Annotated in this window: 56 protein-coding genes and 1 other RNA gene (1 of these 57 running past the window's edge); 35 read left to right on the top strand and 22 right to left on the bottom strand. The window is 60.0% G+C overall.

The annotated features are described in order from the left end of the window. Nucleotides 1–178: 178 nt before the first annotated feature. Nucleotides 179–463 carry a hypothetical protein gene (locus ACYZT7_RS31150; protein WP_462039450.1) on the bottom strand — a complete coding sequence of 95 codons (285 nt, stop codon included), beginning with the start codon at nucleotides 461–463 and terminating at the stop codon, nucleotides 179–181. A gap of 125 nt (nucleotides 464–588) precedes the next feature. Here ACYZT7_RS31150 and ACYZT7_RS31145 point away from each other — a divergent pair, with 125 nt between their 5' ends. Further along, nucleotides 589–1,248 (top strand): glutathione S-transferase family protein, encoded by a 660-nt coding sequence (locus ACYZT7_RS31145; RefSeq protein WP_462039449.1) that lies wholly within the window; start codon nucleotides 589–591, stop codon nucleotides 1,246–1,248. A 92-nt stretch (nucleotides 1,249–1,340) separates the two neighbouring features. On the opposite strand, the gene argH is transcribed toward ACYZT7_RS31145, so the two are convergent. After that, a complete protein-coding gene (argH, locus tag ACYZT7_RS31140; RefSeq protein ID WP_462039448.1) occupies nucleotides 1,341–2,735 on the bottom strand; it encodes an argininosuccinate lyase in 1,395 nt (464 codons plus the stop codon). Between the two features lie 466 nt (nucleotides 2,736–3,201). Here argH and ACYZT7_RS31135 point away from each other — a divergent pair, with 466 nt between their 5' ends. From ACYZT7_RS31135 to ACYZT7_RS31105, 7 genes are all read left to right on the top strand, one after another. Beyond that, on the top strand, nucleotides 3,202–3,948 hold the full coding sequence (locus ACYZT7_RS31135; protein WP_449645358.1) for a LytR/AlgR family response regulator transcription factor: 747 nt from the start codon (nucleotides 3,202–3,204) through the stop codon (nucleotides 3,946–3,948). Nucleotides 3,949–4,085: 137 nt separating this feature from the next. Next, nucleotides 4,086–5,027, top strand: a complete 942-nt coding sequence (hemC, locus tag ACYZT7_RS31130) for a hydroxymethylbilane synthase (protein WP_462039447.1) — start codon at nucleotides 4,086–4,088, stop codon at nucleotides 5,025–5,027. Then, nucleotides 5,024–5,791: a uroporphyrinogen-III synthase gene (locus tag ACYZT7_RS31125; RefSeq protein WP_462039446.1), complete on the top strand. Its 768-nt coding sequence runs from the start codon at nucleotides 5,024–5,026 to the stop codon at nucleotides 5,789–5,791. Before hemC ends, ACYZT7_RS31125 begins: the two co-directional genes overlap by 4 nt. Nucleotides 5,792–5,807: 16 nt before the next feature. Beyond that, the gene (locus tag ACYZT7_RS31120) at nucleotides 5,808–6,962 is read left to right on the top strand and encodes a uroporphyrinogen-III C-methyltransferase (RefSeq protein WP_462039445.1); all 1,155 of its coding nucleotides are present in this window, start codon (nucleotides 5,808–5,810) and stop codon (nucleotides 6,960–6,962) included. Next, a complete protein-coding gene (locus ACYZT7_RS31115) occupies nucleotides 6,959–8,197 on the top strand; it encodes a heme biosynthesis HemY N-terminal domain-containing protein (protein ID WP_462039444.1) in 1,239 nt (412 codons plus the stop codon). Before ACYZT7_RS31120 ends, ACYZT7_RS31115 begins: the two co-directional genes overlap by 4 nt. A gap of 229 nt (nucleotides 8,198–8,426) precedes the next feature. Further along, nucleotides 8,427–8,978: a disulfide bond formation protein B gene (locus ACYZT7_RS31110; protein WP_462039443.1), complete on the top strand. Its 552-nt coding sequence runs from the start codon at nucleotides 8,427–8,429 to the stop codon at nucleotides 8,976–8,978. A gap of 179 nt (nucleotides 8,979–9,157) precedes the next feature. Next, nucleotides 9,158–9,616, top strand: coding sequence for an Rsd/AlgQ family anti-sigma factor (locus ACYZT7_RS31105; protein ID WP_033053386.1), 459 nt, complete (start codon nucleotides 9,158–9,160; stop codon nucleotides 9,614–9,616). Nucleotides 9,617–9,678: 62 nt separating this feature from the next. Here the strand turns inward: ACYZT7_RS31105 and ACYZT7_RS31100 are convergent, their stop codons facing one another. Then, a complete protein-coding gene (locus ACYZT7_RS31100) occupies nucleotides 9,679–10,344 on the bottom strand; it encodes an FKBP-type peptidyl-prolyl cis-trans isomerase (protein WP_462039442.1) in 666 nt (221 codons plus the stop codon). A 192-nt stretch (nucleotides 10,345–10,536) separates the two neighbouring features. Between ACYZT7_RS31100 and ACYZT7_RS31095 the strand changes: the two genes are divergently transcribed. Beyond that, nucleotides 10,537–11,625, top strand: coding sequence for an AlgP family protein (locus ACYZT7_RS31095; protein ID WP_462039441.1), 1,089 nt, complete (start codon nucleotides 10,537–10,539; stop codon nucleotides 11,623–11,625). Here ACYZT7_RS31095 and ACYZT7_RS31090 read toward each other — a convergent pair. Further along, on the bottom strand, nucleotides 11,622–12,086 hold the full coding sequence (locus ACYZT7_RS31090) for a TIGR02444 family protein (RefSeq protein ID WP_462039440.1): 465 nt from the start codon (nucleotides 12,084–12,086) through the stop codon (nucleotides 11,622–11,624). The genes ACYZT7_RS31095 and ACYZT7_RS31090 overlap by 4 nt on opposite strands. A gap of 50 nt (nucleotides 12,087–12,136) precedes the next feature. On the opposite strand from ACYZT7_RS31090, the gene ACYZT7_RS31085 reads away from it, so the two are divergent. The 3 genes from ACYZT7_RS31085 (at nucleotide 12,137) to ACYZT7_RS31075 (ending at nucleotide 15,376) form a co-directional block, all read left to right on the top strand. Beyond that, nucleotides 12,137–14,047, top strand: a complete 1,911-nt coding sequence (locus ACYZT7_RS31085; protein ID WP_462039439.1) for an ATP-binding cassette domain-containing protein — start codon at nucleotides 12,137–12,139, stop codon at nucleotides 14,045–14,047. Continuing rightward, nucleotides 14,047–14,628 carry a mechanosensitive ion channel domain-containing protein gene (locus ACYZT7_RS31080; protein ID WP_462039438.1) on the top strand — a complete coding sequence of 194 codons (582 nt, stop codon included), beginning with the start codon at nucleotides 14,047–14,049 and terminating at the stop codon, nucleotides 14,626–14,628. The genes ACYZT7_RS31085 and ACYZT7_RS31080 overlap by 1 nt, the downstream gene beginning before the upstream one ends. A 115-nt stretch (nucleotides 14,629–14,743) precedes the next feature. Continuing rightward, the gene (locus ACYZT7_RS31075) at nucleotides 14,744–15,376 is read left to right on the top strand and encodes a LysE family transporter (RefSeq protein ID WP_462039437.1); all 633 of its coding nucleotides are present in this window, start codon (nucleotides 14,744–14,746) and stop codon (nucleotides 15,374–15,376) included. 96 nt (nucleotides 15,377–15,472) lie between these two features. Here the strand turns inward: ACYZT7_RS31075 and ACYZT7_RS31070 are convergent, their stop codons facing one another. From ACYZT7_RS31070 to ACYZT7_RS31055, 4 genes are read right to left on the bottom strand one after another with little or no spacing between them, the layout of a single operon-like run. After that, nucleotides 15,473–16,216, bottom strand: coding sequence for a penicillin-binding protein activator LpoB (locus ACYZT7_RS31070; protein WP_462039436.1), 744 nt, complete (start codon nucleotides 16,214–16,216; stop codon nucleotides 15,473–15,475). A 3-nt stretch (nucleotides 16,217–16,219) separates the two neighbouring features. Then, the gene (lpoB, locus tag ACYZT7_RS31065; RefSeq protein WP_309676329.1) at nucleotides 16,220–16,807 is read right to left on the bottom strand and encodes a penicillin-binding protein activator LpoB; all 588 of its coding nucleotides are present in this window, start codon (nucleotides 16,805–16,807) and stop codon (nucleotides 16,220–16,222) included. Between the two features lie 39 nt (nucleotides 16,808–16,846). Continuing rightward, complete coding sequence (locus tag ACYZT7_RS31060) at nucleotides 16,847–17,218, bottom strand: YcfL family protein (protein ID WP_462039435.1); 372 nt, start codon at nucleotides 17,216–17,218, stop codon at nucleotides 16,847–16,849. Between the two features lie 15 nt (nucleotides 17,219–17,233). Then, nucleotides 17,234–18,628, bottom strand: coding sequence for a COG3014 family protein (locus tag ACYZT7_RS31055; protein ID WP_462039434.1), 1,395 nt, complete (start codon nucleotides 18,626–18,628; stop codon nucleotides 17,234–17,236). Nucleotides 18,629–18,959: 331 nt separating this feature from the next. Between ACYZT7_RS31055 and ACYZT7_RS31050 the strand changes: the two genes are divergently transcribed. Further along, nucleotides 18,960–20,858, top strand: a complete 1,899-nt coding sequence (locus ACYZT7_RS31050; RefSeq protein WP_462039433.1) for an FTR1 family protein — start codon at nucleotides 18,960–18,962, stop codon at nucleotides 20,856–20,858. Between the two features lie 29 nt (nucleotides 20,859–20,887). Then, a complete protein-coding gene (locus ACYZT7_RS31045; RefSeq protein WP_462039432.1) occupies nucleotides 20,888–21,343 on the top strand; it encodes a YaiI/YqxD family protein in 456 nt (151 codons plus the stop codon). A 104-nt stretch (nucleotides 21,344–21,447) separates the two neighbouring features. Here the strand turns inward: ACYZT7_RS31045 and elbB are convergent, their stop codons facing one another. Continuing rightward, on the bottom strand, nucleotides 21,448–22,116 hold the full coding sequence (gene elbB / locus ACYZT7_RS31040) for an isoprenoid biosynthesis glyoxalase ElbB (RefSeq protein WP_462039431.1): 669 nt from the start codon (nucleotides 22,114–22,116) through the stop codon (nucleotides 21,448–21,450). Nucleotides 22,117–22,231: 115 nt separating this feature from the next. Here elbB and ACYZT7_RS31035 point away from each other — a divergent pair, with 115 nt between their 5' ends. Then, the gene (locus tag ACYZT7_RS31035; protein ID WP_462039430.1) at nucleotides 22,232–23,467 is read left to right on the top strand and encodes a sterol desaturase family protein; all 1,236 of its coding nucleotides are present in this window, start codon (nucleotides 22,232–22,234) and stop codon (nucleotides 23,465–23,467) included. On the opposite strand, the gene ACYZT7_RS31030 is transcribed toward ACYZT7_RS31035, so the two are convergent. Next, nucleotides 23,448–24,071 carry a DedA family protein gene (locus ACYZT7_RS31030; protein ID WP_462039429.1) on the bottom strand — a complete coding sequence of 208 codons (624 nt, stop codon included), beginning with the start codon at nucleotides 24,069–24,071 and terminating at the stop codon, nucleotides 23,448–23,450. The two genes, ACYZT7_RS31035 and ACYZT7_RS31030, sit on opposite strands and share 20 nt — an antisense overlap. A gap of 208 nt (nucleotides 24,072–24,279) precedes the next feature. On the opposite strand from ACYZT7_RS31030, the gene hemB reads away from it, so the two are divergent. Further along, nucleotides 24,280–25,293, top strand: coding sequence for a porphobilinogen synthase (gene hemB / locus ACYZT7_RS31025; RefSeq protein ID WP_218439308.1), 1,014 nt, complete (start codon nucleotides 24,280–24,282; stop codon nucleotides 25,291–25,293). A gap of 18 nt (nucleotides 25,294–25,311) precedes the next feature. Next, nucleotides 25,312–27,534, top strand: coding sequence for a polyphosphate kinase 1 (gene ppk1, locus ACYZT7_RS31020; protein ID WP_462039428.1), 2,223 nt, complete (start codon nucleotides 25,312–25,314; stop codon nucleotides 27,532–27,534). Nucleotides 27,535–27,703: 169 nt separating this feature from the next. Here ppk1 and ppx read toward each other — a convergent pair whose 3' ends face one another. The 5 genes from ppx to ACYZT7_RS30995 form a co-directional block, all read right to left on the bottom strand. Next, entirely contained in the window at nucleotides 27,704–29,206 is a 1,503-nt protein-coding gene (gene ppx, locus ACYZT7_RS31015; protein ID WP_462039427.1) for an exopolyphosphatase, read from the bottom strand. A 203-nt stretch (nucleotides 29,207–29,409) separates the two neighbouring features. Further along, nucleotides 29,410–30,147, bottom strand: coding sequence for an amino acid ABC transporter ATP-binding protein (locus ACYZT7_RS31010; RefSeq protein WP_462039426.1), 738 nt, complete (start codon nucleotides 30,145–30,147; stop codon nucleotides 29,410–29,412). After that, on the bottom strand, nucleotides 30,134–30,784 hold the full coding sequence (locus tag ACYZT7_RS31005; RefSeq protein ID WP_462039425.1) for an amino acid ABC transporter permease: 651 nt from the start codon (nucleotides 30,782–30,784) through the stop codon (nucleotides 30,134–30,136). Before ACYZT7_RS31005 ends, ACYZT7_RS31010 begins: the two co-directional genes overlap by 14 nt. Beyond that, on the bottom strand, nucleotides 30,781–31,449 hold the full coding sequence (locus ACYZT7_RS31000) for an amino acid ABC transporter permease (protein ID WP_462039424.1): 669 nt from the start codon (nucleotides 31,447–31,449) through the stop codon (nucleotides 30,781–30,783). The genes ACYZT7_RS31005 and ACYZT7_RS31000 overlap by 4 nt, the downstream gene beginning before the upstream one ends. A gap of 21 nt (nucleotides 31,450–31,470) precedes the next feature. Continuing rightward, entirely contained in the window at nucleotides 31,471–32,256 is a 786-nt protein-coding gene (locus ACYZT7_RS30995) for a transporter substrate-binding domain-containing protein (RefSeq protein ID WP_462039423.1), read from the bottom strand. Nucleotides 32,257–32,512: 256 nt separating this feature from the next. On the opposite strand from ACYZT7_RS30995, the gene ACYZT7_RS30990 reads away from it, so the two are divergent. The 6 genes from ACYZT7_RS30990 (at nucleotide 32,513) to ACYZT7_RS30965 (ending at nucleotide 38,618) form a co-directional block, all read left to right on the top strand. Further along, a complete protein-coding gene (locus ACYZT7_RS30990; RefSeq protein WP_462039422.1) occupies nucleotides 32,513–33,220 on the top strand; it encodes a FadR/GntR family transcriptional regulator in 708 nt (235 codons plus the stop codon). Nucleotides 33,221–33,340: 120 nt separating this feature from the next. Next, complete coding sequence (gene trxA / locus ACYZT7_RS30985; protein WP_008150340.1) at nucleotides 33,341–33,670, top strand: thioredoxin TrxA; 330 nt, start codon at nucleotides 33,341–33,343, stop codon at nucleotides 33,668–33,670. A 248-nt stretch (nucleotides 33,671–33,918) separates the two neighbouring features. Continuing rightward, a complete protein-coding gene (gene rho / locus ACYZT7_RS30980) occupies nucleotides 33,919–35,178 on the top strand; it encodes a transcription termination factor Rho (protein ID WP_007942421.1) in 1,260 nt (419 codons plus the stop codon). Nucleotides 35,179–35,320: 142 nt separating this feature from the next. Beyond that, nucleotides 35,321–36,787 carry a 4-hydroxy-3-polyprenylbenzoate decarboxylase gene (gene ubiD, locus ACYZT7_RS30975; protein ID WP_462039421.1) on the top strand — a complete coding sequence of 489 codons (1,467 nt, stop codon included), beginning with the start codon at nucleotides 35,321–35,323 and terminating at the stop codon, nucleotides 36,785–36,787. After that, a complete protein-coding gene (locus ACYZT7_RS30970) occupies nucleotides 36,787–37,755 on the top strand; it encodes a CDP-6-deoxy-delta-3,4-glucoseen reductase (protein ID WP_462039420.1) in 969 nt (322 codons plus the stop codon). The genes ubiD and ACYZT7_RS30970 overlap by 1 nt, the downstream gene beginning before the upstream one ends. A 194-nt stretch (nucleotides 37,756–37,949) precedes the next feature. Continuing rightward, a complete protein-coding gene (locus ACYZT7_RS30965; protein WP_462039419.1) occupies nucleotides 37,950–38,618 on the top strand; it encodes a gamma-glutamylcyclotransferase in 669 nt (222 codons plus the stop codon). On the opposite strand, the gene glpT is transcribed toward ACYZT7_RS30965, so the two are convergent. Together glpT and ACYZT7_RS30955 are read right to left on the bottom strand one after the other, a co-directional pair. After that, nucleotides 38,594–39,943, bottom strand: a complete 1,350-nt coding sequence (gene glpT, locus ACYZT7_RS30960) for a glycerol-3-phosphate transporter (RefSeq protein ID WP_282376132.1) — start codon at nucleotides 39,941–39,943, stop codon at nucleotides 38,594–38,596. The genes ACYZT7_RS30965 and glpT overlap by 25 nt on opposite strands. A gap of 291 nt (nucleotides 39,944–40,234) precedes the next feature. Further along, nucleotides 40,235–41,212, bottom strand: coding sequence for an NADPH:quinone oxidoreductase family protein (locus ACYZT7_RS30955; protein WP_462039418.1), 978 nt, complete (start codon nucleotides 41,210–41,212; stop codon nucleotides 40,235–40,237). Nucleotides 41,213–41,362: 150 nt separating this feature from the next. Between ACYZT7_RS30955 and ACYZT7_RS30950 the strand changes: the two genes are divergently transcribed. Next, nucleotides 41,363–41,764: a flagellar basal body-associated protein FliL gene (locus ACYZT7_RS30950; protein ID WP_462039417.1), complete on the top strand. Its 402-nt coding sequence runs from the start codon at nucleotides 41,363–41,365 to the stop codon at nucleotides 41,762–41,764. A 141-nt stretch (nucleotides 41,765–41,905) separates the two neighbouring features. Here ACYZT7_RS30950 and ACYZT7_RS30945 read toward each other — a convergent pair whose 3' ends face one another. Then, complete coding sequence (locus tag ACYZT7_RS30945; protein WP_462039416.1) at nucleotides 41,906–42,358, bottom strand: EVE domain-containing protein; 453 nt, start codon at nucleotides 42,356–42,358, stop codon at nucleotides 41,906–41,908. A 201-nt stretch (nucleotides 42,359–42,559) separates the two neighbouring features. Between ACYZT7_RS30945 and ACYZT7_RS30940 the strand changes: the two genes are divergently transcribed. Beyond that, nucleotides 42,560–42,712 carry a hypothetical protein gene (locus ACYZT7_RS30940; RefSeq protein ID WP_007942433.1) on the top strand — a complete coding sequence of 51 codons (153 nt, stop codon included), beginning with the start codon at nucleotides 42,560–42,562 and terminating at the stop codon, nucleotides 42,710–42,712. Nucleotides 42,713–42,746: 34 nt separating this feature from the next. On the opposite strand, the gene ACYZT7_RS30935 is transcribed toward ACYZT7_RS30940, so the two are convergent. The 4 genes from ACYZT7_RS30935 to ACYZT7_RS30920 form a co-directional block, all read right to left on the bottom strand. Continuing rightward, nucleotides 42,747–43,352: a 5-formyltetrahydrofolate cyclo-ligase gene (locus tag ACYZT7_RS30935; protein WP_462039415.1), complete on the bottom strand. Its 606-nt coding sequence runs from the start codon at nucleotides 43,350–43,352 to the stop codon at nucleotides 42,747–42,749. Nucleotides 43,353–43,439: 87 nt separating this feature from the next. Next, nucleotides 43,440–43,618, bottom strand: a non-coding RNA gene (ssrS, locus tag ACYZT7_RS30930) — 6S RNA. Nucleotides 43,619–43,648: 30 nt separating this feature from the next. Further along, nucleotides 43,649–43,966 (bottom strand): cell division protein ZapA, encoded by a 318-nt coding sequence (locus ACYZT7_RS30925; protein ID WP_007942435.1) that lies wholly within the window; start codon nucleotides 43,964–43,966, stop codon nucleotides 43,649–43,651. After that, nucleotides 43,963–44,172 carry a TIGR02449 family protein gene (locus ACYZT7_RS30920; RefSeq protein ID WP_007982902.1) on the bottom strand — a complete coding sequence of 70 codons (210 nt, stop codon included), beginning with the start codon at nucleotides 44,170–44,172 and terminating at the stop codon, nucleotides 43,963–43,965. Before ACYZT7_RS30920 ends, ACYZT7_RS30925 begins: the two co-directional genes overlap by 4 nt. A 125-nt stretch (nucleotides 44,173–44,297) precedes the next feature. On the opposite strand from ACYZT7_RS30920, the gene ACYZT7_RS30915 reads away from it, so the two are divergent. The 10 genes from ACYZT7_RS30915 to gcvP form a co-directional block, all read left to right on the top strand. Beyond that, complete coding sequence (locus ACYZT7_RS30915) at nucleotides 44,298–44,858, top strand: YecA/YgfB family protein (protein WP_449645329.1); 561 nt, start codon at nucleotides 44,298–44,300, stop codon at nucleotides 44,856–44,858. Between the two features lie 27 nt (nucleotides 44,859–44,885). After that, the gene (gene pepP, locus ACYZT7_RS30910; RefSeq protein ID WP_462039414.1) at nucleotides 44,886–46,220 is read left to right on the top strand and encodes a Xaa-Pro aminopeptidase; all 1,335 of its coding nucleotides are present in this window, start codon (nucleotides 44,886–44,888) and stop codon (nucleotides 46,218–46,220) included. Further along, complete coding sequence (ubiH, locus tag ACYZT7_RS30905) at nucleotides 46,217–47,404, top strand: 2-octaprenyl-6-methoxyphenyl hydroxylase (RefSeq protein WP_462039413.1); 1,188 nt, start codon at nucleotides 46,217–46,219, stop codon at nucleotides 47,402–47,404. Before pepP ends, ubiH begins: the two co-directional genes overlap by 4 nt. Then, nucleotides 47,397–47,537: a hypothetical protein gene (locus ACYZT7_RS30900; protein WP_347802495.1), complete on the top strand. Its 141-nt coding sequence runs from the start codon at nucleotides 47,397–47,399 to the stop codon at nucleotides 47,535–47,537. The genes ubiH and ACYZT7_RS30900 overlap by 8 nt, the downstream gene beginning before the upstream one ends. A gap of 9 nt (nucleotides 47,538–47,546) precedes the next feature. Next, entirely contained in the window at nucleotides 47,547–48,764 is a 1,218-nt protein-coding gene (locus ACYZT7_RS30895; RefSeq protein WP_462041890.1) for a 2-octaprenyl-3-methyl-6-methoxy-1,4-benzoquinol hydroxylase, read from the top strand. A 230-nt stretch (nucleotides 48,765–48,994) separates the two neighbouring features. Then, nucleotides 48,995–49,999 (top strand): extracellular solute-binding protein, encoded by a 1,005-nt coding sequence (locus tag ACYZT7_RS30890; protein ID WP_462039412.1) that lies wholly within the window; start codon nucleotides 48,995–48,997, stop codon nucleotides 49,997–49,999. Between the two features lie 255 nt (nucleotides 50,000–50,254). Further along, nucleotides 50,255–51,871 carry an ABC transporter permease gene (locus ACYZT7_RS30885; protein ID WP_462039411.1) on the top strand — a complete coding sequence of 539 codons (1,617 nt, stop codon included), beginning with the start codon at nucleotides 50,255–50,257 and terminating at the stop codon, nucleotides 51,869–51,871. 156 nt (nucleotides 51,872–52,027) lie between these two features. Further along, nucleotides 52,028–53,110, top strand: coding sequence for a glycine cleavage system aminomethyltransferase GcvT (gene gcvT / locus ACYZT7_RS30880; RefSeq protein WP_462039410.1), 1,083 nt, complete (start codon nucleotides 52,028–52,030; stop codon nucleotides 53,108–53,110). Nucleotides 53,111–53,160: 50 nt separating this feature from the next. Further along, nucleotides 53,161–53,544, top strand: a complete 384-nt coding sequence (gene gcvH, locus ACYZT7_RS30875) for a glycine cleavage system protein GcvH (RefSeq protein WP_462039409.1) — start codon at nucleotides 53,161–53,163, stop codon at nucleotides 53,542–53,544. A 145-nt stretch (nucleotides 53,545–53,689) separates the two neighbouring features. Beyond that, on the top strand, nucleotides 53,690–54,243 hold the 5' portion of the coding sequence (gene gcvP / locus ACYZT7_RS30870) for an aminomethyl-transferring glycine dehydrogenase (protein WP_462039408.1). The gene runs 2,320 nt beyond the window's last position; only the first 554 of its 2,874 coding nucleotides appear in the window; the start codon lies at nucleotides 53,690–53,692; its stop codon lies off the right edge, out of view.

The raw sequence follows: 54,243 nt of genomic DNA, 5'->3' as shown, positions 1-54,243 counted from the left end.
CCCTAAGGTGATCTCACTCGGGCGGCATGTCCAGTGCTCGCGACAGGGTTTTTTCGCCTCGGGATGCATTCCCCGGCGGGTGGTGCGGCAGCGGGGTGGATTCAGTGTAGTCAGGGTCTGAGAAACGGTTGTCTGAAATGAAAAAGATCGCAACCTTCGACAGGTGCGATCTTTGATTTTATTTCTTTTCCGGCGGCAACTCTGGCAATGCACGCAACGCAGCTTCGTACCATTCGGTGTTGAACGCGCGGTCTTCTTCGAGGATTGCGTCGATTTCCACTGCCAGAACGTGGGCCATCAGATTGAGGATTTCCTCACGCTCGTAACCCACCAATGTCAACTTGTTGAAGGTCGCCTTGGCGGCTGGCGGGTTGTCGCTTTCGATCTGGTTTTCGATGGCTTCGACCAGAGTGTTTTCGGCGAACTCTTCTTCGTCGAGTTCGATATCGGTTGGCTCGCTCATGGCAGGCTCCTGAAGGAAAGGCGGCCAGTTTACCTGCATTCAGCGCTGTGATGCTGCTGGCAAGAAACGCCTGGGCGTTCTATAAACAGACACTGCCAACCCCTGCACGGCCTGGAGGCTAAGTGATGCTCAAGCTTTATGGGTTTTCCGTCAGCAACTACTACAACATGGTCAAGCTGGCGCTGCTGGAGAAGGGACTGCCCTTTGAAGAAGTACTGTTTTACCCAGGACCGAGCGCCGAAGCGTTAGCCATCAGCCCGCGCGGGAAGGTGCCGGTGCTGGGCGTCGAACAGGGTTTCGTCAACGAAACCAGCGTGATTCTGGAATACCTCGAGCAAAGCCAAAAAGGCACGCCGCTGTTGCCGAGCGATCCCTTTGAGCGGTCGCAGGCCCTGGCACTGGCCAAGGAAATCGAGCTGTACATTGAACTGCCAGGGCGCGCCTGCTATGGCGAAGCATTTTTCGGCATGACCGTACCGGAGGCGATCAAAGACAAGACCAAAGCCGAGTTGCTGCTGGGGTTTGCCTCATTGGGCAGGCACGGCAAATTTGCCCCTTACGTGGCAGGTGACAGCCTGAGCATTGCCGATTTGTATTTCCTTTACAGCGTGCCGCTGGCCTGTGCGGTAGCGCAGAAGCTGTTTGACCTGGATTTGCTGGCTGAGATGCCGGCGGCCAAAGCGTTGCTGGAGCGTCTGGAAAAGAATCCGCATGTGCAGCGGATTGCAAAGGACAAGGAAGCGGCGATGCCAGCGTTTATGGCGATGGTCGCGTCCAAGAAGTAGGTTTAACAGCGTCTTCAAGACCGCATTCGCGGGCAAGCCTCGCTCCTACAGGATTTGTGTGATCTGTGGAGCGAGGCTTGCCCGCGAAGCTTTTAGCGGCTAGCCAGCAATGCCTGACCGCGCACTACAGCCTTCTTGACCTGCGCCGGCGCGGTTCCGCCGATATGGTCGCGGGCATTCACCGAGCCTTCCAGCGTCAACACGGTGAACACATCCTGATCGATCTGGTCACTGAACTTGCGCAGCTCTTCCAGGCTCATTTCCGCCAAGTCTTTACCGCTTTCCACGCCGTACTTCACAGCATGGCCAACGATTTCGTGGCAGTCACGGAACGGCAGGCCACGACGTACCAGGTAGTCGGCCAGGTCGGTGGCGGTGGAGAAACCGCGCAGGGCCGCTTCGCGCATCATCGCGTGCTTGGGTTTGATCGCCGGGATCATGTCAGCAAAGGCCCGCAGCGAGTCACGCAACGTGTCGGCGGCGTCGAACAGCGGTTCCTTGTCTTCCTGGTTGTCCTTGTTGTAGGCCAGTGGCTGGCCTTTCATCAGGGTCAGCAGGCCCATCAGTGCGCCGAATACGCGGCCGGTCTTGCCACGCACCAGCTCCGGCACGTCCGGGTTTTTCTTTTGCGGCATGATCGAGCTGCCGGTGCAGAAACGGTCTGGCAGATCGATGAACTGGAACTGGGCGCTGGTCCACAGCACCAGCTCTTCGGAGAAGCGCGACAAGTGCATCATCGCGATGCTCGCGGCCGAGCAGAACTCGATGGCGAAATCGCGATCGGAAACGTTGTCCAGCGAGTTGCCGCCCACGGCGTCGAAGCCCAGCAGTTGAGCGGTGAATTCGCGGTCGATCGGGTAGGTGGTGCCTGCCAGTGCGGCGCTGCCCAGCGGCATGCGATTGGTACGTTTGCGGCAATCGACCAGGCGCTCGTAGTCGCGGCTGAGCATTTCGAACCAGGCCAGCATGTGGTGCCCGAAGGTCACCGGCTGCGCGGTTTGCAGGTGAGTGAAGCCCGGCATGATGCTGCCGGCTTCGCGCTCGGCCTGCTCCAGCAAGCCTTTTTGCAGACGGGTGATTTCGCTCAGGATCAGGTCGATCTCGTCACGCAGCCACAGGCGGATGTCGGTGGCGACCTGGTCGTTGCGGCTGCGGCCGGTGTGCAGCTTCTTGCCGGTCACGCCGATGCGGTCGGTCAAACGCGCCTCGATGTTCATGTGCACGTCTTCGAGGTCGATGCGCCAGTCGAACTGGCCGGCCTCGATTTCACCCTGGATGGTCTTCAGGCCATCGGTGATGCTGTCGCGCTCGGCATCGGTCAGCACGCCGACCTTGGCCAGCATCGTGGCGTGGGCGATCGAGCCCATGATGTCGTGGCGATACAGGCGCTGGTCGAAAGTGACGGAGGCGGTGAAGCGGGCGACGAAGGCGTCGACGGGTTCACTGAAGCGGCCGCCCCAGGACTGATTGGTCTTGTCAGTGCTCATGAATTCGCTCGTATCGGCTGAAGAAAGATGGCGTTGAAAGCTGTCGCGGATAATAACAGGGTTGCCAATCCTGTCGCTGACGCCGGTCGATACGTTTTTTCTCATGCTGCGGACCCTACTCGAGTCAACGCCTCGGGGAATTGCGCAACGATATTTTTCAATTGAGCAATATCGTGCCGGCAACCGTCTACAGTTGGACAGTAGGACAGGTGGATCAGCGCACTTCCAGGCGCTGCAACTGGCTATAAGAAGAGGGGGTGTTCATATTGTGTATCAACAAACCCTACGGCGATGCTTTGCCAACGCGGGACTGTGCCGCCAATCGCCAGGCAGATGAAAATTTAGCCGTCAGTCGCGCGGCACTTTTTGGCCTTCGCGCTAGTCTTAGCGTGGATCGCGGTGACGGACGTCACTTCACCTGTCTACGCTATCCTTGTGCGAGACTCACGCAGGAATCCAGCGCAATATGAATGTCCTGATCGTTGATGACGAACCCTTGGCCCGCGAGCGCCTGAGCCGAATGGTTGGCGAACTCGAGGGATACAGTGTCCTGGAGCCTAGCGCCACGAACGGCGAAGAGGCGTTGGCACTGATCGACAGCCACAAACCGGATATCGTGCTGCTCGATATTCGCATGCCGGGCCTCGATGGCCTGCAAGTGGCTGCACGATTGTGCGAACGCGAAACCCCACCCGCCGTGGTGTTCTGCGCAGGGCCCGATGAATTTGCCGTGGAAGCCTTGCAGGCTAGCGCCGTAGGCTATCTGGTGAAACCTGTGCGTACAGAACAATTGCATGAAGCGTTAAAGAAAGCCGAGCGGCCCAATCGCGTCCAGCTCGCGGCCCTGACCCGTCCCGCCGCCGAAAGTGGCAGCGGCCCACGCAGTCACATCAGCGCCCGTACCCGTAAAGGTATCGAACTGATCCCGTTGGGTCAGGTGGTCTACTTCATTGCGGATCACAAATACGTGACCTTGCGCCATGAAGGCGGCGAAGTGCTGCTCGATGAGCCGCTCAAGGCACTTGAAGATGAATTTGGCGACCGCTTCGTGCGCATCCACCGCAACGCGCTGGTCGCCCGCGAACGCATCGAACGCCTGCAACGCACGCCTCTTGGGCATTTTCAGCTGTTCCTCAAAGGCTTGAACGGCGATGCCCTGATCGTCAGCCGACGGCATGTGGCCGGCGTGCGCAAGATGATGCAGCAGCTTTAATCCGCCATTTACGGGCGGGTTTCATCCCGATTGCTGGGTGTCTGAGGCCAGGGAGGCCACGCGGTTTCTGATACAAGTCAAAGTGGATTTGGCTGAGCTGTTATTATCCGCCGTATCTATTCAGTACGGATTGATCCATGTCCTCTCGCGAAATCCGCATCGCCACCCGTAAAAGTGCTCTCGCCCTGTGGCAGGCCGAATACGTCAAAGCTCGTCTGGAAGAGGCCCATCCGGGTCTGCTCGTGACGTTGGTGCCCATGGTCAGTCGCGGTGACAAGTTGCTCGACTCGCCACTGTCGAAAATCGGCGGCAAGGGCCTGTTCGTCAAAGAGCTTGAAACCGCGCTGCTGGAAAATGAAGCCGACATCGCTGTGCACTCCATGAAAGACGTGCCGATGGACTTCCCTGAAGGTCTCGGTCTGTTCTGCATCTGCGAACGCGAAGACCCGCGCGATGCGTTCGTCTCCAACACCTACGCCAGCCTGGATGAGTTGCCGCAAGGCAGCATCGTCGGCACCTCCAGTTTGCGCCGTCAGGCTCAATTGCTGACCCGGCGTCCGGACCTGGAGATCCGCTTCCTGCGCGGTAACGTCAACACGCGCCTGGCCAAGCTCGATGCCGGCGAATACGACGCCATTATCCTTGCTGCTGCCGGCCTGATTCGTCTTGGCTTTGAAGATCGCATCAGCTCGGCCATCAGCGTCGACGACAGTCTGCCGGCCGGTGGCCAAGGCGCGGTGGGTATCGAATGCCGTAGCGTCGACAGCGAAATTCACACGCTGCTGGCGCCGCTGCACCATCAGGACACCGCCACCCGCGTGACCGCCGAACGTGCTCTCAACAAACATTTGAATGGCGGCTGCCAAGTGCCAATCGCCTGCTACGCCGTGCTTGAAGGTGAGCAGATCTGGTTGCGTGGCCTTGTCGGTGATCCGAACGGTGGTCTGCTGCTCAGCGCCGAGGCTCGTGCACCACGCAGCGACGCCGAAGCCCTGGGCGTGCAAGTGGCTGAAGACCTGCTGAGTCAAGGCGCCAACGACATTCTGAAAGCAGTCTACGGCGAGGCAGGTCACGAGTGACGGGCTGGCGCCTGCTGCTGACGCGTCCCGCGGATGAGTCGGCGGCGCTGAGCAGTCTTTTGGCCGAAACGGGGATTTTCAGCAGCAGTTTGCCGCTTCTGGAGATCGAGCCGATTCCTGTCTCTGACACAATGCGCGAGGTGATTCAGGGTCTGGATTGCTTTTGCGCGGTGATCGTAGTCAGCAAGCCAGCCGCCAGAATCACTGTGGATCTGCTCGACCGGTATTGGCCGCAACCACCTCGTCTGAAGTGGTTCAGCGTGGGCGCGGCCACCGCGCAGATCCTTGAGGATCGCGGGTTGGACATCAGCTTCCCGGTGGATGGCGATGACAGCGAAGCCTTGCTTGAATTGCCCTCGTTGCGCGAGGCGATCGCACGGCCCGGTCCACGCGTGCTGATCATGCGCGGGGAGGGCGGACGCGAGTTGCTGGCTGAGCGTTTGCGCGAGCTAGGTGCTAGTGTCGAGTATCTGGAGTTGTACAGTCGCAGCCTGCCGAAGTACCCGTCAGCGGCCCTGCCTGAGCGGATCCGGGCGGAACGCTTGAACGGGCTGGTGGTCAGCAGTGGACAGGGTTTTGAGCACCTGCATCAATTGGCCGGCGATGCCTGGCCGCAATTGGCGCAGTTGCCGTTGTTTGTTCCAAGCCCCAGGGTAGCCGAGCTGGCACGTGCCGCCGGGGCCCAAACAGTTGTGGATTGTCGCGGCGCCAGTGCCGCGGCTTTGCTGACGGCGTTACGGGAGCATCCCGGACCCGTTCTCTAATGCAAAGGATGGATACGTGAGCGAAACAGCCTTGCCTAAAGATGACGTCCAGCCAGTGCGCGATGCACCGGTTGAAGCACCGGTTGAAACCGGGCCACCTGAGGCAGTGCAACGCCGAGGCAATGGGCTGGCAATCGTCGCGCTGTTGTTGGGCGCTGCCGGTGTCGCCGTGGGCGGTTGGGGTGTCTGGCAGGTGCGTCACCTGCAAGCCAATAATCAACAGCAGTTGAGTCAGGTTCAGGCATTGAACGATCAGGCGCAGGACCTGAAACTCAATGAACAACGCCTGACTGCCCGCCTGGAACAAATGCCTGCCGCCGACGAGCTCGACGCGCGCAGTCGTTTGGTCACTCAACTTCAAGGCGATCAGCAACGCTTGAATCAACGTCTGGAAACGGTTCTCGGCGCGAGCCGCAAGGACTGGCGTCTGGCCGAGGCCGAGCACCTGCTGCGTCTGGCCAGCCTTCGTCTGTCCGCATTGCAGGACATCAGCAGTGCCCAGGCCCTGGTGCAGGGCGCCGATGAAATTCTGCGCGAACAGAACGACCCGGGTTCCTTTGCCGCTCGCGAGCAAGTGGCCAAAACGCTGGTGGCATTGCGTAGCACCGAGCAGCCGGATCGCACCGGGCTGTTCCTGCGACTGGGGGCGCTGCGCGATCAGGTGATCAGCCTCACCGAGCTGGCACCCGAGTACAAGGATCGCGGTGAATCCCTGTTGGGCCTCACCGCCGATGGCGACGGCGCGAGTCGCTGGGCGCAATGGTGGGATCAGGTCTCGCGCTACATCCGCATCGACTTCAACGCCGACAAGAATGTGCGTCCATTGCTGGCTGGGCAGAGCCTGAGCCAGGTTCGCCTGGCCCTGAGCCTGGCACTGGAGCAGGCGCAATGGGCCGCGCTCAATGGCCAGGCAGCCGTTTACACCCAGGCGCTGGCGGAGGCGCGGGACGTGCTCAAAGGCAACTTCAATCCGGACAACCCTCAGAGCAAAGTGATGCTTGAGCAGGTTGGCGAGTTGAGCAAGCAGCCGGTCACCGTCGTCACCCCAGACCTGACCGGTACGCTGAGCGCGGTTCAGGGGTATCTGGAGCGGCGTAACGTCAACGCCGAGGACTCGATCAAGCCGCTGGCCAAACCTGCCGCGGACACCGCGCAGGAGGCGACGCCATGAAACGCCTCTATGTGATCGTGTTCCTGGTGATCGCCGCTGCCGCTGCGCTGGGGTTGGCGATTGCCGAGCATTCGGGTTACGTGCTGATCGCCTACAAAAGCTTCCGCTACGAATCGAGCCTGTGGGCAACCCTGGCGTTGGTCGCCGTGCTGTGGCTGGTGTTCTGGGGCATCAAGGCGCTAATCGAACTGGTGACGACCTCCAGCGGTGTGGTCAATCCCTGGTCGCGACGCAACCGTAGTCGCCGAGTGCAGGTGGCGATTGAACACGGTCAGCTGGATCTGGCTGAAGGTCGCTGGGCCAGTGCACAGCGTCATCTTCACCGGGCCGCGGAAGCCGAGCGCCAGCCGTTGCTTTACTACCTCGGCGCTGCCCGGGCCGCGAACGAACAAGGTCATTACGAGGAAAGCGACAACTTGCTGGAGCGCGCTCTTGAGCGACAGCCTCAGGCGGAGTTGGCGATTGCCCTCAGCCACGCCCAAATGCAGACCGACCGCGGCGATACCGAAGGCGCCCTGGTGACCCTGCAAGCCATGCACGAGCGTCATCCTCATAACGTCCAGACCTTGCGTCAGTTGCAGCGCTTGCATCAACAGCGAGGCGACTGGTCAGCCGTGATTCGCCTGCTGCCCGAGCTACGCAAGGACAAGGTTCTGCCACCGGCCGAGCTGGTCGAACTGGAGCGCCGGGCCTGGGGTGAGAACCTGTCACTGGCGGCGCATCAGGAAGAAGACGGGACGGTCGGCTTGCAGTCGCTCAATCGCGCCTGGCAGCAGTTGACTTCAGCTCAGCGTCAGGAGCCGCAACTGGTGCTCGCTTATGCAGAGCAGCTTCGGCAGCTGGGTGCTCAGGTCGAGGCCGAAGAGATCCTGCGAGCGGCGCTCAAGCGCACCTACGACAGTCATCTTGCACGCCTCTATGGCCTCGTTCGCGGCAGTGATCCGGCACGTCAACTGCACACCGCCGAGGGCTGGCTCAAAGACCATCCGGCCGACCCGAGCCTGATGCTGACACTGGGGCGCTTGTGTCTGCAAAGCAGCCTTTGGGGCAAGGCGCGAGACTATCTGGAAAGCAGTTTGCGCCTGCAGCGCAATCCGGAAGCCTGCGCGGAACTGGCGCGGCTGCTGGCGCAGTTGGGTGACACCGAGCGCAGCAATCAGTTGTTCCAGGAGGGCTTGGGCTTGTTGGATAAGCGCTTGCTGGCGGCACCGTTGCCAGTTCCTGTTCACGCCTGATGAGTGAATGACGGGTCGCTCGAACGGGCGATCCAGTCGGCTGCAATCTGCCGGGATTTTACCTTTGTAGTCCGTCATCGGCAGAGTCCTACAGAGGACTACACCTAATCCTCTCGCTTCTGTCGGGAATTCCCTACACTTCTGTTGAAGTGTCCCTGCTGGCCTGCCTTGAAAGGCTGGCGTGCTTTCCTCTACCGTAACCGCCTGTCTCTACTGTTACGGAAATGCCATGTCTTTGGCCTGCTCACGCTCCTTGTTTTTCATGGCTTTCATTGCAGGTGCCCTGGCCCTGGGCGTGTCCTATTACCTGGAATATGCAGTCGGCCTCAAGCCTTGCGGGTTGTGCCTGTTACAGCGGTTTTCCCTCGCGTTACTCACGGGTACCTGCCTGATGGCTTCGGTGCATGGGCCGGGCCGCTTCGGGACTTTTCTGTATTGGATGCTCGGTCTGTTTTGCAGTCTGGCGGGTACGGTCATGGCGTGGCGGCAGGTATTGCTGCAGAGCGATCCAATGCATCAGCTGTTGACGTGCTCGCCCAGTCTGGCTGTTCAGTACGAGGATATGCCTTGGTTGTGTCAGGCCACGCAGATGTTTAAAGGGGATGCGGAGTGCGCGGAGATTTCCTGGACACTGTTCGACCTGAGCATTCCTGAATGGAGTCTGCTGTTCTTCATGGCGATGACAACTCTGGGGATTTATCAGCTGCTGCGCGTTGTCTGGAAAGCCTGTCAGCGACCGCTCAGCGGCGAGTTGTCACACCGGGCGCTGACGGGTGATTAAACACTTGTATGAACTTTATCTCCTGCGTACCTTGAAGCCATTGTCGCGCGGGCATAATCTGGCCCGCACGTGTCATTGGAATTATGTTGCTCGAATGACGCTCTGCCTGGCCGACACTTGACCTTCAAGTGTGGCGACGGGTGTAGGGCAGCATGACCCACAAGGGAAGAGAGATCACCATGCTCGAAAGTTGTCAGAATGCTCAGGAACGTTGGGGTGGAGTGCATCTGCTGATCGATCGCTGGTTGCAGGAGCGTCACGAACTGGTTCGGGCCTATGATGCTCTCGGCGCCAAGCCTGAGGCACTGGGTGAGAACCGTAAGCCGTTGCAGGAATTCTGCGGCGTGCTGGTCGATTACGTGTCTGCCGGGCACTTCGAGATCTACGAACAGCTGACCGGCGAAGCCAAAGCGTTTGGTGACACTCGCGGGCTCGAGCTGGCCGAGACCATCTACCCTCGTATCGACGTCATCACCGAGAAGCTGCTCGCGTTCAACGACCTGTGTGATGCAGGTCAATGCGTGGCAGAGAAATTCAAAGAGCTGGGTGGCCTGTTGCACGAACGCTTCGAACTGGAAGACTGCCTGATCGAAGTGCTGCACACCGCTCACAAGGAAGAGGACCCGGTTCAGGCCTGAACCCCTTCCTGCAAGACCTCCAAAAACGGTGCGCTATGCGCGCCGTTCTTCGTTCCCGGTATTCAGCCTTTGGCACCGCGCAATTCGACTTCGAATACCAGTGGTGTAAACGGCGCAATCAGGTCGCCGGCACCCTCGGCGCCATAGGCTTCGGCCGATGGAATCACCAGGCGCCATTTCGCGCCGACCGGCATTTGCTGCAACGCGCTGCGCCATCCGCTGATCACGCTGTCGAGACTGAACCACTGCGGCTGACTGTTCTGATCGAACACTGTGCCATCGGGAAGGCGGCCCACATACAGCACTTGGACTTTGCCGTTGGGGCCGGCTTTGGCACCAGTGCCCGGCGCCAACTCCGTCAGCAATATTCCATCTGCCAGCTCACGAACGCCCGGTTTGGCTTTTTCCTCGTCGAGAAACGCCCGCTCTTTTTGGAGCGCGATTTCGCTTTGCGGCAGGGTTGGTTGCAAGGCGGCCTGGGCTTCGTGCTCGGCAAGGATCTGTTCGATCTGCTCATCTTTCAACGCCAGGGGTTTGCCTTGATAGGCTTGTTGCAAACCTTCGATCAGCGCCTGAAGTTGCAGATCAGGAACCTCCTGGCGCAGGCGTTCGCCGAGGCTCGCGCCCAGGCTGTAAGAGAGATCGTGAGTGTCATTTCCTTTGGTTTTTTCGGCGGCCTGGGCCACGGAAAAAAACACGCACAGTGATAAAAAAAGGTAGCGCGACATGGGCACTCTCCGACCTGAGATGCGCAGGATTATGCCAGTGTGAATGCGCTCAACGGTGAACTGGTTTTGCGCGGGCGCAGAAGAATTTCAATCCGTTGCAACGCAGCGCTTTGGATACTGTCAACATGCCCTAGCGGCGGTAGCAGCAGAGGTCTAGTATGAGCCGCACCCACGTCAGCCAGGAGGTAAACCATGTCGGCCACCAAGAAGCCAGTAAATACTCCGTTGCACTTACTCCAACAACTCTCGGGCAGCTTGCTCGAGCATCTGGAAAACGCTTGTTCCCAAGCCATGGCTGATGCTGAAAAACTGCTCGCCAAACTGGAAAAGCAGCGCGGAAAAGCGCAGGAAAAACTGCACAAGTCCCGTACCAAATTGCAGGACGCTGCGGCGGCCGGCAAGGCCAAGGCACAAACCAAAGCCAAGGGCGCGGTGAAGGAGCTTGAGGACCTGCTCGATGCCCTCAAGGATCGTCAATCGGAAACTCGCAGCTACATTCTGCAACTCAAGCGCGATGCTCAAGAAAGCCTGAAATTGGCCCAGGGCGTCGGTCGTGTACAAGAGGCTGTCGGCAAGGCGTTGTCCCTGCGTTCGGCCAAGCCTGCTGCGGCTCCCGCCAAAAAAGCCGCTGCCAAACCGGCTGCTGCAAAAGCACCGGCAAAGTCTGCTGCGGCTCCTGTCAAGAAAGCTGCGGCTGCCAAAGCACCGATGAAAGCCGCAGCAAAACCAGCAGCAAGAAAAGCAGTCGCTGCCAGCGCTGCGAAACCGGCTGCTAAAACGACGGCTGCCAAGCCTGCCGCAGTCAAATCTGGTGCTGCAAGAACGGCCGCTGCCAAACCCGCCGTGGCGAAAACCGCGGCAGCAAAACCAGCTGCAAAAACGGCCGCTAAACCCGCAGCAAGACCAGCAGCCAAAACTGCAGCGGCGAAACCTGCTGCCAAGCCAGCCGCCAAATCTGTCGCGGCTAAAACCGCTGCAAAACCTGCTGCGAGAACCGCGACCAAACCCGCTGTAAAAGCAGCGGCCAAGCCGGCCGCTAAACCAGCTGCCAAACCGGCCACCGCCAAACCGGCTGCCAAGCCAGCGGCGGCGAAGCCAGCTGCAAAACCAGCAGTGAAAAAACCTGTTGCCGCCAAGCCGGCCGCCGTGCCAGTTGCCAAGCCAGCCAACCCGGCTCCGGCAGCAACGTCTGCTTTAGCAGCAGCCACCTCGACAGCCACGCCAGCGCCAACGCCGGCCGCCGCATCGATCGCAGCAACCACCCCAACCAGCGCTTCCTAAGTGCCGGTTGCCGCGACGCGCAGCTGATGCAGCGCGTCGCGGTCCAGGTGGCCGGCGCCTGCCGTCACACCTTCCAGCCAGGCCGATAGATCGGTGGCCTCACCTTGCGGCCAACTCTGCGCCGATCGCTCCAGTCGCAACAACAGATGTCGTTCGGCCTCGAGCTCCAATGCCTTCACTTGTTCGCGCAACGTAGCCAGCTCGGCATCCTCAGTCGCGGCCGCTTTCCATTGCATGCGCAATGCTCGCAGCGGTTGAACGACATCGGTATCCCAGGGCTCGGCCACATTGCGAAGTAGCTGCAATCGCTGCTCGTTACAGGCAACACCCCGCTGTGCCAGCCACAATCCACCCAGCAGCAAGCACACATTCACGCCCGCCGCCTGTAATCGCAGGCATGCGTGTTCAACGCCGGGACGGGCGTAAGTACTAAGGGAAAAGCTCCACAGGTCAGAGGACATAGTGCTACTCGCGCCAGTTGCGAGCGAAGCTGGTAGACTCCGCCGCCATTATGATTCGACTTCAGAACCTGACTTTACAGCGTGGCCCGCAACGTCTGCTAGAAGACGCCGAGCTGACCCTGCACGCCGGCCACAAAGCCGGCCTCATCGGTGCCAACGGCGCCGGCAAATCGAGCCTGTTCGCCTTGCTTCTGGGTGACCTGCACCCGGACTCGGGTGATTGCTTCCTGCCGGTGGACTGGCGCATCGCCCACATGCGCCAGGAGATCGACACCCTCGATCGCGTGGCGGTCGACTATGTGCTCGATGGCGACCTGCGACTGCGCGAGGTGCAACGCGACCTCGCCGCAGCCGAAGCGGCCCATGACGGTGCCGCTCAGGCCCGCCTGCACTCCGAGCTCGACAGCGCCGACGGTTACACCGCCGACGCCCGAGCGCGCAAGTTGCTGGCGGGGCTTGGGTTCACCAACGAGCAAATGGATCGCCAGGTAGGAGATTTCTCTGGTGGTTGGCGGATGCGTCTGAACTTGGCGCAGGCTTTGATGTGCCCCTCGGACCTTCTGCTACTCGACGAACCGACCAACCACTTGGACCTCGACGCCATCATCTGGCTCGAAGAATGGCTCAAAAGCTATCCCGGCACCTTGATGCTGATTTCCCACGACCGGGACTTCCTCGATGCCGTGGTCGATCACGTAGCTCACGTCGATCAGCGCAAGATCACCCTGTATCGCGGTGGTTACAGCGCCTTCGAACGCGCCCGTGCCGAACGTCTGGCCCAGCAACAGCAGGCCTACGAGAAGCAACAGGCGCAACGTGCGCACATGGAAAGCTACATCGCCCGCTTCAAGGCCCAGGCCACCAAGGCCCGTCAGGCCCAGAGCCGGATCAAGGCCCTGGAGCGGATGGAAGAACTGTCCGCCGCCCACGTCGATTCGCCGTTCGATTTCGTCTTCCGCGAATCGGTGAAGATCTCCAGCCCGCTGATTGACCTGTCTGATGCTCGGCTGGGTTATGGCGACAAAGCCGTGCTGGAAAAGGTCAAGCTGCAACTGACCCCCGGTGCACGGATCGGTTTGCTCGGCCCGAACGGCGCCGGTAAATCGACCCTGATCAAAAACCTTGCCGGTGAACTCGAGCCGTTGTCCGGTCGATTGACCCGTGGCGAGAACACCGTCGTCGGTTACTTCGCCCAGCATCAGCTGGATTCGCTCGACTCCAAGGCCAGCCCGTTGCTGCATATGCAGCGCCTGGCGCCGACCGAGCGCGAGCAGACCCTGCGCGATTTCCTTGGCGGTTTCGACTTCCGTGGCGCGCGGATCGATGAGCCGGTGCTGAATTTCTCCGGTGGCGAGAAGGCTCGCCTGGCGCTGGCGCTGATCGCCTGGGGCCGGCCGAACTTGCTGCTGCTCGACGAACCGACCAACCACCTGGACCTGGAAATGCGCCTGGCGCTGACCATGGCGCTTCAGGAGTTCAGCGGCGCGGTACTGGTGGTCTCCCACGATCGCCATTTGCTTAAAAGCACCACCGACAATTTCTACCTGGTGGCGGACGGCAAGGTCGAGGAGTTCGACGGCGACCTGGAAGATTACACCCGTTGGCTGGTGGACTACCGTCAGCGCAATGCGCCCGTCAGCAACACCCCGGTAAACCCTGACAAGACCGACAAGAAGGCCCAGCGCCAGGCCGCCGCTGCGTTGCGTCAGCAACTGGCGCCGCACAAGCGTGAAGCTGACAAGCTCGAAGCCGAGCTGGGCAAGCTGCACGAGAAACTGGCGAAGATCGATACCCGCCTCGGCGACAGCGACATTTACGAACCGGCGCGCAAAAACGAATTGCGTGATCTGCTGGCCGAACAGGCCAAACTGAAGGTACGTGAAGCCGAACTGGAAGAAGCCTGGATGGAAGCGCTGGAATTGCTCGAAAGCATGCAGGCGGAGCTGGAGGCGCTGTCCTGATGGAAGCCTTCAAGCTGCCATTGCCTGCCGTGTGGATTGAGCCGATCTGGCTCTTTGTGCAAATCCTGCTGATTCTGTTGGCGGGATATGTCGCCCAGCGCTGCGTCGCCAAGTGCCTGACTCGCCTGGGTGAGCGGTATCCGTTTCCACCGCAATTGCTGATGCCGCTGCGCGGTGGTCTGCGCTGGCTGATCATGGGCAGTGCGCTGATCTTCGTACTGGAACGCCTGGGGGTGTCGGCGACGGTGCTCTGGACCGCGTTGTCCGGGTTTGTCGCGGTAGCGGCAGTGGCGTTCTTCGCGATGTGGAGCGTGCTCTCCAATCTGCTGTGCGCGATCCTGATCTTCACCGTCGGCCCGTTCCGCCTTGGCGACGTGGTCGAGTTGGTGGACACCACCGACAAGCCTGGCGTCAAAGGCCGGGTAGTGGCGATCAATCTGCTCTACACCACGCTGATCGAAGCCGAAGAACTCGGCACCGGCAGCGCGATGGTGCAAGTGCCCAACAGCCTGTTCTTCCAGCGCTCGGTTCGACGCTGGCGCGGCAACGATGTATTCCCTTCCAGCAGTTTCGAAAAGTAGCCGAAATGCCGACTACGCTGGTCGGCAGCTGTATTGCCCTGCAAAAAATCGGTAGTCATCGGTCCAAAGCCGCATTAGCTTAGACGTCTGTCACGAGTCTGAGTCGAGGTGTGCGATGGTGCTTCAAACATGGCTGGCGTTTTTTGCCGCCTGCTGGGTGATCAGTCTGTCTCCCGGTGCCGGCGCCATTGCGTCGATGTCCAGCGGTCTGCGATACGGTTTCTGGCGCGGTTATTGGAACGCCCTGGGCCTGCAACTGGGACTGGCGTTGCAGATTGCGATTGTCGCCGCCGGTGTCGGGGCAATTCTCGCGGCGTCGGCCACCGCTTTCTACGCGATCAAATGGTTTGGCGTGGCCTATCTGGTTTACCTGGCGGTCAAGCAATGGCGCGCGCTGCCCAATGACATGAGCGACGACGCGGCAGTCCGGCAAATTGGCAAACCTATGGCACTGGTGTTCCGGGGTTTTCTGGTGAACGTCAGCAACCCCAAGGCGTTGGTGTTCATGCTCGCGGTGCTGCCGCAATTCATTGATCCTCAGGCACCGCTGGTGGCGCAGTACCTGATCCTCGGTGTGACCATGATCTGCGTCGACCTGATCGTCATGGCCGGTTACACCGGGCTGGCTTCCAGGGTGTTGCGCCTGTTGCGCACGCCCAAGCAGCAAAAACGCATGAACCGCACCTTTGCCGGGCTGTTCATTGGTGCGGCGGCATTCATGGCGACCCTTCGCAAAGCGGCGGTGTAAAACCGTCAGACACAAAAAAGGCGACCCCTAGGGTCGCCTTATCGTTCCCACGCTCTGCGTGGGAATGCCTCCAGGGACGCTCCGCGTTCGGCACTATCAGCGCAGAATGACCGGCGCTGTGTCCGCTGGCAGGTGATTGCGCAGCGGGGCTTGGCCCGGCTGTTCGTAACCGCCGCCACCGAGCTGTTGGCTCAGTTGCCCCGCCACGTCTTCCCCCAAGGACTTGGACACGTCTCGCACCACCCGCGGGCGGTTCAGCGAGACACGGATGTCCCGATGGTTCATCAGTTTGGTGTCCTGCCCTTCGCCCATCGCTGTGAAGGCCGAGGTGATTTCGAAGGTCTTGGTGTTGATCAGGCTGAAATCCGCCACCAGGGTCAACGCCAGCACCGCCGAGTAGCTGTCGGTGTTGGCGAGCTCGTTGATGTCGTTGTTGAAGTCGATGTCCGATACGGTGCCGAACAACACGTAGTCGGCACCTTTGAAGTTGCCGGCCTTGATCCGCTTGATCACGTCATAGACGTCACCCTTGGACGCCGATGTATAAGGCGTGCCCTGGACCAGCTGGAACATGCCGGTACGAAGAATCTCGCCCTTGATGTCGCCGGTGAATTTGCGCAATTCACCTTGTTCGATGTAGCTGGTGGTGGCTTCGATTTCGTTGTAACTCGAAGACCCGCTGGCGCTGTAGTGGTTTGCCTGGAAGTTGTTCTGCGCCGAAACGATGTGGATGTACTGCTCCACGCGCTCCTGGTACGCCAGGTCCGTCACCGCGACTTTCGGGGCCGCTTGCACGCTGAACGCGCAGGCCAGGGCCATCATGCCAATCCATGCGCGCATTGATTAACGCTCCGTGGTCTTGCGGATTTCTTTCTCGTCCATCCACTCGGCCAGACCGCTTTCAACGTCAATCAGTTGCAGGCTGAATTTGTAGAAGACGTCCTTGTAGTCGCTGCTGCGCTTGACGATCGAGCTGATCGAACCTTCGATGCGGTATTTGGCGGCGATCATGTTGCCGGTCTTGGCCACCGTGTTCTTCTTGTACAGACCGCTCTGGTTTTGCAGCTTGAGCTGGTCGACCTGGCTCTGCATGGCAGTGTTGTCGCTGGCGAAACGGGCGGTGCCGGTCTTCATCAACTGAGTCTTGATGCTGGTGGTGATTTCACGCGTGTCGATGTACTCGCTGGTCTTATTCTTCACGTCGTAGACCTGAACCACCGGACGGCCCTGCAGAATGCCGGACTGGGCCAGGGAGCGGGTCATGGATTCAGCGATCATCTGCAGGTCGGTGGAACCGAACTCGTTGGTCACGGTTTCCACAGCCTTGGTGTCGCCGTAGCTGATGTTTTTGCTGCCCAGCGTTGGCGAAGTGTTAGCGCAACCGCTGGCCAGAAGGGCGATAACGGCGATGAACGAAAAGCGTGCAAACATGGGAATGCTCTCTAGAACTGAACGAATAGGGTGTCGGGCTTAAGGCGTTTTGATTTCGAGACGGAAATCCACGGCTTTGGCGGTTGGCGCGATCGCCTGAATGAAGCTGGTCTGCTCGCCGTACATCATCTGGCTTTTCCAGGTTTCTTCTTCGGCGACGGGGAAGCCTTCAGGGCCGAGCCAGGCAAAACGGTAGTAGAAGGTCTTGTTGTTGAAGCTGGTGTTGCTCAGCTGCGCATTGACCGTCATGAAACCGTTTTCCCGGGCTACGCGCATGGCGCCGACCACGATGTTCTTGAGCTTGCCCATGGCCACGACCTTGCTGGCGGCGCTGCCAGGCTCCGGCGGTGGCGGGGTGGCGCACCCGGCCAACAAGGCCAGGGCGACGACAGTGATGAGTTTGAAACGCATGCAAAGACTCCGTTCTTAAGGTTTGAGGCTGGCCACGGCGGTCGGGTTGGTGCTCGGGATCACGTGCGCGGCCAGACCGCTGGCGAACACCTGATTGCCCACGGCGCGCAGGCTGATGACCTGGTAACGCTGATCGACGGTGATCTTGACCACCGAACCGCCCACGGCGCTCGGCAGGGTGACTTGGTGCTCACCTTTCTTCAGGCGCAGACGCACCACTTGCGTGTAGTCCGGCAGGGTACGCCACGTACGGGTATCGGCACCTTCGAGCACGGCTGAAGTGATACCGACTGCCAGGCCCGCCAGCGGGTTGGTTTCATTGATCTGCTTCTGCGCTACGCCTTTGGTCACGGCGCGCACGGTGGTGCGCAGGATGATGCCCGGCATGTCGTCACGCAGGGCGCGGCGGGACATGGCGGTGGTGCTGTTGAGTTGCGTCAGGTTCAGTTGCTGACCGTCCACGCCAATCTGGGTGAGCGTGGCGGTGGAGGTGTCCGGCTTGATGATCGGGAACGACAGCGGGGTGATCACCAGATTGCCGCTGATCGGCAGAGGCAGGGGCACGCGGATCGAGTCCCGGGAGGGTGCCAGGCCGCTTTGCACGACGATCAGGATGTCGCTGTCCTCGTTCTTGCCACTTGGCTTGTCGAGATTCACCAGCGCCTGTTCCAGCAACGGGGTGTTCGGGCGCAGTTCGGCGGCTTTGCGATAGCCCGGTGCGGCCAGGTCTTTTTCACCCAGGGCTTCGTAGACGAAGCCGGCCAGGTAGTGGCTGAACGCACTCTGGTAGCTGTTTTTCAGGCTGACCACTTCCGGTGCGTCGAGGCTGGCGACCGGGTAGCCCTGCAAATCCTTGTACTGGGTTTTTACGCCCTCTTTCTCGGCTTGCTCTTCGCTCTTGAGGTATTCCTTGTCGCGCAGGTCGGCGATCACGGCTTCCCGTTCGTGGGTCTTCTTGATCGACATGCGCGCGCCGTCGAAGTCGTTGACCGCCAGCAGGTTGAGGGCCATCTGCGTGGTCAGCATGACTTTTTCGTAGTCGTAGCCTTCGTAGCGACGGACTTTGTCGTTCACCACGAAACTGCCGAACTGGGCGAGGTATTTGCCGGTATCAAGCTTGACCGAGTCTTCCCATTTGCCAACCACTTGATCGGCACTGGTCCAGGCGTTCTGGCTGCCGGACAGGTCACCTTTGGCGCGCAGCAATTCACCTTTCTCGAAGTAATAGAGCAGGTCTTTGTCCGGGCTGGAGTTGTTCTTTTCCAGCAGAGTCAACGCGGCATCGACATTGCCGGCGGCCAGTTGCTGGTTGGTTTGGGCCAGTTCGGAATCGTAATTGCGAAAGGCCGAACAGCCGGAGAGCAAGGTGACGGCGCTGAGCGCGATCGAGGTAAGGGCGCGGGATGCCATGGCGGGTACTTCTTCCCTGAACGTAAGCAGCCGCAAATGCTGGTCGGGCTGATGGGACCTACTGGCGGGGATGTTGGCCTCCTGCCAATTCCTCATAACAAGAGGAGCTTAAATGCCGTATCGCGATAACGAGGGCGCGGCATTATAAGCAGGGATGCTGGCTATGTAATGGCTTTTTAGTTGCGCTTTTTCACGGAGTGCCACTATGGTTCGGAAGCGCGAACCTAAGCAGCCGATCACAAGCCGTGCCGATCACCGCACAACAAAGCTTGAGTGAAAGTCATTGGAAGTGAACAATGTGTTACTTCGTATTTCCAATTGAGATTCATTCATGACTGCCCCGTCCCGTTTCCTGGCCTGGCTGGTGTTGCCGCTGTTTGCCTTGTGCAGTTTCAATCTGTTGGCTGACACCGTGGAAGGCGCGCCGCAAGCGTTGCATTTGCTCGATTACATCGGCGCGGATTACCCGCAAACGGTGCAAGCGGGCAAGGTCATTGATGAGTCCGAATACCAAGAGCAGCTCGAATTTATCAAGGTACTGCAAGGCTTGATCGCCGCGATGCCGGCCAAACCGGAAAAAGCCGGACTGGAGCAGGGCGTCAGCACGCTGCGCAACGCGATCACTGCGCGTCAGGACGGCGCGGACGTCGGTCGCCAGGCACGGCAACTCGGCGCCAGGCTGGCCGTGGCCTATGAGGTCAGCCAGGCGCCGATCATTACGCCGGATCCGACCCGTGGTGCGCCGCTGTACGCTCAGCATTGTTCGGTTTGCCACGGTGACGCGGGTGCCGGGGATGGTCCGGCGGGTGTCGGTCTGATGCCGCCGCCGGCCAATCTGCGTGATGCGGCGCGGCTGGATCACCTGAGCCTCTACGCGATCTACAGCACCTTGGGCCTCGGTGTCGAAGGCACCGACATGCCGGCCTTCGCCGATCAGATGGACGATCGTCAGCGTTGGGATCTGGCGACTTACATCGCCAGCTTCAGCGCCGACCCGGCTGCTGCAAAATCCGAAAAGACCTACAACATCGCCGACCTGGCCCGTCAGACTCCCGCAGAAGTGCAGGCCGCCGAGGGGCCGCAAGCGGCGGCGACCTTCCGTGCGCAGCGGGCGCAACCGCCGCAGGTCAAGCGTGGCCCGGCGCAATTGCTCGACTACACCGCCGCGACCCTGGACAAGAGCATGGCAGCCTACCGTGCCGGCGATCACGATCAGGCCTATGACCTGTCGGTGGCGGCTTATCTGGAGGGTTTCGAACTGGTCGAAAGCTCGCTGGATAACGTCGACGCCAACGTGCGCAAAGACACTGAAAAATCGCTGATGGCATACCGTCAGTCGTTGCAGGATGGTTTGCCGGTGGCCCAGGCCCAGCAGCGTCTGGACGCGGCCAAGGCCAAGTTGAAGGAATCCGCCGGCCTGCTGGGCAGCGATGGTTTGAGCTGGTCCCTGAGCTACATTTCCGGTTTGTTGATTCTGTTGCGCGAAGGTTTGGAAGCGATTCTGGTGCTGGCGGCGATTCTCGCGTTCTTGCGCAATACCGGCCAGCAATCGGCAGTGCGCAGCGTCAACGTCGGTTGGGGGCTGGCGCTGCTGGCGGGTCTGGCGACCTGGGCGTTGGCGGCGTACGTGATCGATGTCAGCGGCTCGCAACGCGAATTGCTGGAAGGTGCGACGGCGTTGTTTGCCGCTGTCATGGTGCTTTGGCTCGGCGTGTGGATGCACGATCGTCGTCACGCGGCGGCCTGGCAGGATTACATCAAGAGCAGCCTGGTGGGCGGCGGTGGGCGTTTCGGGTTTGCGACGCTGGCGTTCTTCTCGGTGTATCGCGAACTGTTTGAAGTGATTTTGTTCTACGAGACCCTGTGGCTGCAGGCAGGTCCAGCGGGCCATAACGCGGTGTTGGCGGGTGGTGCGACGGCGTTGGTGTTGCTGGTCGGCCTGGCCTGGGTGATTCTGCGTGGCTCGGCGAAACTGCCGCTGTCGCTGTTTTTCAGCATCAACGCCGGTTTGCTGTGCGCGCTGTCGGTGGTGTTTGCTGGGCACGGCGTGAAGGCGTTGCAGGAAGCCGGGATTTTCGGCACCCGACCGGTGCCGTTCTTTGACTTCGACTGGCTGGGCATCCACGCTGATGCGTATTCGCTGAGTGCTCAGGTCGTGGCGATCATGGCGATCATCGTGCTGTACAGTCGCAGCCGGATGGCCGAGAAGCGGCGGGTGCCGGCTTCCTGACCGAGTGATCCTTTAAAAGGAAAAACACAATGCGTGTCTGGATCGATGCCGACGCCTGCCCCCGGGCGGCCAAGGATCTGGTGGTGAAGTTCGCCCTCAAGCGCCAGTTCGAAGTGGTGTTGGTAGCCGGACAGCCGCAGATCAAACCGGGTTTGGCCCTGGTGAAGCTGATCGTGGTGCCAAGCGGTCCGGATGCCGCAGACGATTATCTGGTGGAATACGCGGTCCCCGGCGAATTGGTGATCTGCAGCGATGTGCCGCTGGCCGATCGTCTGGTGAAAAAGGGCGTTGCGGCGCTGGATCCACGGGGCAAAGAGTTCGATGCGCAGAACATGGGCGATCGGTTGGCGGTGCGTAACCTGTTCACCGATCTACGTGAACAGGGGCAGATGAGCGGCGGGCCAGCGCCGTTTGGCGAGCGTGAAAAGCAAGCGTTTGCCAATGCGCTGGACCGGATCCTCACGCGACTTTCCCGCAAAACCTGAACCTTGTGGGAGCGAGCTTGCTCGCGATTGGGGCGGAACATTCAACATTGATGTCGACGGTCAGACCGCTATCGCGAGCAAGCTCGCTCCCACAGGGGTCTGTGTCAGGCGTCGTTTTCGTGGGTCAATTCCAGAACACGGTCGACCAGCTTGTTGATACCCGAAGCTGCTTCACTGATGCTCTGCGCCAGCATGTACGCCGGGGTGCTCACCAGTTTGCGTGCTTTGTCTTCAACGATGTCAGTGACCGCGCAATCTTTGTGGGTGGCGCCCATCTTGTTCATGGCGGCTGCTGTGTCGGCGTCGTTGCCGATGGTGCAGGTTACGCCCGGTCCATAGATCTTCGCCGCCAGCGCTGGCGAAATGCAGATCAACCCCACCGGTTTGCCCGCTTCGGCAAACGCTTCGGTCAAAGCAAGGACATCCGGTTGCACGGTGCAGCCAGCGCCTTCGATGGCAAAGTTCGACAGATTTTTGGCCGCCCCGAAACCACCGGGCACGATCAGCGCGTCGAAGTCGTCGACGCTCGCTTCACGGATATCCTTGATGTTGCCCCTTGCGATCCGCGCCGATTCCACCAGTACGTTGCGCGACTCGGGCATTTCTTCGCCGGTCAGATGGTTGATCACATTTAACTGCGCGATGTTCGGTGCGAAACACTGTACCAGAGCGCCGCGCTGGTCCAGACGCAGCAGGGTGATCACGCTTTCGTGGATCTCGGCGCCGTCGTACACGCCACAGCCGGATAGGATCACTGCAATTTTTTTGCTCATGGGCTTTTCTCCAGATTCATGGCGTTAAATGTCCACTAATTTGTCACTCGTTGCCATAGGGTTAATTCGCGGCTACACCTAGGATCTGTCCTCAAGATTCCGATCAGGGCGCGTCATGGACTTCATTCTGTATGCGGTGCCGTTTTTCTTTGTGCTGATTGCCGTCGAACTGCTGGCCGACCGTTGGCGTGGAGTGAGCAATTATCGCGTGGCGGATGCGATCAACAGCATGAGTACCGGCGTGTTGTCGACCACCACCGGCCTGCTGACCAAAGGCGTCGGCCTGGTCACGTACGCATTTGCCCTCAAGCATTTGGCGCTGTTCGAACTCTCTGCCGACAGTGTCTGGGTCTGGGTGTTTGCCTTCGTCCTCTACGACTTTTGCTATTACTGGCTGCATCGCATGGGCCATGAACGCAACATCCTCTGGGCGGCGCATTCGGTGCATCACCAGAGCGAGGATTACAACCTGTCCACGGCGCTGCGTCAGACCAGTACCGGCTTCCTGCTGAGCTGGATCTTCTACCTGCCGATGGCCGTGCTCGGCGTGCCGCTGCTGGTGTTCATCAGCGTCGCCGCGCTGAACTTGCTGTACCAATTCTGGGTGCATACCCAACACATTCCCAAGCTCGGCTGGTTCGAGTGGTTCTTCGTCACGCCGTCCAATCATCGGGCTCATCATGCACAGAACGCTCTCTACATGGATCGCAACTACGGCGGGGTGTTCATTATTTGGGACCGTCTATTTGGCTCGTTCCAGGAAGAGGACGATAACGAACCGGTGATTTTCGGCGTGACCACGCCGCTGGCGAGCTGGAATCCGTTGTGGGCGAACGTGCAGTTCTACGCGCAGCTGTGGGATGACGCGCGGCGTGCGCAAAGCAAATGGGACTCGCTGCGCATCTGGTTCATGCGCACCGGTTGGCGGCCGGCGGACGTGGCGGCCAGGTACCCGATGAACAAGCCAGACCTGAGTCAGTTCCGTAAATTCGAAGTGCCGCTGGACGGGCGTCAGCAGCTTTACGTCGTGTTGCAGTTCTGCGTCTACATCGCGCTGGGCAGCTACTTGATGAACCTGGAGCAGAGTTTGCCAACCGCCGCGCTGGTGCTCGGCTGGAGTGCCGTGGCGCTGGGCTTGTTTACGTTGGGCGTGGCCCTGGAGAATCGCCCGTGGGCGCTGAAGCTGGAGCTGCTGCGCCTGGCGTCGAATGTGCCGCTGGTGTGGCTGGCGCCGGTCGTTGGGCTGTGGCCGGCCAGCGTAGTGGGCTGGATCGGCTTGCTCAGTTACAGCCTGCTCAGCGGGATCGGTCTCTACTGTTGCAGAAACCGTTTCACTCGGCTGGCGTCTTAGTCTCGTTAGACTTGGCCAACTCGGCCTGCTCGTCGGCGTAGATCTTCTTCGCCAGACGGGCATTCTTGAAACGCCGGCGCAGCCACAGGCACAGGCCCAGTACCAGCAGGGCACCGAGCACCCACAGCTCGTACTTCTTGACGCTGCCGAGCATGCCTTCGAGTACCGCGCCGAAGTGATAAGCGGCAGCAGCCAGTGCGGCTGCCCAGATCGCTGCACCAATGCCGTTAAGTAGCAAATAACGTCCCGGCGGATAGCCCGACAGGCCGATCGCCACCGGCATCACCGTGCGCAGGCCATAGACAAAGCGGAAGCTCAGCACCCAGATGTCCGGGTGCCTGCGGATATGTTCCAGCGCCCGGTCGCCCATCAATTGCCAGCGCGGTTTGCGCGCCAGCAACTTGCGGCCGTGCTTGCGCCCCAGGAAATACCACAGCTGATCACCGGCATAACTGCCGAGGAACGCCACGAGCATGACCACTTTGAGGTCCATGTATCCGCGGAACGCGAGGAAGCCTGCGAGCACCAGAATGGTTTCGCCTTCGAAAAACGTGCCGAGAAAGAGGGCGAAGTAGCCGAATTCCTGAAGAAATTGTTGGAGCATTGTCTGGATGCTGGCGAAATGAACGCGCAGCCTAACCCTTCGGGAACATTCATGAAAGTGTCCAAATGTGTCTCGACGTGAACATTTCCTACAAGGACAATGGAATGCGGCTACGTGACGCAGGGATGCACACAACTGTCATACGTTGGTCATAATGGCCGCTTATAACTGTCACGCTCGCCCGCCAGTGCGGGCTCAGGAGTCTGCCGTGAGCTTTACCCCCGCCAACCGTTTGTTTCCAGCAACCCGCCTGCGTCGCAACCGTCGTGATGATTTTTCGCGTCGACTGGTCCGTGAAAACGTTCTGACCGTCGATGACCTGATCCTGCCGGTGTTCGTGCTGGACGGTGAAAACCGTCGCGAAGCGGTGGCGTCGATGCCAGGCGTCGAGCGCCTGACCATCGATCTGTTGCTTGAAGAAGCGGCCAAGTGGGTCGAGCTGGGGATTCCAGCCTTGGCGTTGTTCCCGGTGACGCCGCCGGAGCTCAAGTCTCTGGACGCCGCCGAAGCCTGGAACCCGAACGGGATCGCCCAGCGCGCCACCCGTGCGTTGCGTGCGCAGTTCCCGGAACTGGGTGTGATCACCGACGTCGCCCTGGACCCGTTCACCACCCATGGTCAGGACGGCATCCTCGACGAAGAAGGCTACGTGCAGAACGACATCACCGTCGACGCACTGGTCAGGCAGGCGCTGTCTCACGCCGAAGCTGGCGCTCAGGTAGTGGCCCCGTCGGACATGATGGACGGTCGCATCCAGGCGATCCGCGAAGCGCTTGAACTGGCCGATCACGTCAACGTGCGGATCATGGCCTACTCGGCGAAGTACGCCAGCGCCTATTACGGCCCGTTCCGCGATGCGGTCGGTTCGGCGCTGAACCTGGGCAAGGCCAACAAGGCCTCCTATCAGATGGACCCGGCCAACAGCAACGAAGCCCTGCATGAAGTGGCGGCGGACTTGTCAGAAGGCGCGGACATGGTCATGGTCAAGCCAGGCATGCCGTATCTGGACATCCTCTACCGGGTCAAAGAAGAATTTAAAGTGCCGACCTTTGTTTATCAGGTCAGCGGTGAATACGCCATGCACATGGCGGCGATTCAGAATGGCTGGTTGAGCGAAGGGGTTATCCTCGAATCCCTGACCGCTTTTAAACGTGCAGGCGCTGATGGCATCCTGACTTACTTTGCCGTCCGTGCTGCTCAATTGTTACGAGAGCAAAAATAGCCCTCCCAGGAACATTCGATGAATACCGAAGTACTCACTGACGTTGCCGTGAAAGACGCTCAACCGGTGGTGGAGCAAATCGCCGAAACCCCGCCGGAACTGGAGCCTGCTCCACCCGCGGTGGTGGCCGAACCCGCACATGCGGCGCCGGCGATTGCCATTCCCGGCCTGGATGACAGCAGCCTCTACATCCATCGCGAGCTCTCGCAACTGCAGTTCAACATCCGCGTGCTGGAACAGGCGCTGGACGAGTCCTACCCGTTGCTGGAGCGGCTGAAGTTTCTGCTGATCTTCTCCAGCAACCTGGACGAGTTCTTCGAGATTCGTGTGGCCGGCCTGAAGAAGCAGATCACCTTCGCCCGTGAACAGGCTGGCGCCGATGGCCTGCAACCGCATCAGGCCCTGGCCCGCATCAGTGAGCTGGTACACGGTCACGTTGACCGCCAGTACGCGATCCTCAACGACATTCTGTTGCCGGAACTGGAAAAGCATCAGGTCCGCTTCATCCGCCGGCGTCACTGGACCACCAAGATCAAAACCTGGGTGCGCCGCTATTTCCGCGACGAGATTGCGCCGATCATTACCCCGATCGGCCTCGACCCGACGCACCCGTTCCCGTTGCTGGTGAACAAGAGCCTGAACTTCATCGTCGAGCTCGAAGGTATCGACGCCTTCGGCCGCGATTCCGGTCTGGCGATCATCCCGGCGCCACGTCTGCTGCCGCGCGTCATCAAGTTGCCGGAAGAAGTCGGCGGCTCTGGCGACAACTACGTGTTCCTGTCGTCGATGATCCACGCTCACGCCGATGACCTGTTTCAGGGCATGAAGGTGAAGGGCTGCTACCAGTTCCGCCTGACCCGTAACGCCGACCTTTCCGTCGACACCGAAGATGTAGAAGACCTGGCCCGCGCCCTGCGCGGCGAGTTGTTCTCCCGTCGCTACGGTGACGCGGTGCGTCTTGAAGTTGCCGACACCTGCCCGAAACAGTTGTCCGACTATTTGCTCAAGCAGTTCAACCTGCACGAAACCGAGCTGTACCAGGTCAACGGTCCGGTCAACCTGACCCGCCTGTTCAGCATCACCGGTCTGGACAGTCAGCGTGAGCTGCAATACATGCCGTTCACCCCGCAGATCCCGAAACTGCTGCAGAACAGCGAGAACATTTTCAGTGTGATCAGCAAGCAGGACATCCTGTTGCTGCACCCGTTCGAGTCGTTCACACCGGTGGTCGACCTGCTGCGCCAGGCGGCCAAGGACCCGCATGTATTGGCGGTCCGTCAGACCCTGTACCGCTCCGGCGCCAACTCGGAAATCGTCGATGCGCTGGTCGATGCGGCGCGTAACGGCAAGGAAGTCACCGCGGTGATCGAATTGCGGGCACGGTTCGACGAAGAGTCCAACCTGCAACTGGCCAGCCGTCTGCAGGCGGCCGGTGCGGTGGTGATTTACGGCGTGGTCGGCTTCAAGACCCACGCCAAGATGATGCTGATTTTGCGTCGCGAAGCCGGTGAGATTGTCCGTTACGCCCACTTGGGTACCGGCAACTACCACGCGGCGAACGCCCGTCTGTACACCGACTACAGCCTGCTGACGTCCGACGACGCCTTGTGCGAAGACGTCGGCAAACTGTTCAGCCAGTTGATCGGCATGGGTAAAACCCTGCGCATGAAGAAGCTGCTGCACGCGCCGTTCACACTGAAGAAGGGCATGCTCGACATGATTGCCCGCGAGACCCAGTTCGCCCTCGACGGCAAACCGGCGCACATCATTGCCAAGTTCAACTCGCTGACCGATCCGAAGATCATCCGCGCGTTGTACAAGGCCAGTCAGTCCGGGGTGCGTATCGATCTGGTGGTGCGTGGCATGTGCTGCCTGCGTCCGGGCATTGCCGGGGTTTCGCATAACATCCACGTGCGCTCGATCATCGGGCGCTTCCTGGAGCACACCCGGGTCTTCTACTTCCTCAACGGCGGAGATGAGCAGATGTTCCTGTCCAGTGCCGACTGGATGGAGCGCAACCTCGACAAGCGCGTCGAGACTTGCTTCCCGGTCGAGGGCAAGAAGCTGATCATGCGGGTCAAGAAAGAGCTGGAGCTTTATCTCACCGATAACACTCACAGCTGGAGCTTGCAGGCGGACGGCCGTTACATCCGCAACACGCCGACCGGCAACCAGAACCCGCGCAGTGCACAGGCTACGCTGCTGGAGCGTTTGGGTAGCCCGATTCTGACCGTTCGTTAACGCGCAAAACCTGTGGGAGCGAGCTTGCTCGCGATAGCGGACTGTCAGCCAACATTGATGCCGACTGATACGACGCTATCGCGAGCAAGCTCGCTCCCACAGGGGGTAATGCGTCGTCTGCTGAATCGCGGACATAAAAAAGGCCTTCCGAAGAAGGCCTTTTTCAATTTCAGCGAACGTTGAGCACAAAGCCAACCCGGGTCAGCCATTCCGCTTCCAGACCGAAGTCAGCCTGGGTCAGCTGGTTTTCGTCCAGCCAGTTTTCCGGGAACAACACATCCAGGCTGTCGCCATTGGCGTGCAGCACGACCTGAGGCATTTCCTGGGTGCCGCGGATGTGATGGAACAAGATCGCAAAGCGCAGCAGCACGCACAGGCGAATCAGCTTGATGCCTTCATCGCCGAACTCGGCAAACTTGTCCCGGGGAATATTGCGTCGGTGGCCACGCACCAATAGCGCGAGCATTTGCTGGTCTTCGCGAGAGAACCCGGCCAGGTCCGAGTGCTCGATCAGGTAGGCGCCGTGCTTGTGGTAGTGATAGTGAGCGATGTCCAGGCCCACTTCATGGACCTTGGCCGCCCAGCCGAGCAATTCGCGCCAGACGCCGTCATCCAGATCCCAATCCTCAGCCACTTGATCGAAGGCATGCAACGCCTTGCGCTCAACGCGCACCGCTTGTTCCAGATCGACGTGATAACGCTCCATCAACGAGCTGAGCGTGCGCTCACGGACGTCTTCGTGATGATGACGGCCCAGCAGGTCATAGAGCACACCTTCGCGCAGGGCGCCTTCACAGTGGTCCATGCGTTGCAGTTCGAGCGCGTCGAAGATCGCTTCGAGAATTGCCAGGCCCGCCGGGAAGATCGCCCGACGGTCGGGCTTGATGCCTTCGAAGTCAATCTTCTCGGCGTCGCCGAGTTTGAACAGCTTGCGCTTGAGCCAGGCCAGGCCTTCGGCATTGACCTCGCCAGTGCCATGCCCACCGGCCTTCAACGCCAGACCGATGGCGCGAATGGTGCCCGAGGAGCCGATGGCTTCGTCCCAGGTCAGGCGGTGCAGGGCGTGTTCGATGCTCATGATTTCCAGCCGCGCCGCCGTGTACGCCTGGGCGTAGCGGGCCGGGGTGATCTTGCCGTCCTTGAAATAGCGCTGGGTGAAACTCACGCAGCCCATTTGCAGGCTTTCGCGCAGCAGCGGTTCGAAGCGCTGGCCGATGATGAATTCGGTACTGCCGCCGCCGATGTCGGCCACCAGGCGCTTGCCCGGGGTGTCGGCGAGGGTGTGGGAAACGCCGAGGTAGATCAGACGCGCTTCTTCACGGCCGGAGATGACTTCCACCGGGTGGCCGAGAATTTCTTCGGCGCGGTGGATAAATTCGGCGCGGTTGCGCGCTTCACGCAGGGCGTTGGTGCCGACGATCCGCACGGCGCCGGTCGGCATACCGCTGATCAGTTGGGCGAAACGCTTCAGGCAATCGAGCCCGCGTTGCATGGATTCTTCGCTGAGCTGGCGCTCATCGTCGATGCCGGCGGCCAGCTGAACCTTCTCCCCGAGACGTTCGAGAATACGGATTTCGCCGTTTTGGGCCTTGGCCACGACCATGTGAAAGCTGTTGGAGCCCAGGTCAATTGCGGCGATCAGGGACAGATTCTTGGCTTGAGATTGCGGCATGGTCAGGGGGTCTCGGTCGTTAACCTCGACATCGTGCCACGATCAAACGCTGCCGCCAACGCGCAGTGACCGCTTCGCGGTCAATCGCGAGCAAGCTCGCTCCCACAGGGTTCTGTGTTGCCCCAACTCCTGCTGCAGCGCATAACCATAGATGTGGGAGCGAGCTTGCTCGCGATGAGGGCCTTCCAGCCACTAAAGATCCTTCAGCCTGCCGCTTCGACGGTGCCAATGAAATTCGCCAACTCCGCGGTCTGCGGGTTGGCAAACAAAATCTTCGGATCCCCCACCTCATGCACCTTCCCCTGATGCATAAACACCAACTTATCCCCAACCTCCCGGGCAAAGCGCATCTCATGGGTGACCATAATCAACGTCATCCCTTCCTTCGCCAGTTGCCGAACCACGCTCAGCACTTCGTTGACCAGCTCCGGATCCAGCGCCGAAGTAATCTCATCGCACAGCAAGACCTTCGGCGACATTGCCAGCGCCCGCGCAATCGCCACCCGCTGTTGCTGCCCGCCAGACAGCCGATCCGGGAAGGCATCGAATTTCTCCCCCAGCCCGACCCGCTCCAGCATCACCCGCGCGAGTTCGGCGGCTTCGGCTTTCGGCACTTTCTGCACCACTTGCGGCGCGAGCATCACGTTCTCGCCGACCGTCAGGTGCGGGAACAGGTTGAACTGCTGAAACACCATCCCGACTTTCTGGCGCAAGCTGCGCAGATCGGCACGGGCGGCGTCGAGGTAGTCGCCGTCGACTTCGATCACGCCATCGTTGATCGATTCCAGGCCATTAAGGGTGCGCAGCAACGTGGATTTTCCCGAGCCGCTGCGGCCGATGATCGCCACCACCTGGCCTTCCTCGACGCTCAGGTCGATGCCTTTGAGCACATGGTGGTCGCCGTAATATTTATGCAGGGCGGAAATTCTAAGCAGAGGCATGCAGTCTCCTTTCCAGGTAGCGCGCACTGAGGGACAAGGGGTAGCAGAGCAGGAAATAGCCGAGGGCCACGAGGCCGTAGACCATGAACGGTTCGAAGGTCGCGTTGGCGAGCATGCCGCCGGTCTTGGTCAGTTCGGTGAAGCCGATGATCGAGGTGACGGCGGTGCCTTTGACCACTTGCACCGAGAAGCCCACGGTCGGCGCCACGGCGATCCGCAACGCTTGCGGCAGGATCACGTAACGCAGTTGCTCCAGCGGGTTGAGCGCCAGGCTCGACGAGGCTTCCCACTGGCCGTTGGGGATCGAATCGACGCAACCACGCCAGATCTCCGCCAGGTAAGCGCTGGTGAACAGCGTCAAGGCAACCGCCGCCGCCATCCACGGTGAAATCTCCACGCCGGCCAACGCCACGCCGAAGAACACCAGAAACAGCTGCATCAACAGCGGCGTGCCCTGGAACAGTTCGATGTAGGTACGGGCGAAGTTGCGCGGCAGGGATTTTTTCGAAATCCGCATGACCATGATCAGCAAGCCGATCAACCCGCCGCCGATAAATGCCACCAGCGACAGCGCCAAGGTCCATTGCAGGCCCGTGAGCAGGTTGCGCACGACGTCCCAGAAAGTGAAATCGCTCATTGGCTGCTCCTTGCAATGTAGCGGCGGCCGATCCAGTTCAGCAACTGGCGGATCAGGAGCGCCATGCACAGGTAGATCAGCGTGGTCAGGGCGTAGGTTTCAAAGGCGCGGAAGTTGCGCGACTGAATGAAGTTGGCGGCGAAGCTCAGCTCTTCCGTGGCGATCTGCGAACAGACCGCCGAGCCGAGCATGACGATGATGATCTGGCTACTCAGGGCCGGCCAGACCTTGCCCAGCGCCGGCAGCAGGATCACGTGGCGGAAAGCTTCGAAGCGCGTCATCGCCAGCGCGGCGGCTGCTTCCAGCTGACCGCGAGGGATCGCCTGAATGCCGGCACGGATGATCTCGGTGGAATAGGCGCCGAGGTTGATCACCATCGCAAGCACCGCTGCCTGCCACTCGGAAATCTGCACGCCCAGTGACGGCAGGCCGAAGAAGATGAAGAACAACTGCACCAGAAACGGCGTGTTGCGGATCAACTCGACGTAGATCCCGAAAATGCTGGCGAACGGGCGGATGTTCCACGCCCGCACCAGCGCCCCGACGATGCCCAGACCCACTCCGAGCACCGCGCCGATGGCCGTCAGTTCAAGGGTGAACAGTGCACCGCGCAGCAGCAGGTCGGTGTTTTGCACCACCGGTATGAAGTCGAACTGATAGGCCATATTAAGTCCCCCCTGCGGTGATCAGAGATCGGCCGGCAGCGGCTCTTTGAGCCAGGTCCGGGAGTTCTTCTCCAAGGCGCCATCGGTCTTGGCGGTGGCGAGGATCTGGTTGACCTTGCCCAGCAGCGCCGGCTCGTTCTTGTTCACGCCGATGTAGACCGGCGAATCCTTGAGCTTCACTTTCAGCGCCGGAATACGCTTCGGGTTGCGTTCGCTGATGGTCACCATCACCACGTTGCCGCTGGCGATCAGATCAACCTGGCCTGCGAGGTAGGCAGCGATCGTCGAGTTGTTGTCTTCGAAGCGCTTGATGGTCACGCCCTCAGGGGCAACTTTGGTCAGCTCGATGTCTTCGATGGCGCCACGGGTGACGCTGATGGTTTTGCCCTTGAGGTCGTCCAGGCCTTTGATGTCGGCCTCCGGCGGGCCGAACACCGCAAGGTAGAACGGCGCGTAGGCGCTGGAGAAGTCGATGACTTTCTCGCGCTCCGGGTTTTTGCCGAGGCTGGAAATCACCAGATCGACCTTGCCGGTGGTCAGGAACGGGATGCGGTTGGTGCTGTTGACCGGGGTCAGTTCGAGTTTGACCTTGAGTTGGTCGGCCAGCAGTTTTGCGGTATCGATGTCCAGGCCGCGCGGTTTCATGTCCGGGCCGACCGAGCCGAAGGGCGGGAAGTCCTGAGGCACGGCCACCTTGAGGACGCCGCGCTTGACCACATCCTCCAGACCGTCGGCATGGGCGGGCGCCTGGCTCAGCATCAGGCTGGCAAACAGGGCTGCGAGGAGGGCGCTGTAACGCTGGGTCATGGCAAATCTCCGAATCGGCGAGAAGTGAATTCTGCGGATCGACAGAGCATGGGCCGTGCCAATATCGGGTTTTGGGGGCGCAAGGTCACGGTTTTACTGGCGTTTCTCGGTCTTACTGGTCTGAACAGTCGTGCGCGGTTTCGCACCCCGATAGCGCATCCATGAAAATCTCCGAACCCCCATGGGGCACGACTTGCCGGGCGTCGCGAATAGCTTTACAACTAACCGCTCATTGGCCTGGTTCGTCTGAAAAACCATGAACTCGATCTCTCGCGCCGTACCTGAAGTGGCGCTGCAAGCCATCCGTAAACTGATCACCGAGCAAGGTTTCGGGCCGGGCGATGCTTTGCCCTCGCAACGGGATTTGGCGGTGCAATTGGGGGTCAGTCGAGCGTCGCTGCGCGAAGCGTTGTCGTCATTGAGCGCGCTGGGGGTCATCAGCATCCAGCCAGGCAAAGGTGTGTTCGTGCAGTCGCCGGTTGATTTGCCGCGTGGTGAGTCGACGCTGAGTTGGCCGTTCGCGGCCCAGGCCTCGCCGCTGGACATCTTCCAGTTGCGCTATGCCCTGGAAGGTTTTGCTGCCGGTTTGGCCGCGGTGACCCTGAGTACTCACGAACTCGATGCTCTGGAAGATAACGTCGCCGCCATGCGCATCGAATTGAAGGCCGGCGACTTCGAGGCAGCGGCGCGACTGGATTTCGAGTTTCACCGGCGCATCCTGCTGGCCAGCGGCAATCAGGCGATGCTGAGCATCCTGACGGCCAGCGCCGACATTTTTCTAGAGAGCCAAAAGCTACCGTTCATCCGGCCCGAGCGCGCCATGGAAACCTGGCAGGAACATCGAAAAATCCTCCGCGCGCTGGCCCGGCGGGCGTCTGGCGCGGCGCAGAAGGCCATGCACGAACATGTACGCAACGCCGCCCTGCGCACCGCAATTGCCTTCGTCGCTCCCACCACCTCGTGACTTGAGCTATACCCAAACTCATGCGCCACCATAGCGAGACTCAATCATCTGCACCTTCCTGAACGAGGGAAGGGCGGCTATGATGGGCCACGTTTTTTTGCTTACAACCTGGAGACTTCCATGAGCAGCGATCTTATTAAACACGTCACCGACGCTAGCTTCGACGTCGACGTCCTCAAGGCCGAAGGCGCTGTACTGGTCGACTACTGGGCTGAATGGTGCGGCCCTTGCAAAATGATCGCTCCTGTTCTGGACGAAATTGCTGAAACCTACAAAGGCAAGCTGACCGTTGCCAAACTGAACATCGACGAAAACCAGGAAACTCCGGCCAAGCATGGCGTGCGTGGTATCCCGACGCTGATGCTGTTCAAGAACGGCAACGTTGAAGCGACCAAGGTTGGCGCGCTGTCGAAGTCGCAACTGGCTGCTTTCCTCGACGCCAACATCTAAGCGTCGTTTAAAGCGTCATCAAAAAGGCCCCGCATATTGCGGGGCCTTTTCGTTATTGAGGGCTAGACGCTCCGAAACTCAGGTGGTACATTCGGCCCCGCACTGGTTTCTCCACTGCCCCCTACTAGCCGTCGCCGACGCACTCCTTTTCGAATAAGTACGCGATCCTGTCGCCTTCTCTGCGGCGCGGCCTCATTAAGCCAAAAGCTTAATTTCCCCCCCTCCATAAATGATTACGTCATTCCTATATGAATCTGACTGAACTCAAGCAAAAGCCGATTACCGAACTGCTCGAATTGGCCGAACAGATGGGCATAGAAAATATGGCCCGTTCGCGCAAGCAGGACGTGATTTTCTCCCTGCTCAAAAAGCACGCTAAAAGCGGCGAGGAAATCTCCGGTGATGGCGTGCTGGAGATTCTCCAGGACGGCTTCGGCTTCCTTCGCTCCGCTGACGCTTCCTATCTTGCAGGCCCGGACGATATTTACGTCTCGCCGAGCCAGATCCGTCGCTTCAACTTGCGCACCGGTGACACCATCGTTGGCAAGATCCGTCCTCCAAAGGAAGGCGAGCGTTATTTCGCGCTGCTCAAGGTCGACACGATCAACTACGATCGTCCCGAGAACGCGAAAAACAAGATTCTCTTCGAGAACCTGACCCCGCTGTTCCCGACCGTGCGCATGAAGATGGAAGCCGGCAACGGTTCCACCGAAGACTTGACCGGTCGTGTCATCGACCTGTGCGCCCCGATCGGCAAAGGCCAGCGCGGTCTGATCGTTGCACCGCCGAAAGCCGGTAAGACCATCATGCTGCAGAACATCGCAGCGAACATCGCTCGTAACAATCCTGAAGTTCATCTGATCGTATTGCTGATCGACGAACGTCCGGAAGAAGTCACCGAAATGCAGCGCACCGTGCGCGGCGAAGTGGTTGCCTCGACGTTCGACGAGCCGCCAACCCGCCACGTGCAGGTTGCCGAAATGGTGATCGAGAAGGCCAAGCGCCTGGTCGAACACAAGAAGGACGTGGTGATTCTGCTCGACTCCATCACCCGTCTGGCTCGCGCCTACAACACCGTGATCCCGAGCTCCGGCAAAGTACTCACCGGTGGTGTCGATGCCCATGCCCTGGAGAAACCGAAACGTTTCTTCGGCGCCGCGCGGAACATCGAAGAAGGCGGTTCGTTGACCATCATCGCCACCGCGCTGGTTGAAACCGGCTCGAAGATGGATGAAGTGATCTACGAAGAATTCAAAGGCACGGGCAACATGGAACTGCCTCTGGATCGCCGCATCGCCGAAAAACGCGTCTTCCCGGCTATCAACATCAACCGTTCCGGCACCCGCCGCGAAGAGTTGCTGACCGCCGACGACGAGTTGCAACGCATGTGGATCCTTCGCAAGCTGCTGCACCCGATGGACGAAATCGCTGCCATCGAGTTCCTGGTCGACAAGCTGAAAACGACCAAGACCAACGATGAGTTCTTCCTGTCGATGAAACGCAAGTAAGTCGATCAGGTCAGCAGAAGCCGGGGAAACCCGGCTTTTTGCTATCTGATTTTTGATGAACCGGCAGTTCGTGGTTCTGAATAGAGGGGTTCGGCGCTAAACTGCCTCCCCCCGATCGCCACCGCCAACACGAGGCTCACGCATGCAGTATCGCGACTTGCGCGACTTTATCAGCGGCCTGGAAAAGCGCGGCGAACTCAAGCGCATCCAGGTTCCGGTGTCCCCAGTGCTCGAAATGACCGAGGTCTGCGACCGCACCTTGCGTGCCAAAGGTCCGGCCCTGCTTTTCGAAAAGCCCACGGGTTATGACATCCCAGTGCTCGGCAACCTGTTCGGCACCCCTGAGCGCGTAGCGCTGGGCATGGGCGCAGAGGCGGTCAGCGAATTGCGCGAGATTGGCAAGCTGCTGGCGTTCCTCAAGGAACCCGAGCCGCCGAAAGGCCTGAAAGATGCCTGGTCCAAGCTGCCGATCTTCCGCAAGATCATCGCCATGGCACCGAAGGTGGTCAAAGACGCAGTCTGCCAGGAAGTGGTCATCGAAGGCGACGATGTCGACCTCGCGATGCTGCCAGTGCAGACCTGCTGGCCGGGCGACGTCGGCCCGCTGATTACTTGGGGCCTGACCGTCACCAAAGGGCCGAACAAGGATCGCCAGAACCTCGGCATCTACCGTCAGCAAGTGATTGGCCGTAACAAGGTCATCATGCGTTGGCTGAGCCACCGTGGCGGCGCGCTGGATTACCGCGAGTGGTGCGAGAAGCATCCTGGCCAACCGTTCCCGGTGTCCGTGGCGCTGGGCGCCGACCCTGCGACCATTCTTGGCGCTGTAACGCCGGTACCGGACAGCCTTTCCGAATATGCTTTCGCTGGCTTGTTGCGCGGCAACCGCACCGAACTGGTGAAATGCCGCGGTAACGATCTGCAGGTTCCGGCGACTGCCGAGATCATCCTTGAAGGCGTGATCCATCCGGGCGAAATGGCCGATGAAGGCCCGTACGGCGACCACACCGGCTACTACAACGAAGTCGACAGCTTTCCGGTGTTCACCGTCGAACGCATCACCCACCGGATCAAACCGATTTATCACAGCACCTACACCGGCCGTCCGCCGGATGAGCCGGCGATTCTCGGCGTGGCGCTGAACGAAGTGTTTGTGCCGATCCTGCAGAAGCAGTTCCCGGAGATCACCGACTTCTACCTGCCGCCCGAAGGCTGCTCGTACCGCATGGCCATCGTGACCATGAAGAAGTCGTATCCCGGCCATGCCAAGCGGGTAATGCTCGGTGTCTGGTCGTTTTTACGACAGTTCATGTACACCAAGTTCGTTATCGTCACTGACGACGATATCAACGCACGCGACTGGAACGACGTGATCTGGGCCATCACCACGCGCATGGACCCCAAGCGCGACACGGTGATGATCGACAACACGCCGATCGACTACCTGGACTTCGCCTCGCCGATCTCCGGCCTGGGTTCGAAGATGGGGCTCGATGCCACGCATAAATGGCCGGGCGAAACCACTCGCGAGTGGGGCCGGGTGATCGTCAAGGATGAAGCCGTGACCCAACGGATCGATGCCATATGGAATCAGTTAGGAATAGATTGATGCGTGTAACCTTGCAGCCCTCCGGAGCAGTGCTACAGATTCTGCCCGGCGAGCGGATTCTCGATGGCGCGCGGCGTCTGGGCTATGAATGCCCGCAAAGCTGCCGGAACGGTAATTGTCACGTGTGCGCCGCACTGCTGGTGGAAGGGCGTGTCGAACAGGAAGGCGGTGTGCGCGACCATGGCGAGTTCTACACTTGCATAGCAGAGCCGCTGGAAGACTGCATCGTGCTGTGGGATGGCGTGCTCGCGCGGGGAGAATTGCCGGTGCGCAGCTTGTCGTGTCAGGTCATTGAATGCAGGGATGTCGGCGGCGATACCTGGCGTGTGCGTCTGCGAGCGCCGGCCGGCAAGTCGCCGCGCTATCACGCCGGTCAGTACCTGATGATCGAGCGCGAGAACGGCGAGAAATCCGCGTTCTCCCTGGCCTCGGCGCCACATGGCGGGCGCGATCTGGAAATCCATGTGCTGGCGCGCGAAAGCAGTGCGCTGAGCCTGATCGAACAGATACAACGCAACCCGATGGTGCGGATTGAAATGCCGTTCGGCGACACCCATCTGGCGGAGTTGCCGGACGGTCCGCTGGTGCTGATTGCCGCTGGCACCGGCATGGGCCAGATCCATAGCCTGATCGAACATTGCCGTGCCGCGGGCTTCAAACATCCGGTGCATTTGTATTGGGGCGTGCGTCGTCCTGAAGATTTTTATGAGATCGAACATTGGGATGAATGGCTGAAACTGCCCAATCTGTTCCTGCATAAAGTCGTCAGCGATCAATGTGGCTGGGAAGGTCGTTGCGGCATGCTGCACGAGGCGGTGTGTGAGGATTTTGCCGATCTGAAGGCGCTGCATGTCTACGCCAGCGGCTCGCCGGCCATGGTCTACGGCACGCTGGATGCTTTGGTTGAAGCCGGGATGGACGCTCATCAGATGCGTGCGGATGTGTTTGCGTACGCTCCCCGCTCTTAATCGTTATAACTCTCTATATAGCCGATCGGTATTTATAAAACTATATAAATACCGGTAGGTTATATGTCATCAGGCAATTGTTTAAAAACTGTGCCATGGCACTTAAATTGCCTTAAAACATATGTGCCTTATTGTTACAGCGGTGCGTTCTATTAAGTAATTCTTTACCCGCGGGGAGCTGAACGCTATTCGCCATGAGCGCCATTGAATCTGCTTTTTTGAATCTGGCTTACCCTCCGCGACTCGATCTTGGGCCGCAGCATACGCACGAACAATTGCTCAGCTCGATGCAGTCGACCATGGCGGGCCACAAGGGCGGGCCGGTCTGGCTGTTTGCTTACGGCTCGCTGATCTGGCGGCCTGAATGCCCGGCGGTGGAACGTGTGCGGGGTCGGGTGCATGGCTACCATCGCGGTTTGTACCTGTGGTCCCACGAACATCGCGGCACGCCGGAAGTGCCTGGCCTGGTGTTTGGTCTGGATCGCGGCGGCTCTTGCAGCGGTTTCGCTTACCGCTTACCCGAAGAACAACTCGACGCTTCGCTCTACGCCTTGTGGCAGCGCGAAATGCCATTCCCGTCATATCGTCCACACTGGCTCAACTGCCGCCTCGAAGACGGAAGCCAGGTTCAGGCATTGGGATTTGTATTGGAGCGACACCTGCCCAGCTATGCCGGCAACTTGCCGGATCACGTGCTGAGCCATGTGTTCGAAAACGCTTGCGGGCGTTACGGCACCACTCGCGATTATGTCGAGCAGACCGCCAACGCCCTGCGTAGCCACGCCATGCCAGACCGGAATCTGGAGGCGCGGCTCAAGCGCTGCAAATCAAACGCCGATCAGGCGATTGCTTCGCGGCTCTGACTGGCGACTTGCTTGTGCCACAGCGTCGGCGCGAGGAAGGCCATCGCCAGCAGGCATGCACCGATCAGCAGCACAAAGCCGCCGTCCCAGCCAAAATGGTCCACGGTGTAGCCCATCGCTGCACTGGCCGCGACCGAACCACCCAGATACCCGAACAGACCCGTGAAGCCCGCTGCCGTCCCGGCGGCTTTCTTCGGCGCCAGTTCCAGCGCTTGCAGGCCGATCAGCATCACCGGGCCGTAAATCAGGAAGCCGATCGAGACTAGCGCGATCATGTCGACTGTCGGGTTGCCCGCCGGGTTGAGCCAGTACACCAGGGTCGCCACAGTCACCAACGCCATGAACACCATGCCGGTCAGACCACGGTTGCCACGGAAGATCTTGTCCGACATCCAGCCGCACAGCAGCGTGCCCGGAATACCTGCCCACTCGTAGAGGAAGTACGCCCACGACGTCTTATCCACGGTGAAGCCTTTGGCTTCCTTCAGGTAAGTCGGAGCCCAGTCCAATACGCCGTAGCGCAGCAGGTAGACGAAGACGTTGGCCATGGCGATGTACCAGAGCATTTTGTTGTGCAGCACGTATTTGACGAAGATTTCCTTGGCGCTGAATTCGTCTTCGTGGCTGGCGTCGTAGCCTTCCGGATAATCGTTTTTGTACTTCTCGATCGGCGGTAGGCCGACCGATTGCGGTGTGTCGCGCATGGTCATGAAGGCGAACACTGCCACCGCCAGAGCCACCGCCGCCGGTACGTAGAATGCCGCGCGCCAGTCATTGAACAAGCCCATGCCAAGCAGGAACAGCGGGCCGATCAGGCCACCGCCGACGTTGTGCGCCACGTTCCACACGGACACCACGCCACCCCGTTCCTTCTGCGACCACCAGTGCACCATGGTCCGGCCACTCGGTGGCCAGCCCATGCCCTGAGCCCAGCCGTTGATGAAGAGCAGGATGAACATCATGGTGACGCTGGACGTAGCCCACGGTGCGAAACCGAAAATGAACATCACCCCCGCCGATACCAGCAGGCCGAAGGGCAGGAAGTAACGCGGGTTGGAGCGGTCGGACACGAGGCCCATGAGGAACTTCGACAGACCGTAGGCAATCGCGATTGCCGACATCGCCAACCCCAACTGACCACGGGTGTAACCCTCATCGATCAGGTACGGCATGGCCAGGGAGAAGTTCTTGCGCAGCAAGTAATAACCCGCATAGCCAAAGAAAATCCCGGCGAAGATCTGCCAGCGAAGGCGTCGGTAGGTGCTGTCTATTTTTTCTTCAGGCAATGGAGCCTGATGTGCGGCAGGACGAAAGAAAGCAAACATTCAAGAGCTCCAGATTTCTTGTTTTGACTGCGGATGCGAATGTTACAGTTTCGTTACCGAAAATAGCACCGGTTCGCATCGACCAAATAGCGGAAATTCTGGAGATTCGGTGTTCCTTTATGAACATGTCGCTCAGGTATAAATGAAAGGCGTTATGGGAAACGTTACTTGCAGGTCTTCATGCAGCATTTCGGTCCAGGGTAGGACGAGGCTTTGGGAAATGTTTTTCGTTTGAATGGGAAGTAAGCAGTCTGAACACTTTCATTTGAAGTCCAGACCGCTTCATTGGGCTCAGCGAACCTGCACCACCACTTTCCCGACTGCCTTACGCTGGCCCAGATCATTAATCGCCTGCGCCGCGTTGCTCAGCGGATACACCTGCGACACCAGTGGCTTCAACTTGCCTTCGGCAAACCAGCCAAACAATTGCTGGAAGTTCGCCGCGTTGTCTTGAGGCTGGCGTTGGGCAAACGAGCCCCAGAACACGCCGATCACCGCTGCACCTTTGAGCAGCGCGAGATTGACCGGCAATTCCGGAATGCGACCGCTGGCAAAGCCGACCACCAACACGCGTCCGTTCCAGGCAATGGCGCGGATGGCCTGGTCGAACAGGTCGCCACCCACCGGGTCGTAGATTACGTCGGCGCCCTGGCCATCGGTCAGGCGTTTGATTTCGTCCTTGAGGCTGGTCTCGCTGTAGTTGATCAGCTCATCGGCGCCGGCAGCCTTGGCCACCGCGAGTTTTTCGGCGCTGCTGGCGGCGGCGATCACGCGGGCGCCCATGGCTTTGCCGATTTCCACCGCAGCCAGGCCGACGCCACCGGAAGCGCCGAGCACCAGCAGGGTTTCACCCGGTTGCAGATTGCCTCGTTGCTTGAGCGCGTGCATCGAAGTGCCGTAGGTCATGCTGAAAGCGGCGGCGGTGTTGAAGTCCATTGATGGCGGGATTGGCAGCACGTTGTAGCTTGGCACCGCGACCTGTTCGGCGAAACTGCCCCAGCCGGTCAGGGCCATGACCCGATCACCGACCTTGAGGTGACTGACCTTTTCACCCACCGCGCTGACCACGCCGGCGGCTTCGCCACCCGGGGAAAACGGGAAGGGCGGCTTGAACTGGTATTTGCCCTCGATGATCAACGTGTCCGGGAAATTCACCCCGGCGGCGTGCACGTCCAGCAGGATTTCATTCTTCTTCGCAACAGGACTGGCGACGTCTTCCAGCACCAGCAATTCGGCAGGGCCGAAGGCTTTGCACAGCACGGCTTTCATCAGGGCTATTCCTTTGGGAGTGATGGCCGATAAGTGTAGGTGTGTGAGTCGACGGGTCAACGAGCATGCCCGGCCCTGATAGTCAGCCATAAGCTTGTGCTTGTGCGACGGGTCGTTATGCTAGGCCGCAAACCGGATAAGGAGCGAATTGTGAAAGCGTGGATCATGTTGTTGCTGGCCCTGTCTCTGCCCGTGGCAGCGATGGCCGAAGAAGCCAAAGAAGCTCCGAAGGTCAATTACATCACCCTGAGCCCGCCGTTCGTGGGTAACTACGGGTTGGACGGCACACCGAAGCTCAAGGTCTACAAGGCCGATGTGGCGTTGCGAGTGACCGGGGAAGAAGCGACCAAATTGGTCAAAGCCAACGAACCGTTGATTCGTAATCAACTGGTGGCGTTGTTTGCCCAGCAGACTACCGAGGCGATGAACAACGTCGAGGCCAAGGAGAAGCTGCGTCAGGAAGCCCTGAAGCAGACCCAGCAAATCATGAACGACGAAACCGGTAAGCCGGTGGTTGAGGATTTGTTGTTCAACAACTTGATCATCCAGTAAGACTTTTGTTGTCTGAACCGGCCTCATCGCGAGCAAGCTCGCTCCCACAGGGATTTGAGTTGGATGCAAAAGCTGCATTCACTGGAGATCATTGTGGGAGCGGGCTTGCCCGCGATGACATTCGGCGTAGTGCTGGAGATATTACGGCTTGAGCGCAATCACCGCCGCCCACTGCTCGGTCGTCACCGGCATCACCGACAGTCGCGAGCCTTTCTGCACCAGCGGCATCTCGGCCAGCGCCGTCTGCTGTTTCAGATAATCCAGCTTCAGCACTTTGGGAAACGTCTCGACGTGAGCGACATCGATCGCGCTCCAGGCGTTTTTCTCTGCCGTGGCCTTCGGATCGTAGTAATGACTCTCAGGCTCCAGCGCCGTCGGGTCCGGATACGCGGCTTCGACAATCTTTCCGATCCCGGCAATTCCCGGTTCGGGGCAGCTGGAGTGATAGAAGAAAAACTCGTCGCCCACGGCCATGGCCCGCAGAAAATTACGCGCCTGATAGTTGCGAACCCCGTCCCAGCGCGCTTTGCCAAGCGTTTCCAGGCCCTTGATCGAGAGCTCGTCGGGCTCGGATTTCATCAGCCAATAGGCCATGGTTTTTGCTCCTTGCGAGGTGAGTGGGCAAGTTGTCGGGCAATTTTATGACAAACCGACGGTCGGTTGACGCCAGCGTTTGCGTGTCGGTTCACGTTGTCGCAGAATGCCGGCCTTCTAAGCTTGACGCTGCTGCACGGCCTACACCTACAACGGAAACCGCTGCTGTCATCGTGTTGATGTGCCTTTGGGGGGCAATCGATGAAACGCAAACCGGATTTACTATGGATTTTGGTTATTTTGTTCGGCCTCGGCGTCGTGACCACTGGCTATGCCCAAAGCCTGTGGAACAACAAGACCGACGCTCCGATCGAAATCGCGCAGCAACAGCAGCCGTCGGCGTTCAAACGCTGAACCTGTCTTGGGACGCCGCTGATTCCTGCGGCGTCTAGCCTGCGAAATACCACGCCTTGTCTGTCACCGTTCCCTGTAACGGCACATCCCAGCTCGCTTGAGCCAATCGTTCGACCTTCTGGCATTCATGGGCCAGCCCCAATAGCGTCGGCTTGCGCCAGTTTTTACGTCGTGCCAGGTACGCCAGGCTTCGATCATAGAAACCACCGCCCATGCCCAGGCGTCCGCCGACATCGTCAAATCCCACCAAAGGCAACAGCACCAGATCGAGCGCCCAGACTTTGCGTTGCTGGGCGAGGTTGTGCCGGGGTTCGAGAATACGGAAACGGTTGGGTTTCAGTTTTTCGCCGGGGCGAATTCGCTGGAACACCATTTTGGTTCGTGGCCAAGCGCTGAGCACCGGCAGATAAGTCGCCTTGCCCCGACGTTGAGCGGCACGCAGCACAACACGCGGATCGATTTCACCGTCAGTGGGCAGATACAGAGAGATATGTTTTGCGCGGCGAAACAGCGGCTGCTGGGCCAATTGCTTGTACAGCCCGCGTGCAGCCTGGCGTTGCTGACTGGGCGTCAGTGCGCGGCGGGCCTTGCGCAGCATGCGTCGAAGTTGCGGGCGGGGCAGCAGCGCAGGTTCGGTCATGGATTTCGGGCTTCAGAAGGGCGAGTACACAAAGCGTACCCGTAAAAAAGCCGATGCCGGTATTTAAACCGGCATCGGACTGCAATCAGGCTCCCCGGATGTACCGCTGTCGACTTAGCCCTTGAACCCGAAAGTTCAAGGTGGAAGATGCAGTAGGCTTTAAGGCTTTCCGTCTAGCGGACATGCACACCAGCCCAACGTGCAGCCTCCAGGGTAGTGCGAATCGGCTCAGGGACGTGGTCAACTGGCAAGCACCCCAGGGAGTGTTGCGAGTATACCCCAAGCGGTTTCGCGTTTCAGCCCTTGGTGACGTCCGGATCGGTTGCGAGCACCAGATCGACGCGGTCCAGCAGGTCGCGAACCTGCTCACGGGTCGAGCCGCTGGCCTGCACATCCGGGCGTTCTTCCTTGTGCAGAAGATCGTGGGTGATGTTCAGCGCGGCCATCACGGCGATGCGATCGGCGCCAATGACTTTGCCGCTGCTGCGGATTTCGCGCATCTTGCCGTCCAGGTAACGGGCGGCGCTCACCAGGTTGCTGCGCTCTTCCTGGGGGCAAATGATCGAATACTCTTTATCGAGGATCTGCACGGTAACGCTATTGCTTGAACTCATGAGTCTTGCTCCAGGGCCTTGAGGCGCGAAATCATCGATTCGACCTTACGCCGAGCGATTTCGTTCTTTTCAATGAGGTGAGCGCGTTCCTCGCGCCAGGTCTTTTCCTGAGCTAATAGGAGTCCGTTTTGACTCTTTAGTTGCTCGACGCGGGTAATTAGCAGTTCGAGTCTGGCCATTAGCGCTTGCAGGTCGGTGTCTTCCATTGGGTCCACTGAAATGTCAGATGGGTGATAGCTGGCGGACAGCCTTTAATAGTCTTGGCGAGTCTGTCGATGTAGGATACAAGGCCTTCATTCTAGACATAGCGCCGTCTGGCGCCTAGCTGCCCATGCCCATTCAGAATTCCCCGTACCAAGCCTTCGCCACGCTGCTGACTTCCAGCGGTCATAACGTCTCGCCTGCCGAACTGCATGGCTTGCTGCTCGGTCGCAGTTGCGCCGGTGCCGGCTTCGATGCCGAAGGTTGGCTGGTTGATGCCGCCGAACTGCTCGAAGGCGAGCCGCAAGACAACGTCCGCAACGCCTTGATCGGCTTGCAAGAGATGGTCAAGGGCGAGCTCACCGGCGACGACGTGACCGTCGTTCTGCTGCTTCCGACCGATGACGAGCCACTGGCTGACCGCGCCGCCGCACTGGGCCAATGGTGCCAGGGCTTCCTCAGCGGTTTCGGCCTGAACTGCCGTGACAGCAGCATGCTGAGTACCGAGGCCACTGAAGTTCTGCAGGATCTGGCGGCTATTTCGCAGGTGCAAGACGCTCTGGAAGAGTCCGACGACGGCGAAAGCGATTACATGGAAGTGATGGAGTACCTGCGCGTTGCGCCGCTGCTGCTGTTCACCGAAACCAAGAAGCCGGACGCGCCGGCTGCTGCCAAACCGTCGTTGCATTAATCGCGAGCCAGGGAAAGCCATCTGCCCATGATTCATATCCCGAAATCGGAATACAGCCGTCGCCGCAAGGCCCTGATGGCGCAGATGGTACCCAACAGCATCGCCATTCTGCCCGCCGCCGCCATTGCTATCCGCAACCGCGACGTCGAGCACATCTACCGTCAGGACAGCGACTTCCAGTACCTCAGCGGTTTTCCCGAGCCTTCGGCGGTCATCGTTTTGATGCCTGGGCGTTTACATGGCGAATACATACTGTTCTGCCGTGAACGCAACGCCGAGCGAGAGTTGTGGGACGGCCTGCGCGCCGGGCAGGAAGGCGCGATTCGCGACTTCGGCGCCGACGACGCCTTCCCCATCACCGACATCGACGACATCCTGCCGGGCCTGATCGAAGGCCGCGACCGGGTGTATTCGGCCATGGGCAGCAACCCGGAATTCGACCGGCACCTGATGGACTGGATCAACGTGATCCGCTCTAAAGCGCACCTTGGCGCCCAGCCGCCGAACGAATTCGTTGCCCTGGATCATCTGCTTCACGACATGCGCCTGTATAAATCGGCGGCAGAAGTGAAGGTGATGCGCGAAGCCGCACGGATTTCCGCCCAGGCGCATATCCGCGCGATGCAGGCCAGCCGGGCCGGGCTGCATGAATTCAGCCTCGAAGCCGAGCTCGATTACGAGTTCCGCAAGGGTGGGGCGAAAATGCCGGCCTACGGTTCGATCGTCGCCGCTGGGCGCAACAGCTGCATCCTGCATTACCAGCAGAATGACGCCGTGCTCAAGGATGGCGATCTGGTGTTGATCGATGCCGGGTGCGAGATCGACTGCTACGCCAGTGACATCACCCGCACCTGGCCGGTCAACGGCAAGTATTCAGCGGAACAGAAGGCGATCTACGAGTTGGTGCTGGCGTCGCAAGAAGCCGCGTTTGCCGAAATCGCCCCGGACAAACACTGGAATCAGGCCCACGAAGCCACCGTCCGGGTGATTACTGCCGGGTTGGTGAAGTTGGGCCTGTTGCAGGGCGACGTCGACGAGTTGATCGCCAGCGAAGCCTATAAAGCGTTTTACATGCACCGCGCCGGCCACTGGCTGGGTATGGATGTGCATGATGTCGGCGAATACAAGGTCGGCGGCGAATGGCGCGTGCTGGAAGTCGGCATGGCGCTGACCGTGGAACCGGGTATCTACATTTCCCCGGACAACCAGAATGTGGCGAAGAAATGGCGCGGCATTGGCGTGCGCATCGAGGACGACGTAGTGGTCACCAAAACCGGCTGTGAAATCCTGACTCAAGGCGTGCCGAAAACGGTCGCCGATATCGAGGGCTTGATGGCCGCCGCGCGGGCACAAGCCGCATGAGTCGAGTCAATCTGGCAATCATCGGTGGTGGTCTGGTCGGCGCTAGCCTGGCGTTGGCGTTGCAAGCAGGGGCCAAGGCGCGTGGCTGGAAGATCGTGTTGATCGAACCCTTTGCCCCTGGCCACACCTATCAACCGAGCTACGACGCCCGTTCTTCGGCATTGTCCTACGGCGCCAAGCAGATTTATCAGCGGTTGGGCGTGTGGCAGGAAATCTCCCGCCGCGCCGAGCCGATCAAGCAGATTCATGTTTCCGACCGTGGACGCTTCTCCACCGCGCGACTGTCGGCGATGGAAGAAGGCGTTCCGGCGCTGGGTTACGTGGTGGAAAACGCCTGGCTCGGCCAATGCCTCTGGCAAGGTCTGGATAAGGACGTGATCACATGGCGTTGCCCGGCGGAAGTCACGCGCATGGAGCCAATGACCGGCGGCTATCGCCTGACCCTCAACGATGAAATCACCCTGGAATGCGACCTTGCGGTGCTCGCGGATGGCGGCCGTTCCGGTCTGCGCGAACAACTGGGGATCGGCATCAAAAAGCGCCCGTACAACCAGAGCGCGCTGATTGCCAACATCACCCCGAGCGAAGCGCACAACGGCATGGCCTTCGAACGTTTCACCGATGACGGCCCGATGGCGTTGTTGCCGCTGCCGGAAAACCGCTGCGCACTGGTGTGGACTCGATTGGGCATGGACGCGCAACGGCTGGCCGCGCTTGATGAACGCAGCTTCCTCAGCGAGTTGCAGGGCGTGTTCGGTTATCGCCTCGGCACCTTGAAGCAGGTGGGGGCGCGGCATCTTTACCCGCTGACGCTGATCGAAGCTGAAGAGCAGGTGCGTCCGCATCTGGCAATTCTCGGCAACGCCGCTCACAGCCTGCACCCGATTGCCGGCCAGGGTTTCAACCTGTCCCTGCGTGATGCTCAAGCTCTGGCTGATGCGCTGCTGGCGAGCGAAACATCTCCCGGCGATTTTGCGACCTTGCAGGCTTACCGCGAACGTCAGCGTCTGGATCAGAACCTGACCGTGGGTTTCTCCGATCAGGTCACCCGTTTGTTCGGCAGCACCCAACCGCTGGTTTCCCTGGGCCGCAACATCGGCCTGCTCGGTCTCGATCTGCTGCCGCCGGCCAAACGCTGGTTCGCTCGGCAAGCCATGGGCTTGGGTACTCGACCCGATGCTTAAGTGGCTGACTGCAAGACTCGACTCGATGGTCGATCCGTTTTTCATGCTGATGCTGCTGGAGAACCTCGGTCACCGGTACATTGTCGGGAAAACCCTTTACGTGCGGCTCAAGCCGCAAGCGAGACAGGCTTAAAGCATGGAAATGCGCGCAGATCTGCTGATTGTCGGGGCCGGAATGGTCGGTAGCACCCTGGCGCTGGCGTTGCAGGACAGCGGGCTGGAAGTCCTGCTGCTGGACGGCAGCCCGATGAGCGTTAAGCCCTTCGAGGAGCAATCGCCGTTCGAACCGCGAGTGAGCGCCTTGTCGACGGCCAGCCATAGGATTCTCGAACGCCTCGGTGTCTGGGACGGTATCGCCAACCGGCGCAGCAGCCCGTATACCGACATGCACGTCTGGGACGGCAGCGGCACCGGGCAAATCCATTTTTCGGCGACCAGTGTGCATGCCGAAGTGCTGGGGCATATCGTCGAGAACCGCGTGGTTCAGGATGCCTTGCTCGACCGTTTGCATGACTGTGATCTGGGAATGCTGGCCAACGCGCGCCTGGAGCAAATGCGTCGCTCCGGCGACGATTGGCTGCTGACCCTGGCCGATGGGCGCACGCTGCGCGCACCGCTGGTGATTGCGGCGGATGGCGCCAACTCCGCGGTGCGGCGGCTGACCGGTGTGGCGACTCGCGAGTGGGATTATCTGCACCATGCGATCGTCACCAGCGTGCGCAGCTCAAAACCTCATCAACTGACCGCCTGGCAGCGTTTCACCGACAACGGTCCATTGGCGTTTCTGCCGCTGGAGCGTGATGGTCAGCAGGATTGGTGTTCGATTGTCTGGTCGACCACCCCGAGCGAAGCCGAACGCCTGATGGCGCTGGACGACGAAGATTTCTGCAAAGCGCTGGAGCGAGCCTTCGAAGGCCGACTCGGCACGGTGCTCAGCGCCGACCCGCGTCTGTGCGTGCCCCTGCGTCAGCGCCACGCCAAGCGTTACGTGGCTGAAGGCCTGGCGCTGATCGGCGACGCGGCCCACACCATTCACCCATTGGCCGGGCAGGGCGTGAACCTCGGGTTCCTCGATGCCGCCGTGCTGGCCGAAGTGCTGCTGCAAGCGGCTGCCCGTGGCGAGCGTCTGGCGGATGTGAAGGTGCTCAGCCGTTACGAGCGTCGGCGCATGCCTCACAACCTGGCATTGATGGCGGCGATGGAGGGTTTCGAGCGCCTGTTCCAGGCTGATCCGTTGCCGATTCGCTGGTTGCGCAATGCCGGGTTAAAGATGGTCGACCAGATACCTGAAGCCAAGGCGCTGTTCGTGCGCGAAGCGCTGGGGTTGATCGGGGATCTGCCCTCGTTGGCCAAAGCCTGAATATTCACTGCGTCTGATGGCCTCATCGCGAGCAAGCTCGCTCCCACATTGGTTTTGTGAACACTGACGATCCCCTGTGGGAGCGAGCTTGCTCGCGATGAGGCCGGTACATTCACCGCAAATTTCCAGCGGTGCAACATCTAGTAACGCCTCCGCGAACTGTTCGATTGAGAAGGCTAATGTGAGTCCATATCATTTGGCTTCACTTTTTCAACCGAGAGATTGCTCCCATGTTGATACCGAAGCGTCTACTGACCGCACTCGCCCTGACCCTGATTGGCAGCACCGCTGCCCAGGCCGCCGATGAAGTGGTGGTTTACTCCTCGCGGATCGACGAGCTGATCAAACCGGTCTTCGACGCTTACACCGCGAAAACCGGTGTGCAGGTGAAGTTCATCACCGACAAGGAAGCGCCGCTGATGCAGCGGATCAAGGCCGAGGGTGAGAACGCCACCGCCGACCTGCTGCTCACTGTCGATGCCGGCAACCTCTGGCAGGCCGAGCAAATGGGCATCCTGCAACCGTTCACCTCCAAGGTGATCGACGCCAATATTCCGCTGCAATATCGCTCTTCCGCCCATGCCTGGACTGGCCTGAGCCTGCGGGCGCGGACCATCGCTTACTCCACTGAGCGGGTGAAGCCGGGCGAGTTGACCACTTACGAAGGTCTGGCCGACAAAAATTGGGAAGGCCGCCTGTGCCTGCGAACGGCGAAGAAGGTCTACAACCAATCCCTGACCGCCACCATGATCGAAGTCCACGGCGCTGACAAAACCGAGAAGATTCTCAAGGGGTGGGTGAGTAACCTGTCCACTGATGTGTTCTCGGATGACATCGCGGTGTTGGAGGCAATCAACGCTGGCCAATGCGACGTTGGCATCGTCAACACTTATTATTACGGCCGCCTGCACAAGCAGAAGCCTGATCTGGCGGTGAAGCTGTTTTGGCCGAACCAGGGTGATCGTGGCGTACACGTCAACCTGTCGGGCATCGGCTTGACCAAACACGCCCCGCACCCGGAAGCGGCCAAGGCCTTGGTTGAATGGATGACCACGCCTGAAGCGCAGAAGATCTTTGCTGACGTGAACCAGGAATTCCCGGCCAACCCTGCGGTTCAGCCATCCGCAGAAGTGGCGAGTTGGGGCAAGTTTGTGGCTGATACCTTGCCTGTGGAAATTGCCGGCAAGCGTCAGGCTGAAGCGATTCGGATGATGGATAGGGCTGGCTGGAACTGAATCTGGCGGTATTCTATCGTTAGCTTCAAAATCCACCCCTCACCCCAGCCCTCTCCCCACGGGGGAGAGGGGGAAAGGGAGTCGATCTTTTTGCTTCTCAAATCCTGAGTTCGACTTTGGAATTTCAGGTCGAAGTATTTCTAAAAAACAACTCGGTCAGTCCCCTCGCCCCTTTGGGGAGAGGGTTAGGGTGAGGGGGCGATCTTGACCCAGACACTTCACTCAAAATCCCCACTATCCCTCAGAGACCCCAAAGTGGCCCACCCCGCCCAACGCCGCTGGTACCCCCTGGTCTTCGCCGTCGCTGCGCTGGTCCTGCTGCCACTTAGTGTTTTGCTGTTGTCATGGCAAACCATCGATCATCAAATCTGGTCCCACCTCTGGGACACCCAGATGCCGCGCCTGCTGGGCAACACGCTGACGTTGGTGCTCGGCGTCGGTATCGGCGTGACGGTCCTGGGCGTGAGCCTGGCCTGGCTGACCAGCCTCTGTGAATTTCCGGGTCGGCGTTGGCTGGACTGGGCGCTGATGCTGCCTTTTGCGATACCGGCTTATGTGCTGGCATTCGTGTTCGTCGGCCTGCTGGATTTCGCCGGCCCCGTGCAAACCCTGTTGCGCGAATGGTTCGGCACGGGCTTGAGGTTGCCGCGAGTCCGCTCCACCGGCGGCGTGATTCTGGTCCTGGTGCTGGTCTTCTATCCCTACGTTTACCTGTTGGCGCGAACCGCGTTCCTGGCTCAGGGCAAAGGCCTGATGGAAGCGGCGCGAGTCTTGGGGCAATCCCCGTGGCAAGCGTTCTGGCGAGTCGCGCTGCCCATGGCACGCCCGGCGATCGGCGCTGGCGTGGCGCTTGCACTGATGGAAACCCTGGCAGATTTCGGTGCGGTATCGGTGTTCAACTTCGACACGTTCACGACCGCCATCTACAAGACCTGGTACGGATTCTTCAGCCTCTCCACCGCCGCGCAACTGGCCAGCCTGTTGCTGCTGGTGGTGATGGTTGTGCTGTACGGCGAGCGCCGTGCTCGCGGGGCCAACCGGGCGAGTAACGAACGACCTCGGGTCAAGGCGCTGTATCACCTGCGCGGTTTCAAGGCGCTGGCGGCGATGAGTTGGTGCGGTCTGGTGTTCGCCTGCGCTTTCGTCATTCCAGTGCTTCAACTGGTGGTGTGGTTCTGGCAGCGCGGGCGCTTCGACCTGGATGAGCGTTACGCGGGGCTGATCGTCCATACGTTGTACCTGGGCGGCATGGCGGCGCTGATCACCGTCAGTGTTGCTTTAGTGCTGGCGTTTGCCCGGCGCCTGGCCCCGACCCGAGCGATCCGCACCGGTATCAGCCTGGCCAACCTCGGCTACGCCTTGCCGGGTTCGGTGCTGGCGGTGTCGATCATGCTGGCGTTCAGTTACCTGGACCGCGAACTGGTGATCCCGTTGTCGGGTTGGCTGGGGGGCGCCGGCAAGCCATTGCTGCTGGGCAGCCTCTCGGCGTTATTGCTGGCCTATCTGGTGCGTTTCATCGCGGTGGCTTATGGGCCGCTGGAAAGCAGTCTGGCGCGAATACGGCCATCTTTGCCCGAAGCGGCACGTAGCCTTGGCGTCAGTGGGCCGAGACTGTTTTTCAAAGTGTATCTGCCGTTATTGCTGCCAGGAACGTTGAGCGCTGCGTTGCTGGTGTTCGTCGATGTGCTCAAGGAAATGCCCGCGACCCTTCTGATGCGCCCGTTTGGCTGGGATACGCTGGCAGTACGGATCTTCGAAATGACCAGCGAAGGCGAGTGGGCGAGGGCCTCTTTGCCGGCACTGACCCTGGTTTTGGTCGGCCTGCTACCGGTCATCGGATTGATACGACGTTCAGCGCATCGAAACGCCTAGGTGCCAGTCCTACACCTTGAGGCTACAATGCGCGGCATTCGGTGCGGTCCGTCCTACAGACCAGGTAGCTGAAATCGGCTGAAAGCCTTGTATTTCAAGGCTTTCACCCCGTGCAGCACCGGCCCGCACCTTCGCCACGCCCGGAAGGAGAAACCCATGGGACAGCGCACGCCTCTGTATGACCTTCATCTCGCCCTCGGCGCGAAGATGGTCGATTTTGGCGGTTGGGATATGCCTTTGCATTACGGCTCGCAGGTCGAGGAACACCATCAGGTGCGCCGCGATTGCGGGGTTTTCGATGTATCCCACATGACCGTGATCGATGTCAGCGGCCCTGAGGCCAAACCTTGGCTCCAGCATTTGCTGGCCAATGACGTCGAACGTCTGCACAGCCCTGGCCGTGCCTTGTACAGCACCATGCTCAACGAGCGCGGCGGCATCGTCGACGACATGATCGTCTACCGTCTCGAGGACGGTTATCGGCTGGTGGTCAATGCCTCCACCCGCAACCAGGACCTCGCCTGGATGCAGGCCCATCTCGATGGTTTCGATGTGCAGCTCAACGAGCGCTCCGAGTTGGCGATGCTGGCCATTCAAGGGCCTCAGGCCCGGCACAAAATCTCCGAACTGGTGACCCAGTCCCGCGGCAACCTGATTCAGATGCTCAAGCCCTTCGAAGGCCAGGCCGATGGTGACTGGTTCATCGCGCGCACGGGTTACACCGGCGAAGATGGCCTGGAAATCGTGCTGCCGGCCAATCAAGCCCCGGGATTTTTCAACGACCTGGTGGGCGCGGGCATCTCGCCGATCGGCCTCGGGGCGCGCGATACTCTGCGGGTCGAAGCGGGCATGAACCTCTACGGTCAGGACATTCACCAAGACGTTTCACCCCTGGCCTCCAACATGGCCTGGAGCATTGCCTGGGAACCGGCCGCTCGCCAGTTCATTGGTCGTAGTGCTCTGGAAGCCGAACGGGCGGGTGGCGTGCAGCACAAACTGGTCGGTCTGGTCCTTGAGGAGCGTGGGGTTTTGCGCGCTCATCAAGTGGTCCGCATCGCCAATGTTGGCGAAGGGGAGATCACCAGTGGTAGTTTCTCTCCTACGCTAAGCAAGTCGATAGCACTGGCGCGCGTGCCGATGGCGACAGCCGACCGCGCAGAAGTGGAAATCCGTGGCAAGTGGTACCCGGTCCGAGTGGTCAAACCGACCTTCGTACGCCATGGCAAAACCTTGATCTAATCTTTTCTGGCGGGCAACGACCGCTGACAATTCTCTTGAGGACACAGAACATGAGCGATATTCCTGCCGACCTGCGTTTTGCCGAAAGTCACGAATGGGCCCGTCTAGACCATGATGGTGGCGTGAAAGTGGGTATTTCAGACCATGCTCAGGAAGCCTTGGGTGACGTGGTGTTCGTCGATCTGCCGGAAATCGGCAAAGTGTTCGCTGCCGGTGAGGCTGCGGGTGTCGTCGAGTCGGTCAAGGCCGCGTCCGATATCTACTCGCCAGTCTCCGGTACAGTCATTGCAGTTAACGAAGAATTGGCCAACAGCCCGGAATTGCTCAACAGCGCGCCTTATGACAGCTGGATATTCAAACTCGAGCCAAGCGATACATCTGAGCTGAACAACCTGCTCGACGCGATGGCCTACAAGGCCGCCATCGGCGAGTAAGCCTTAAGCGTCATCCCCAAAGCCCCGACTTGTCGGGGCTTTTCAGTTTCCGGGATCCTGATCTTCAAGGCTCTGTGGCATCGACTGCTATGCTGGTTTGACCGTGTTGCATCGACGTTGAGCGCCAGTCAAGAGAGAGCCCGTCATGTCCCAGTTGCCGTCCTTGAGCCAGTTACGCGACCCCAATGCCTTCCTTCGCCGCCACCTCGGGCCCGATGCCGCCGAGCAACAGGCGATGCTCGACAGCCTCGGCCTCGGCAGCCGGGTCGAGTTGATCGAGCAGACGGTGCCGCCGGGAATCCGCCTGAACAGGCCGCTCGACCTGCCACCCGCCCTCGACGAAGAAGCCGCGCTGGCCAAACTGCGTGGGTACGCCGAGCAAAACCAGGTCTGGACCAGCCTGATCGGCATGGGCTACAACGGCACCCTCACGCCGACTGTCATTGTGCGCAATGTGCTGGAAAATCCCGGTTGGTACACCGCGTACACGCCGTATCAACCAGAGATCGCCCAGGGCCGGCTCGAAGCGCTGCTGAACTTCCAGCAATTGACCATCGACCTCACCGGCCTGGAGCTGGCCAACGCCTCGCTGCTGGATGAAGCCACGGCGGCGGCGGAGGCCATGGCACTGGCCAAGCGTGTCGCCAAGTCCAGAAGCAATCTGTTCTTCGTCGACGAAAACTGTCATCCGCAGACCAT

Source organism: Pseudomonas sp. RT4P38, assembly GCF_054897765.1.
Note: the sequence above shows the minus strand (reverse complement) of the source record. Positions and strands in the feature narration are given on the sequence as shown.

Bases quoted from the DNA above. Each gene is read 5' to 3' on its own strand.
- ubiH (WP_462039413.1), top strand. From the start codon at position 46,217: ATGAGTCGAGTCAATCTGGCAATCATCGGTGGTGGTCTGGTCGGCGCT.
- ACYZT7_RS31095 (WP_462039441.1), top strand. From the start codon at position 10,537: ATGTCGGCCACCAAGAAGCCAGTAAATACTCCGTTGCACTTACTCCAA.
- ACYZT7_RS31085 (WP_462039439.1), top strand. From the start codon at position 12,137: ATGATTCGACTTCAGAACCTGACTTTACAGCGTGGCCCGCAACGTCTG.
- ACYZT7_RS31060 (WP_462039435.1), bottom strand. From the start codon at position 17,218: ATGCGTTTCAAACTCATCACTGTCGTCGCCCTGGCCTTGTTGGCCGGG.
- ACYZT7_RS31030 (WP_462039429.1), bottom strand. From the start codon at position 24,071: ATGCTCCAACAATTTCTTCAGGAATTCGGCTACTTCGCCCTCTTTCTC.
- ACYZT7_RS30890 (WP_462039412.1), top strand. From the start codon at position 48,995: ATGTTGATACCGAAGCGTCTACTGACCGCACTCGCCCTGACCCTGATT.
- ACYZT7_RS31075 (WP_462039437.1), top strand. From the start codon at position 14,744: ATGGTGCTTCAAACATGGCTGGCGTTTTTTGCCGCCTGCTGGGTGATC.
- ppk1 (WP_462039428.1), top strand. From the start codon at position 25,312: ATGAATACCGAAGTACTCACTGACGTTGCCGTGAAAGACGCTCAACCG.
- rho (WP_007942421.1), top strand. From the start codon at position 33,919: ATGAATCTGACTGAACTCAAGCAAAAGCCGATTACCGAACTGCTCGAA.
- ACYZT7_RS31115 (WP_462039444.1), top strand. From the start codon at position 6,959: ATGAAACGCCTCTATGTGATCGTGTTCCTGGTGATCGCCGCTGCCGCT.
- ACYZT7_RS31105 (WP_033053386.1), top strand. From the start codon at position 9,158: ATGCTCGAAAGTTGTCAGAATGCTCAGGAACGTTGGGGTGGAGTGCAT.
- ACYZT7_RS30955 (WP_462039418.1), bottom strand. From the start codon at position 41,212: ATGAAAGCCGTGCTGTGCAAAGCCTTCGGCCCTGCCGAATTGCTGGTG.
- ACYZT7_RS30915 (WP_449645329.1), top strand. From the start codon at position 44,298: ATGCCCATTCAGAATTCCCCGTACCAAGCCTTCGCCACGCTGCTGACT.
- ACYZT7_RS31145 (WP_462039449.1), top strand. From the start codon at position 589: ATGCTCAAGCTTTATGGGTTTTCCGTCAGCAACTACTACAACATGGTC.
- ACYZT7_RS30900 (WP_347802495.1), top strand. From the start codon at position 47,397: ATGCTTAAGTGGCTGACTGCAAGACTCGACTCGATGGTCGATCCGTTT.
- elbB (WP_462039431.1), bottom strand. From the start codon at position 22,116: ATGAGCAAAAAAATTGCAGTGATCCTATCCGGCTGTGGCGTGTACGAC.
- argH (WP_462039448.1), bottom strand. From the start codon at position 2,735: ATGAGCACTGACAAGACCAATCAGTCCTGGGGCGGCCGCTTCAGTGAA.
- ACYZT7_RS30935 (WP_462039415.1), bottom strand. From the start codon at position 43,352: ATGACCGAACCTGCGCTGCTGCCCCGCCCGCAACTTCGACGCATGCTG.
- hemC (WP_462039447.1), top strand. From the start codon at position 4,086: ATGTCCTCTCGCGAAATCCGCATCGCCACCCGTAAAAGTGCTCTCGCC.
- gcvT (WP_462039410.1), top strand. From the start codon at position 52,028: ATGGGACAGCGCACGCCTCTGTATGACCTTCATCTCGCCCTCGGCGCG.
- ACYZT7_RS30990 (WP_462039422.1), top strand. From the start codon at position 32,513: ATGAACTCGATCTCTCGCGCCGTACCTGAAGTGGCGCTGCAAGCCATC.
- ACYZT7_RS31080 (WP_462039438.1), top strand. From the start codon at position 14,047: ATGGAAGCCTTCAAGCTGCCATTGCCTGCCGTGTGGATTGAGCCGATC.
- ACYZT7_RS30995 (WP_462039423.1), bottom strand. From the start codon at position 32,256: ATGACCCAGCGTTACAGCGCCCTCCTCGCAGCCCTGTTTGCCAGCCTG.
- ACYZT7_RS31000 (WP_462039424.1), bottom strand. From the start codon at position 31,449: ATGGCCTATCAGTTCGACTTCATACCGGTGGTGCAAAACACCGACCTG.
- ACYZT7_RS31035 (WP_462039430.1), top strand. From the start codon at position 22,232: ATGGACTTCATTCTGTATGCGGTGCCGTTTTTCTTTGTGCTGATTGCC.
- lpoB (WP_309676329.1), bottom strand. From the start codon at position 16,807: ATGTTTGCACGCTTTTCGTTCATCGCCGTTATCGCCCTTCTGGCCAGC.
- ACYZT7_RS31045 (WP_462039432.1), top strand. From the start codon at position 20,888: ATGCGTGTCTGGATCGATGCCGACGCCTGCCCCCGGGCGGCCAAGGAT.
- ubiD (WP_462039421.1), top strand. From the start codon at position 35,321: ATGCAGTATCGCGACTTGCGCGACTTTATCAGCGGCCTGGAAAAGCGC.
- ACYZT7_RS31055 (WP_462039434.1), bottom strand. From the start codon at position 18,628: ATGGCATCCCGCGCCCTTACCTCGATCGCGCTCAGCGCCGTCACCTTG.
- ACYZT7_RS30895 (WP_462041890.1), top strand. From the start codon at position 47,547: ATGCGCGCAGATCTGCTGATTGTCGGGGCCGGAATGGTCGGTAGCACC.
- ACYZT7_RS31110 (WP_462039443.1), top strand. From the start codon at position 8,427: ATGTCTTTGGCCTGCTCACGCTCCTTGTTTTTCATGGCTTTCATTGCA.
- pepP (WP_462039414.1), top strand. From the start codon at position 44,886: ATGATTCATATCCCGAAATCGGAATACAGCCGTCGCCGCAAGGCCCTG.
- ACYZT7_RS31090 (WP_462039440.1), bottom strand. From the start codon at position 12,086: ATGTCCTCTGACCTGTGGAGCTTTTCCCTTAGTACTTACGCCCGTCCC.
- ACYZT7_RS30965 (WP_462039419.1), top strand. From the start codon at position 37,950: ATGAGCGCCATTGAATCTGCTTTTTTGAATCTGGCTTACCCTCCGCGA.
- ACYZT7_RS30970 (WP_462039420.1), top strand. From the start codon at position 36,787: ATGCGTGTAACCTTGCAGCCCTCCGGAGCAGTGCTACAGATTCTGCCC.
- ACYZT7_RS31100 (WP_462039442.1), bottom strand. From the start codon at position 10,344: ATGTCGCGCTACCTTTTTTTATCACTGTGCGTGTTTTTTTCCGTGGCC.
- gcvH (WP_462039409.1), top strand. From the start codon at position 53,161: ATGAGCGATATTCCTGCCGACCTGCGTTTTGCCGAAAGTCACGAATGG.
- ACYZT7_RS31050 (WP_462039433.1), top strand. From the start codon at position 18,960: ATGACTGCCCCGTCCCGTTTCCTGGCCTGGCTGGTGTTGCCGCTGTTT.
- ACYZT7_RS31070 (WP_462039436.1), bottom strand. From the start codon at position 16,216: ATGCGCGCATGGATTGGCATGATGGCCCTGGCCTGCGCGTTCAGCGTG.
- glpT (WP_282376132.1), bottom strand. From the start codon at position 39,943: ATGTTTGCTTTCTTTCGTCCTGCCGCACATCAGGCTCCATTGCCTGAA.
- ACYZT7_RS31135 (WP_449645358.1), top strand. From the start codon at position 3,202: ATGAATGTCCTGATCGTTGATGACGAACCCTTGGCCCGCGAGCGCCTG.
- ACYZT7_RS30920 (WP_007982902.1), bottom strand. From the start codon at position 44,172: ATGGAAGACACCGACCTGCAAGCGCTAATGGCCAGACTCGAACTGCTA.
- ACYZT7_RS31150 (WP_462039450.1), bottom strand. From the start codon at position 463: ATGAGCGAGCCAACCGATATCGAACTCGACGAAGAAGAGTTCGCCGAA.
- ACYZT7_RS30945 (WP_462039416.1), bottom strand. From the start codon at position 42,358: ATGGCCTATTGGCTGATGAAATCCGAGCCCGACGAGCTCTCGATCAAG.
- ACYZT7_RS30940 (WP_007942433.1), top strand. From the start codon at position 42,560: ATGAAACGCAAACCGGATTTACTATGGATTTTGGTTATTTTGTTCGGC.
- ACYZT7_RS31010 (WP_462039426.1), bottom strand. From the start codon at position 30,147: ATGCCTCTGCTTAGAATTTCCGCCCTGCATAAATATTACGGCGACCAC.
- ACYZT7_RS30925 (WP_007942435.1), bottom strand. From the start codon at position 43,966: ATGAGTTCAAGCAATAGCGTTACCGTGCAGATCCTCGATAAAGAGTAT.
- ACYZT7_RS31005 (WP_462039425.1), bottom strand. From the start codon at position 30,784: ATGAGCGATTTCACTTTCTGGGACGTCGTGCGCAACCTGCTCACGGGC.
- ppx (WP_462039427.1), bottom strand. From the start codon at position 29,206: ATGCCGCAATCTCAAGCCAAGAATCTGTCCCTGATCGCCGCAATTGAC.
- trxA (WP_008150340.1), top strand. From the start codon at position 33,341: ATGAGCAGCGATCTTATTAAACACGTCACCGACGCTAGCTTCGACGTC.